This window comes from Roseovarius sp. MMSF_3350 (genome assembly GCF_030733425.1).
GTDB lineage: Bacteria > Pseudomonadota > Alphaproteobacteria > Rhodobacterales > Rhodobacteraceae > Roseovarius.
This window is the reverse complement of sequence record NZ_JASHIZ010000002.1, coordinates 1-53684: the sequence shown is the minus strand read 5'-3', so window position 1 is coordinate 53684 and position 53684 is coordinate 1. Positions and strand designations below refer to the sequence as shown.

At 63.8% G+C, this 53684-nt stretch carries 67 protein-coding genes and 1 pseudogene (1 of these 68 running past the window's edge); 21 read left to right on the top strand and 47 right to left on the bottom strand.

Annotation, left to right across the window (positions count from 1 at the left end):
• From RBB31_RS02840 to RBB31_RS02815, 6 genes are all read left to right on the top strand, one after another.
• Nucleotides 1-779: the 3' portion of a class I adenylate-forming enzyme family protein gene (locus RBB31_RS02840; RefSeq protein WP_306127982.1), read on the top strand. The gene continues 748 nt to the left of window position 1, outside the view; 779 of the gene's 1527 nt are visible here — the last part of the coding sequence; its start codon lies beyond the left edge, outside the window; the stop codon is at nt 777-779.
• Nucleotides 766-1416 (top strand): DsbA family oxidoreductase, encoded by a 651-nt coding sequence (locus RBB31_RS02835; protein ID WP_306127737.1) that lies wholly within the window; start codon nt 766-768, stop codon nt 1414-1416. The genes RBB31_RS02840 and RBB31_RS02835 overlap by 14 nt, the downstream gene beginning before the upstream one ends.
• A gap of 101 nt (nt 1417-1517) precedes the next feature.
• On the top strand, nt 1518-1988 hold the full coding sequence (locus tag RBB31_RS02830; RefSeq protein WP_306127736.1) for a metal-dependent hydrolase: 471 nt from the start codon (nt 1518-1520) through the stop codon (nt 1986-1988).
• Nucleotides 1989-2102: 114 nt separating this feature from the next.
• On the top strand, nt 2103-3341 hold the full coding sequence (locus RBB31_RS02825) for a multidrug effflux MFS transporter (RefSeq protein WP_306127735.1): 1239 nt from the start codon (nt 2103-2105) through the stop codon (nt 3339-3341).
• A gap of 115 nt (nt 3342-3456) precedes the next feature.
• A complete protein-coding gene (locus tag RBB31_RS02820; protein WP_306127734.1) occupies nt 3457-5664 on the top strand; it encodes an NADP-dependent isocitrate dehydrogenase in 2208 nt (735 codons plus the stop codon).
• A gap of 177 nt (nt 5665-5841) precedes the next feature.
• Nucleotides 5842-6456, top strand: coding sequence for a YitT family protein (locus tag RBB31_RS02815; RefSeq protein WP_306127981.1), 615 nt, complete (start codon nt 5842-5844; stop codon nt 6454-6456).
• Nucleotides 6457-6573: 117 nt separating this feature from the next.
• Here the strand turns inward: RBB31_RS02815 and RBB31_RS02810 are convergent, their stop codons facing one another.
• Nucleotides 6574-6780 carry a DUF6356 family protein gene (locus RBB31_RS02810; protein ID WP_306127733.1) on the bottom strand — a complete coding sequence of 69 codons (207 nt, stop codon included), beginning with the start codon at nt 6778-6780 and terminating at the stop codon, nt 6574-6576.
• Between the two features lie 115 nt (nt 6781-6895).
• Between RBB31_RS02810 and RBB31_RS02805 the strand changes: the two genes are divergently transcribed.
• A complete protein-coding gene (locus tag RBB31_RS02805) occupies nt 6896-7354 on the top strand; it encodes an Lrp/AsnC family transcriptional regulator (RefSeq protein WP_306127732.1) in 459 nt (152 codons plus the stop codon).
• A gap of 26 nt (nt 7355-7380) precedes the next feature.
• Here the strand turns inward: RBB31_RS02805 and RBB31_RS02800 are convergent, their stop codons facing one another.
• Both RBB31_RS02800 and mce read right to left on the bottom strand, forming a co-directional pair.
• The gene (locus RBB31_RS02800; RefSeq protein ID WP_306127731.1) at nt 7381-7659 is read right to left on the bottom strand and encodes a DUF1467 family protein; all 279 of its coding nucleotides are present in this window, start codon (nt 7657-7659) and stop codon (nt 7381-7383) included.
• Nucleotides 7659-8063 carry a methylmalonyl-CoA epimerase gene (mce, locus tag RBB31_RS02795; RefSeq protein WP_306127730.1) on the bottom strand — a complete coding sequence of 135 codons (405 nt, stop codon included), beginning with the start codon at nt 8061-8063 and terminating at the stop codon, nt 7659-7661. Before mce ends, RBB31_RS02800 begins: the two co-directional genes overlap by 1 nt.
• A 183-nt stretch (nt 8064-8246) precedes the next feature.
• Here mce and RBB31_RS02790 point away from each other — a divergent pair, with 183 nt between their 5' ends.
• Nucleotides 8247-8963, top strand: a complete 717-nt coding sequence (locus RBB31_RS02790; protein ID WP_306127729.1) for a response regulator — start codon at nt 8247-8249, stop codon at nt 8961-8963.
• 26 nt (nt 8964-8989) lie between these two features.
• Here the strand turns inward: RBB31_RS02790 and RBB31_RS02785 are convergent, their stop codons facing one another.
• The 3 genes from RBB31_RS02785 to RBB31_RS02775 all read right to left on the bottom strand — a co-directional run bounded on the left by RBB31_RS02785 (nt 8990) and on the right by RBB31_RS02775 (nt 12396).
• Nucleotides 8990-9709: a GNAT family N-acetyltransferase gene (locus tag RBB31_RS02785; protein WP_306127728.1), complete on the bottom strand. Its 720-nt coding sequence runs from the start codon at nt 9707-9709 to the stop codon at nt 8990-8992.
• Between the two features lie 61 nt (nt 9710-9770).
• On the bottom strand, nt 9771-10997 hold the full coding sequence (locus RBB31_RS02780; RefSeq protein WP_306127727.1) for a DUF1501 domain-containing protein: 1227 nt from the start codon (nt 10995-10997) through the stop codon (nt 9771-9773).
• Nucleotides 10998-11013: 16 nt separating this feature from the next.
• A complete protein-coding gene (locus tag RBB31_RS02775) occupies nt 11014-12396 on the bottom strand; it encodes a DUF1800 family protein (protein WP_306127726.1) in 1383 nt (460 codons plus the stop codon).
• Between the two features lie 181 nt (nt 12397-12577).
• Between RBB31_RS02775 and RBB31_RS02770 the strand changes: the two genes are divergently transcribed.
• A complete protein-coding gene (locus RBB31_RS02770; RefSeq protein ID WP_306127725.1) occupies nt 12578-13054 on the top strand; it encodes a hemerythrin domain-containing protein in 477 nt (158 codons plus the stop codon).
• An 11-nt stretch (nt 13055-13065) separates the two neighbouring features.
• Nucleotides 13066-13503, top strand: a complete 438-nt coding sequence (locus RBB31_RS02765) for a VOC family protein (protein WP_306127724.1) — start codon at nt 13066-13068, stop codon at nt 13501-13503.
• 109 nt (nt 13504-13612) lie between these two features.
• Here RBB31_RS02765 and aspS read toward each other — a convergent pair whose 3' ends face one another.
• Nucleotides 13613-15391, bottom strand: coding sequence for an aspartate--tRNA ligase (gene aspS / locus RBB31_RS02760; RefSeq protein ID WP_306127723.1), 1779 nt, complete (start codon nt 15389-15391; stop codon nt 13613-13615).
• 266 nt (nt 15392-15657) lie between these two features.
• On the opposite strand from aspS, the gene RBB31_RS02755 reads away from it, so the two are divergent.
• The gene (locus tag RBB31_RS02755) at nt 15658-16890 is read left to right on the top strand and encodes a cyclopropane-fatty-acyl-phospholipid synthase family protein (RefSeq protein WP_306127722.1); all 1233 of its coding nucleotides are present in this window, start codon (nt 15658-15660) and stop codon (nt 16888-16890) included.
• A gap of 3 nt (nt 16891-16893) precedes the next feature.
• On the opposite strand, the gene RBB31_RS02750 is transcribed toward RBB31_RS02755, so the two are convergent.
• On the bottom strand, nt 16894-17532 hold the full coding sequence (locus RBB31_RS02750) for an aminotransferase class IV family protein (RefSeq protein ID WP_306127721.1): 639 nt from the start codon (nt 17530-17532) through the stop codon (nt 16894-16896).
• Nucleotides 17487-18611, bottom strand: coding sequence for an aminodeoxychorismate synthase component I (locus tag RBB31_RS02745; RefSeq protein WP_306127720.1), 1125 nt, complete (start codon nt 18609-18611; stop codon nt 17487-17489). The genes RBB31_RS02750 and RBB31_RS02745 overlap by 46 nt, the downstream gene beginning before the upstream one ends.
• 152 nt (nt 18612-18763) lie before the next feature.
• Between RBB31_RS02745 and carB the strand changes: the two genes are divergently transcribed.
• From carB to RBB31_RS02730, 3 genes are all read left to right on the top strand, one after another.
• Entirely contained in the window at nt 18764-22060 is a 3297-nt protein-coding gene (carB, locus tag RBB31_RS02740; RefSeq protein WP_306127719.1) for a carbamoyl-phosphate synthase large subunit, read from the top strand.
• Between the two features lie 224 nt (nt 22061-22284).
• Nucleotides 22285-22407, top strand: coding sequence for a hypothetical protein (locus RBB31_RS02735; protein WP_302848996.1), 123 nt, complete (start codon nt 22285-22287; stop codon nt 22405-22407).
• A gap of 108 nt (nt 22408-22515) precedes the next feature.
• A complete protein-coding gene (locus RBB31_RS02730) occupies nt 22516-22638 on the top strand; it encodes a hypothetical protein (RefSeq protein WP_306127718.1) in 123 nt (40 codons plus the stop codon).
• Nucleotides 22639-22713: 75 nt separating this feature from the next.
• On the opposite strand, the gene RBB31_RS02725 is transcribed toward RBB31_RS02730, so the two are convergent.
• The 6 genes from RBB31_RS02725 to RBB31_RS02700 all read right to left on the bottom strand — a co-directional run bounded on the left by RBB31_RS02725 (nt 22714) and on the right by RBB31_RS02700 (nt 30346).
• Entirely contained in the window at nt 22714-24414 is a 1701-nt protein-coding gene (locus RBB31_RS02725; RefSeq protein WP_306127717.1) for an ABC transporter ATP-binding protein, read from the bottom strand.
• Nucleotides 24415-24420: 6 nt separating this feature from the next.
• Complete coding sequence (locus RBB31_RS02720; RefSeq protein ID WP_306127716.1) at nt 24421-25653, bottom strand: ABC transporter permease; 1233 nt, start codon at nt 25651-25653, stop codon at nt 24421-24423.
• Nucleotides 25654-25665: 12 nt separating this feature from the next.
• Nucleotides 25666-26622 (bottom strand): ABC transporter permease, encoded by a 957-nt coding sequence (locus RBB31_RS02715; protein ID WP_306127715.1) that lies wholly within the window; start codon nt 26620-26622, stop codon nt 25666-25668.
• Between the two features lie 196 nt (nt 26623-26818).
• Nucleotides 26819-28432 (bottom strand): ABC transporter substrate-binding protein, encoded by a 1614-nt coding sequence (locus tag RBB31_RS02710; RefSeq protein WP_306127714.1) that lies wholly within the window; start codon nt 28430-28432, stop codon nt 26819-26821.
• Nucleotides 28433-28745: 313 nt separating this feature from the next.
• On the bottom strand, nt 28746-30080 hold the full coding sequence (locus RBB31_RS02705; protein ID WP_306127713.1) for a replication-associated recombination protein A: 1335 nt from the start codon (nt 30078-30080) through the stop codon (nt 28746-28748).
• Between the two features lie 2 nt (nt 30081-30082).
• Complete coding sequence (locus RBB31_RS02700) at nt 30083-30346, bottom strand: hypothetical protein (RefSeq protein WP_306127712.1); 264 nt, start codon at nt 30344-30346, stop codon at nt 30083-30085.
• 187 nt (nt 30347-30533) lie between these two features.
• Here RBB31_RS02700 and RBB31_RS02695 point away from each other — a divergent pair, with 187 nt between their 5' ends.
• Nucleotides 30534-30779: a hypothetical protein gene (locus RBB31_RS02695; protein ID WP_306127711.1), complete on the top strand. Its 246-nt coding sequence runs from the start codon at nt 30534-30536 to the stop codon at nt 30777-30779.
• A complete protein-coding gene (locus RBB31_RS02690) occupies nt 30772-31227 on the top strand; it encodes a host attachment family protein (RefSeq protein WP_306127710.1) in 456 nt (151 codons plus the stop codon). Before RBB31_RS02695 ends, RBB31_RS02690 begins: the two co-directional genes overlap by 8 nt.
• A gap of 80 nt (nt 31228-31307) precedes the next feature.
• Here the strand turns inward: RBB31_RS02690 and rplQ are convergent, their stop codons facing one another.
• The 8 genes from rplQ to RBB31_RS02650 form a co-directional block, all read right to left on the bottom strand.
• Complete coding sequence (gene rplQ, locus RBB31_RS02685; protein ID WP_152493526.1) at nt 31308-31736, bottom strand: 50S ribosomal protein L17; 429 nt, start codon at nt 31734-31736, stop codon at nt 31308-31310.
• Nucleotides 31737-31881: 145 nt separating this feature from the next.
• Nucleotides 31882-32898 carry a DNA-directed RNA polymerase subunit alpha gene (locus RBB31_RS02680; RefSeq protein ID WP_306127709.1) on the bottom strand — a complete coding sequence of 339 codons (1017 nt, stop codon included), beginning with the start codon at nt 32896-32898 and terminating at the stop codon, nt 31882-31884.
• Between the two features lie 117 nt (nt 32899-33015).
• Nucleotides 33016-33405 carry a 30S ribosomal protein S11 gene (gene rpsK, locus RBB31_RS02675; RefSeq protein ID WP_007817184.1) on the bottom strand — a complete coding sequence of 130 codons (390 nt, stop codon included), beginning with the start codon at nt 33403-33405 and terminating at the stop codon, nt 33016-33018.
• A 15-nt stretch (nt 33406-33420) separates the two neighbouring features.
• Nucleotides 33421-33789 (bottom strand): 30S ribosomal protein S13, encoded by a 369-nt coding sequence (gene rpsM, locus RBB31_RS02670; protein WP_057795022.1) that lies wholly within the window; start codon nt 33787-33789, stop codon nt 33421-33423.
• A gap of 261 nt (nt 33790-34050) precedes the next feature.
• Nucleotides 34051-34695, bottom strand: a complete 645-nt coding sequence (locus RBB31_RS02665) for an adenylate kinase (RefSeq protein ID WP_306127708.1) — start codon at nt 34693-34695, stop codon at nt 34051-34053.
• A complete protein-coding gene (gene secY, locus RBB31_RS02660; protein ID WP_306127707.1) occupies nt 34692-36056 on the bottom strand; it encodes a preprotein translocase subunit SecY in 1365 nt (454 codons plus the stop codon). Before secY ends, RBB31_RS02665 begins: the two co-directional genes overlap by 4 nt.
• 109 nt (nt 36057-36165) lie before the next feature.
• The gene (gene rplO, locus RBB31_RS02655; protein WP_306127706.1) at nt 36166-36639 is read right to left on the bottom strand and encodes a 50S ribosomal protein L15; all 474 of its coding nucleotides are present in this window, start codon (nt 36637-36639) and stop codon (nt 36166-36168) included.
• 146 nt (nt 36640-36785) lie between these two features.
• The gene (locus RBB31_RS02650) at nt 36786-37139 is read right to left on the bottom strand and encodes a response regulator (protein ID WP_306127705.1); all 354 of its coding nucleotides are present in this window, start codon (nt 37137-37139) and stop codon (nt 36786-36788) included.
• Nucleotides 37140-37485: 346 nt separating this feature from the next.
• On the opposite strand from RBB31_RS02650, the gene RBB31_RS02645 reads away from it, so the two are divergent.
• A complete protein-coding gene (locus RBB31_RS02645; protein ID WP_306127704.1) occupies nt 37486-37728 on the top strand; it encodes a hypothetical protein in 243 nt (80 codons plus the stop codon).
• Nucleotides 37729-38021: 293 nt separating this feature from the next.
• Entirely contained in the window at nt 38022-38627 is a 606-nt protein-coding gene (locus tag RBB31_RS02640) for a hypothetical protein (RefSeq protein WP_306127703.1), read from the top strand.
• Between the two features lie 9 nt (nt 38628-38636).
• On the opposite strand, the gene RBB31_RS02635 is transcribed toward RBB31_RS02640, so the two are convergent.
• Entirely contained in the window at nt 38637-39020 is a 384-nt protein-coding gene (locus RBB31_RS02635) for an ectoine synthase (protein WP_306127702.1), read from the bottom strand.
• A 61-nt stretch (nt 39021-39081) separates the two neighbouring features.
• On the opposite strand from RBB31_RS02635, the gene RBB31_RS02630 reads away from it, so the two are divergent.
• Complete coding sequence (locus RBB31_RS02630; protein WP_306127701.1) at nt 39082-39780, top strand: VWA domain-containing protein; 699 nt, start codon at nt 39082-39084, stop codon at nt 39778-39780.
• Between the two features lie 304 nt (nt 39781-40084).
• On the opposite strand, the gene rpmD is transcribed toward RBB31_RS02630, so the two are convergent.
• From rpmD to rpmC, 11 genes are all read right to left on the bottom strand, one after another.
• Complete coding sequence (gene rpmD, locus RBB31_RS02625) at nt 40085-40273, bottom strand: 50S ribosomal protein L30 (RefSeq protein WP_057795009.1); 189 nt, start codon at nt 40271-40273, stop codon at nt 40085-40087.
• 3 nt (nt 40274-40276) lie between these two features.
• A complete protein-coding gene (gene rpsE, locus RBB31_RS02620; protein WP_306127700.1) occupies nt 40277-40852 on the bottom strand; it encodes a 30S ribosomal protein S5 in 576 nt (191 codons plus the stop codon).
• 158 nt (nt 40853-41010) lie between these two features.
• A complete protein-coding gene (rplR, locus tag RBB31_RS02615) occupies nt 41011-41370 on the bottom strand; it encodes a 50S ribosomal protein L18 (RefSeq protein WP_057795005.1) in 360 nt (119 codons plus the stop codon).
• Between the two features lie 12 nt (nt 41371-41382).
• The gene (gene rplF, locus RBB31_RS02610) at nt 41383-41916 is read right to left on the bottom strand and encodes a 50S ribosomal protein L6 (protein ID WP_306127699.1); all 534 of its coding nucleotides are present in this window, start codon (nt 41914-41916) and stop codon (nt 41383-41385) included.
• 13 nt (nt 41917-41929) lie between these two features.
• Entirely contained in the window at nt 41930-42322 is a 393-nt protein-coding gene (gene rpsH, locus RBB31_RS02605; protein WP_306127698.1) for a 30S ribosomal protein S8, read from the bottom strand.
• 13 nt (nt 42323-42335) lie between these two features.
• A complete protein-coding gene (gene rpsN, locus RBB31_RS02600; protein WP_057794996.1) occupies nt 42336-42641 on the bottom strand; it encodes a 30S ribosomal protein S14 in 306 nt (101 codons plus the stop codon).
• Nucleotides 42642-42659: 18 nt separating this feature from the next.
• Nucleotides 42660-43223 (bottom strand): 50S ribosomal protein L5, encoded by a 564-nt coding sequence (gene rplE, locus RBB31_RS02595; protein ID WP_306127697.1) that lies wholly within the window; start codon nt 43221-43223, stop codon nt 42660-42662.
• Nucleotides 43216-43527, bottom strand: a complete 312-nt coding sequence (gene rplX / locus RBB31_RS02590) for a 50S ribosomal protein L24 (protein WP_306127696.1) — start codon at nt 43525-43527, stop codon at nt 43216-43218. Before rplX ends, rplE begins: the two co-directional genes overlap by 8 nt.
• Nucleotide 43528: 1 nt before the next feature.
• The gene (rplN, locus tag RBB31_RS02585) at nt 43529-43897 is read right to left on the bottom strand and encodes a 50S ribosomal protein L14 (RefSeq protein WP_103762146.1); all 369 of its coding nucleotides are present in this window, start codon (nt 43895-43897) and stop codon (nt 43529-43531) included.
• Between the two features lie 65 nt (nt 43898-43962).
• The gene (gene rpsQ / locus RBB31_RS02580; RefSeq protein WP_152493549.1) at nt 43963-44193 is read right to left on the bottom strand and encodes a 30S ribosomal protein S17; all 231 of its coding nucleotides are present in this window, start codon (nt 44191-44193) and stop codon (nt 43963-43965) included.
• 12 nt (nt 44194-44205) lie between these two features.
• Nucleotides 44206-44406 carry a 50S ribosomal protein L29 gene (gene rpmC / locus RBB31_RS02575; protein WP_152493550.1) on the bottom strand — a complete coding sequence of 67 codons (201 nt, stop codon included), beginning with the start codon at nt 44404-44406 and terminating at the stop codon, nt 44206-44208.
• A 1087-nt stretch (nt 44407-45493) separates the two neighbouring features.
• Between rpmC and RBB31_RS02570 the strand changes: the two genes are divergently transcribed.
• Nucleotides 45494-45934 carry a GFA family protein gene (locus RBB31_RS02570; protein ID WP_306127695.1) on the top strand — a complete coding sequence of 147 codons (441 nt, stop codon included), beginning with the start codon at nt 45494-45496 and terminating at the stop codon, nt 45932-45934.
• Between the two features lie 31 nt (nt 45935-45965).
• Here RBB31_RS02570 and RBB31_RS02565 read toward each other — a convergent pair whose 3' ends face one another.
• Nucleotides 45966-46586: a 2OG-Fe(II) oxygenase family protein gene (locus RBB31_RS02565; protein WP_306127694.1), complete on the bottom strand. Its 621-nt coding sequence runs from the start codon at nt 46584-46586 to the stop codon at nt 45966-45968.
• 89 nt (nt 46587-46675) lie between these two features.
• On the opposite strand from RBB31_RS02565, the gene RBB31_RS02560 reads away from it, so the two are divergent.
• Entirely contained in the window at nt 46676-47383 is a 708-nt protein-coding gene (locus RBB31_RS02560) for a hypothetical protein (RefSeq protein ID WP_306127693.1), read from the top strand.
• Nucleotides 47384-47565: 182 nt separating this feature from the next.
• Here RBB31_RS02560 and rplP read toward each other — a convergent pair whose 3' ends face one another.
• The 11 genes and pseudogenes from rplP to tuf all read right to left on the bottom strand — a co-directional run.
• Entirely contained in the window at nt 47566-47979 is a 414-nt protein-coding gene (rplP, locus tag RBB31_RS02555; protein WP_103762141.1) for a 50S ribosomal protein L16, read from the bottom strand.
• Nucleotides 47980-47992: 13 nt separating this feature from the next.
• A complete protein-coding gene (rpsC, locus tag RBB31_RS02550) occupies nt 47993-48703 on the bottom strand; it encodes a 30S ribosomal protein S3 (protein WP_103762140.1) in 711 nt (236 codons plus the stop codon).
• Nucleotides 48703-49083 (bottom strand): 50S ribosomal protein L22, encoded by a 381-nt coding sequence (rplV, locus tag RBB31_RS02545; protein WP_152493556.1) that lies wholly within the window; start codon nt 49081-49083, stop codon nt 48703-48705. Before rplV ends, rpsC begins: the two co-directional genes overlap by 1 nt.
• Before the next feature lie 3 nt (nt 49084-49086).
• Entirely contained in the window at nt 49087-49365 is a 279-nt protein-coding gene (rpsS, locus tag RBB31_RS02540; protein WP_057794973.1) for a 30S ribosomal protein S19, read from the bottom strand.
• A 3-nt stretch (nt 49366-49368) separates the two neighbouring features.
• The gene (gene rplB, locus RBB31_RS02535; RefSeq protein ID WP_152493557.1) at nt 49369-50211 is read right to left on the bottom strand and encodes a 50S ribosomal protein L2; all 843 of its coding nucleotides are present in this window, start codon (nt 50209-50211) and stop codon (nt 49369-49371) included.
• Between the two features lie 322 nt (nt 50212-50533).
• Nucleotides 50534-50740: a cold-shock protein gene (locus RBB31_RS02530; RefSeq protein ID WP_057794967.1), complete on the bottom strand. Its 207-nt coding sequence runs from the start codon at nt 50738-50740 to the stop codon at nt 50534-50536.
• Nucleotides 50741-51023: 283 nt separating this feature from the next.
• Nucleotides 51024-51320: a 50S ribosomal protein L23 gene (locus tag RBB31_RS02525; RefSeq protein WP_057794965.1), complete on the bottom strand. Its 297-nt coding sequence runs from the start codon at nt 51318-51320 to the stop codon at nt 51024-51026.
• Nucleotides 51317-51934, bottom strand: a complete 618-nt coding sequence (rplD, locus tag RBB31_RS02520; protein WP_103762136.1) for a 50S ribosomal protein L4 — start codon at nt 51932-51934, stop codon at nt 51317-51319. Before rplD ends, RBB31_RS02525 begins: the two co-directional genes overlap by 4 nt.
• The gene (rplC, locus tag RBB31_RS02515; RefSeq protein WP_306127692.1) at nt 51931-52797 is read right to left on the bottom strand and encodes a 50S ribosomal protein L3; all 867 of its coding nucleotides are present in this window, start codon (nt 52795-52797) and stop codon (nt 51931-51933) included. Before rplC ends, rplD begins: the two co-directional genes overlap by 4 nt.
• Before the next feature lie 12 nt (nt 52798-52809).
• Nucleotides 52810-53118, bottom strand: coding sequence for a 30S ribosomal protein S10 (gene rpsJ, locus RBB31_RS02510; protein ID WP_057795293.1), 309 nt, complete (start codon nt 53116-53118; stop codon nt 52810-52812).
• A 161-nt stretch (nt 53119-53279) separates the two neighbouring features.
• A pseudogene (gene tuf / locus RBB31_RS02505) lies at nt 53280-53684 on the bottom strand (elongation factor Tu); the annotation flags it as partial.

Genomic DNA, 53684 nt, shown 5'->3' with positions numbered 1-53684 from the left:
ACGCCACCATCTTCGCCGCCGCCCCCGGCGTCTTCCGCAAGTTCGTCACCCCCGGTAAAACGCTCGACCTGCCCAAACTCCGCCACGGCCTGACCGCCGGCGAAAAGCTGTCGGCCACCATCGACGCCCAATGGCGCGAAGCCACTGGCACGCCGCTCTTCGAGGCCTACGGCATGTCCGAATGCTCCACCTTCATCTCCGGCTGCCCCGCTCACCCCGCCGCCCCCGGCACGCTGGGCCGCCCCCAGCCGGGCCGCAACGTTGCCCTGATCGGCCCGGACGGCCCGGTCCCCTTGGGCAAGGAAGGCACCATCGCCATCCACCGCTCCGACCCCGGCCTGATGCTGGGCTACCTGAACGAACCGGACGAGACCGCCGACCGCTTCCAGGGCGACTGGTTCCTCACCGGCGACCAGGGCGTCATGTCCCCCGAAGGCGATATCACCTACCTGGGCCGCTCCGACGACATGATGAACGCCGGCGGCTTCCGCGTGTCGCCGATGGAGGTCGAGGCGGTCCTGAACGCCCATCCCGACATCACCCAGTCCGCGGTGACCGAGATCGAGGTCAAACAGGACGCCCGCCTCATCATGGCCTTCTACACCGCCCCCGCCCCGGTTGCCGAGGACGCGCTCAAGGCCTATGTCAACGACAACCTCGCCGCCTACAAGCGCCCTCGTGGATTTTTCCACCTCGATGCGCTGCCCACGGGCGCGAACGGAAAACTCCTGCGCCGCGCCCTGCGGCCGATCTACAAGGACCTTCATGGTCAAGCTTGATATCGTCTCCGACCCGATCTGCCCGTGGTGCTATATCGGCAAGGCCTGCCTCGACAAGGCGCTGGCCGAACGCCCCGGCCACCCGTTTGAGATCGAATGGCACCCGTTCCAGCTCAATCCCGACATGCCGCCCGAGGGCATGGACCGGCGCGAATACCTCGAAGCAAAGTTTGGTGGCAAAGAGGGCGCGGTTCAGGCCTATGCCCCCATCGCCGAACGGGCCGAGGCCGAGGGGCTGACGATCAATTTCGACAAGATCACCCGCACCCCCAACACCATGGACGCCCACCGCCTGATCCACTGGGCGGGCATCGAGGGCCGCCAGATGGCCGTCGCCATGTCGCTCTTCCGCGCCTATTTCGAGGACGGGCGCGATATCAGCGATCACGAGGTTTTGGGCGATATCGCCGACAGCGCCGAGATGGATGCCGCCGTGGTCCAGAAACTTCTGGCCTCCGATGCCGATATCGAGGGCATCGCGGGCCGTGACAAGGCCTTCCGCGAAATGGGCATCACCGGCGTGCCCTGCTTCATCGTCGCGGGCAAGCACGCCGTGCCGGGCTGCCAGCCGCCCGATCTGTGGCTCAAGGTCATCGACGAGATCGTCGACAACCTCGAAAACAGCCCCGAGGCCTGAAGCGCCCCGACGCCCATGAACGCGCAAACTGCGCGGGCGATCCGCGAAAATTCATGAACCGCAGCGAAAAAGGTCGGCACTGACCGACCTAGGCTGCGGCCATGATCACCGCCCACCTACCCGCCGGCTACGTTACTGGCCGCGCCTTTGCCCGGTCCGGGCCGGTGCTCTGGGCCGCGATGCTTGGCGGCGTCCTGCCCGATCTTGACCTGATCTGGTTTTACCTCATAGACGGGCGCGCCTTTCACCATCACCACTACTGGGTTCATATCCCGGCCTTCTGGGTCGCCTCCGCTTTTATCGTCCTGCCTCTTGCCACTTGGCGCGGCACGCAGTGGGTTCGCCCCGCCTTGGCCTTCTTCGCTGCGATTCTCGTCCACCTCCTGCTCGACACCGTGGCCGGCGGCATCAAGTGGCTCTGGCCCGTCCGGGACCGCTTCTTTCACCTTGTCACCGTGCCGGCCGCCCACGCCCACTGGATCCTGAACTTCATCCTTCACCCCGTTTTCCTCGCGGAACTGGCCATTTGGGCGGCGGCCCTTTTAATCTTGCTCCGGCGCAGCCCGGCCTGAAGCGCCCCCTTCAAAGGCGACCTTTAGGGCGCCGAGGCACCTGTGCAAAAACGGCCCCCTCTCTGTGCAAAGCCTGCTCTGGCGCACATCCCGGCGCCGTGATAGCGCCCTTTCATGACCGCCCCCACCGACCACCCCGCCACCTCTTCCGCGCCCGTCATGGGCCGGGCCGAGTTCGTGGCGCTTATGGCGATGCTGGTGGCCACGGTCGCCTATACCATCGACGCCATGCTGCCCGCCCTGCCCGCCATCGGGGCCGAGCTGTCGCCCGACGCGCCCAACCAGGCGCAGCTGGTGATCGGCAGCTTCGTGCTGGGTCTCGGGGTCGGCACGTTCTTCGTCGGCGCACTGTCCGATGCCTTCGGGCGCAAACGGGTCATCATCTGGGGAGCTGGCGTCTATTGCGCCGGCGCGTTGCTCGCCCTGATGGCCCCCACGCTGGAAACCGTGCTGGCCGCCCGCGTGTTGCAGGGCCTCGGCGCAGCGTCCGCGCGGGTCGTCGCCATGGCCATCATCCGCGACCTCTACAAGGGCCGCGAAATGGCCCGGCTGATGAGCTTCATCATGCTGGTCTTCACCCTCGTCCCGGCCATCGCACCGATGGCGGGCGCGGGCATCATCGCGCTCTATGAATGGCGCGGCATCTTCGTATCCTTCCTCGTCTTCGCCGGGGTCAGCACCTTCTGGATGGCCCTCCGCCTGCCCGAGCCGCTGTCCCGCGACCGCCGCGTGCCCTTCCGTCCCAACAAGCTCGTGAGCGCCGCCACCGAGGTGTTCCGCTATCCCATGGTGCGCCTGTCCATGGCCGTGCAGACGCTCTGTTTCGCTATGCTTTTCTCGTCGATCAGCTCGATCCAGCAGATCATGGACGTGACCTATGACCGCGCCGAGGAATTCCCCTTCTGGTTCGCCGCCATCGCCGCCGTGGCCGCCGTCGGCAGCCTCGTCAACGCCGCACTCGTGATGCGGCTGGGCATGCGCCGCCTGATCCAGATGGCCCTGATGATCGAGGCGGGGCTGACCCTCGCCGTGCTCACCGCTTTCCTCGCAGGCTGGGGAAGCTTCCCGCTCTACTTCGTCTGGCAGGTGACCGTCTTCTTCCAGATCGGCCTGACCCTTGGCAACCTCAACGCCCTTGCGCTCGAACCCCTGGGCCACATCGCCGGCATGGCCGCGTCGATCACCGCGGGGCTGGCCACCGTGGGCTCGATCCTGCTGGCGGTCCCCGTGGGCCTTGCCTTCGACGGAACCCCCCTGCCCCTGCTGATCGGCGTCGCGATCTTCGCCAGTCTCGCACTGCTTCTCACACAGTTCATGCGCAAGCTCGACCGCGAGCAAAGCCCACCGCACTGACCGCCGACAAATTATTCGGTATACTGTCGCATACCGTCTGGTCAAATCTTCTGTCATGGTCTATGACGCGCGCAAGACTCACGCTTTGTCATGTCCTGATCGAAAGGTATTTCCGATGGCCGACACCTCCAATCCCGATATCGTCTACACCAAGGTCGACGAGGCCCCCGAACTGGCCAGCGCGTCCCTTCTGCCCATCATCCAGAGCTTCGCCACCGCCGCCGACATCTCGGTCGGCACCCGCGACATCTCGCTGGCGGGCCGCATCCTCGCCACCTTTCCCGATCACCTGACCGAGGACCAGCGCGTCTCCGACGACCTCGCCGCCCTGGGCGAACTGGTCAAGCAACCCGGCGCCAACGTCATCAAGCTGCCCAACATCTCGGCCTCCGTGCCGCAGCTCGTCGCCGCCGTGCGCGAACTTCAGGGTCAGGGCTACGCCATCCCCGACTACCCCGAGACGCCGGAAACCGACGAAGAAAAAGAGGTCCGCGCCCGCTACGACGCGATCAAGGGCTCGGCCGTGAACCCCGTCCTGCGCGAAGGCAACTCCGACCGCCGCGCCGCCGCTCCGGTCAAGAAATACGCCCAGAACAACCCGCACCGCATGGGTGACTGGTCGTCCGACAGCAAGACACGCGTCGCTTCGATGGACGCCGATGACTTCTTCTCGAACGAAAAGTCCGCCACGCTGGATGGCGCCGCCACGGCCAAGATCGTCCTCGAAGGCGCCAACGGCGAAACCGTCCTGAAAGAGGGCGTCAGCTATCCCGCCGGCACCGTCGTCGACGCCACCTACATGAGCGCCTCGGCCCTCGACGATTTCCTCGCCGACGAGATCAAGAAGACCAAGGACGAGGGAGTGCTCTTCTCCATCCACCTGAAGGCCACCATGATGAAGGTCTCCGACCCGATCATCTTCGGCCACGCGGTCCGCGAATGGCTGAAGCCGGTGTTCGAGGAATACGGCGACCGGATGAAGGAGCTGGGCGTGAACCCCGCCTCCGGCATGGGCGACCTCTTGGAACGGGTGAAGGACGAGCCCGAGATCATGGCCGCCATCGAGGATTGCCGCGCGGCACGCCCGCCGATGTACATGGTCGACAGCGACCGCGGCATCACCAACCTGCACGTGCCTTCGGATGTCATCATCGACGCCTCCATGCCCGCGCTCATCCGCTCGGGCGGCAAGGGCTGGGGCCCGGACAACAAGGAACACGATGCCGTCTGCGTCATCCCCGACAGCTCCTACGCGCCGGTCTATGACGAGACCATCAAGTTCTTCAAGGAAAACGGAAAACTCGACCCCGCCACCGCCGGCACGGTGCAGAACCTGGGCCTGATGGCGCAAAAGGCCGAGGAATACGGCAGCCACCCCACCACCTTCGAGATCCCCGAGGACGGCACCGTCAAGATGATCCTCGAAGACGGCACCGTGCTGCATTCGCATGACGTCCGGAAAGGCGACATCTGGCGCTCCGCCTCCGCCCGCAAGGCGCCCATCGAAGACTGGGTGAACCTCGCCATCGAGCGGCAGAAGGCCACCGGCTACCGCGCGATCTTCTGGCTGGACGAGACCCGCGCCCACGATGCCGAGTTGATCTCCTTCGTGAAGCCGATCCTGGAATCCAAAGGCGTCGCCGACAAGTTCGAGATCATGGCCCCGCGCGAGGCCACCCGCGCCAGCTTGGAAACCATCACCAAGGGCGAGAACACCATCGCCATCACCGGCAACGTGCTGCGCGACTACCTGACCGACCTCTTCCCGATCCTCGAACTGGCCACCTCGGCCAAGATGCTGTCGATCGTGAAACTGATGAATGGCGGCGGCCTGTTCGAGACCGGCGCCGGCGGCTCCGCGCCCAAGCACGTGCAACAGTTGCAGTCGGAAAACCACCTGCGCTGGGATTCCTTGGGCGAATTCTGCGCCCTGGGCGAAAGCTTCAAGTTCCTGGGCGAGACCAAGGACAACGCCCGCGCCCGCATCCTCGGCGAGACGATCGAGGAAGCGACGCAAGGCATCCTCGACCACAACCGCTCGCCCTCGCGCAAGGTCGGCGAGCCCGACAACCGCGACAGCCACTACTGGTTCGCCCGCTACTGGGCCGAGGCGCTGGCCGCGCAATCCGACGACCCCAAGCTGGCCGAGGAATTCGCGCCCATGGCCAGGGCACTGGCCGAAAACGAGGACCAGATCGTCTCGGAACTCGCCGCGGCGCAAGGCAGCCCGGCCGATATCGGCGGCTACTACCACCCCGACGAAGGCCGCCTTGCCACCGTGATGCGCCCCAGCCCCACGCTGAACGGCATCATCGGCAAGTAAACCGTAGCAGATACCTCAAAGCGAGCCGCTCCTGTCCGACACCGGGGCGGCTTTTTCGTGCACGACCTGTTCAACCTGTAAACGACAAGCCTCTTTCTCGGGCATCACCCCTGTGTGCCCCCGGCATCGCGGCAAGCCTACATGGAAGTGCAAGCCCCTCTGCCCTATCTCTCCCGGATGCACAGCACCGACCCGCCCACCGTCCCGCATTCCCCGATCGAAGACGCCCAGGGCATCGCCCTCGGCGTCATCCTCTGCAGCGTCGGCATCCATATTCTGACGACCGTGGGCCTCATCACCGGCCAGACGGCGGGCGTTGCCGTGATTCTCAGCTATCTCTCGGGCTGGTCCTTCGGCGTCATGTTCTTCCTCATCAACCTGCCCTTCTACGTGCTGGCCTATGGCAAGCTGGGGCTGGAATTCACCGTGAAATCATTGGTCTCCGTGGCGTTGCTGTCCATTGTCACCGACCTTCTGCCGCTCGGCTTCACCATCCAGCATCTGCATCCCGCCCTCGGCGCGGTCATCTTCGGCGCGACCGTGGGCATGGGCCTCCTGGCGATGTTCCGGCACAAAAGCTCGCTCGGGGGTTTGGGCGTCGTCGCCTTCTGGGTGCAGGAAAAGACCGACTTCCGCGCCGGCTACGTGCAACTCATCACCGACGCCGTGATCTTCACCGTCGCCGCGCTTCTCTTTCCGCTCAGCGTGGTCGGCTGGTCACTCTTGGGCGCGCTGGTGCTCAACCTCGTGATCACCTTCAACCACAACCGCAAGCGCTACATCGCGAATTGATCCGTAGGGCGGGTTTCACCCCGCCATGGCGTTCCCAATGCCGGACCAGATCCCCGGCCTGCGCCCCGTGCCGCGCGGCCCCGTAGGGTGGGTGAAAACCCACGCGCCCCTGCGTCCTTATTGCCCCCGCCCATGCGTCTTGGCATACATCTCCGCGATCATCCGGCTGGCCGTTTTTTCGAACGCGAACGGCAGTACCGCATGTACCAGCGCACAGAACCCTGCGCCAAACAGTTTAACGCTGAACGATCCCGCAAAACGGGCATGTTCCAGATATGTCTCGTCAACGCTCTGCGGATGGGCAAGGAAAAGACGGGCCAGCATGGGGAAACTCCTGTTGATCGGTTTCCCACACCCTACCAGCCCCCCACCGAGACATTTTCTCAAACACATCCCGAAACCGCTGTATCTTGTGAAATTTTCCCACTATTCACCGATTATGTGGAAAATCGACGACTTCGACCGAAAAATCCTGCGCGAATTGCAACGAGATGCCGCCCTTGGCCTAGAGGAGATCGGCACCCGCGTCGGCCTGTCGCGCAACGCCTGCTGGCGCCGTATCAAGACCATGGAGGACGCCGGCGTCATCCGGGCCCGCGTCACGCTTCTGGATCCCGCGAAACTGAACCTCGGCCTCACCGTATTCATCCAGGTCCGCGCCGCCCAACATGACGCGGAGTGGCTCAACGCCTTTTCCCGGGCCACCCGCGCGATGCCCGAAATACAGGGCGTCTACCGTATGACCGGCGATCTCGATTACCTGATCCGCGCGCGTGTCGCCGACATGGCCGATTACGACCGGCTCTACCAGACGCTGGTCGCCCGCGTACCCATGCGCGACGTCTCCGCCAGCTTCGTGATGGAGGAAATCAAGGACACCACGGCCCTGCCGCTTTGAGCCCTTGAACCGCATGTCCGAGACGCTCAGTTCCGCGCCCCAGACATGGTGCCGAAGAAATCGATGTCTTCCACCGTGATCACCCCGCCCAGGATGACATAGGCCGCCACGGCCCACAGCACGGTCGAGACGATCGTCACGATGATGACCTTCTTGCGCAGGAAATGCTGTTCGGGCGAGCCCTTGTGCGTGCCTTCCACGGTCGTGCCCGCTTCACCTTGCGTCTGGATGCGGATGGGCAGCGCGATCAGGAAGGTCATGAACCAGATCACCAGAAACAGGACGATGCCAGACGCGATGCTCATCAGACCTCCTCCAGCTCGACAAGGCAGCCGTTGAAATCCTTGGGATGCAGGAACAGCACCGGCTTGCCATGCGCCCCGATCTTGGGCTCGCCACTGCCCAGCACCCGCGCGCCGCTGTCCTTCAGATGGTCGCGGGCCGCGATGATGTCCTCGACCTCGTAACAGACATGGTGAATGCCGCCCGCCGGGTTCTTTTCGAGAAACCCGTTGATCGGGCTGTCCTCACCCAGGGGATACAGCAGCTCGATCTTGGTGTTGGGCAACTCGATGAAAATCACCGTCACGCCGTGGTCCGGCTCGTCCTGCGGCGCGCCCACATTGGCACCCAGCGCGGTGCGATACTGGTCCGCCGCCGCCTCGAGGTCGGGCACGGCAATGGCCACGTGGTTCAGGCGTCCGATCATGGCGCTCTCCTTGGTCTGATACTGCTGGACCACGTTATGGGCCGCACATGCGCCGGGGGCAAGCGACACGCCGACGCAACCCGCAAAATCGCGCGATCCGGAAGATTTTCACCGACCGCTTAACCCTTCGTTAGCCAACCCTGCCTAGCTTCACATCACCTGGTGCCGGAATGGAGCAGCACAATGGATGACAATGACAGCCTCACACTTACCAAGACGCCGACCGCGCGTCGCCCGCTTCTGGGCCTGACCATCCTCGTGGTCGAGGACAGCCGCTACGCCTGCGAGGCGATGCGCCTGATGTGCCTGCACAGCGGGGCGCGCATCCGGCGGGCCGATTGCCTGCGCTCGGCGCGACGGCATTTGACGGTCTATCGCCCGTCCGTGGTCATTGTCGACCTCGGCCTGCCCGACGGCTCCGGGCTCGACCTCATCGCGGAACTCTCTTCCGCCATTCCGCGCGTCACCGGCCTTCTGGGGCTCAGCGGCAATACCGACATGGCCTCCGAGGCGATCAACGCCGGCGCGGACGGCTTTCTGGACAAACCGCTCGACAGCCTCGCCGCCTTTCAGCAGGGCGTGCTGTCGGCCTTGCCCGAAACCTATCGCCCCTCCGGCCCCCGGGCCTTGTCGCAAGCCCGCATCACGCCCGACCCGATGGCCTATCGGGACGACATGAACCACGTCGCCAGCCTGCTAGACGACAGCCGCGATGGCCCTGTGCTGGATTACGTGGCGCAGTTCCTCGACGGCGTCGCCCGCTCGGCCCGCGATACCGCTCTGGTCCAGGCCGCGGCCGATCTGGCCACGGCACGCGCCCGCGGGCGCACCCCAAATGCCAGCGTCAACGCGCTGATGAACATGGTGCAGGAGCGAATCACCCGCCACGTCGCCATCTGATAAAGGGTCCGCGGGGCCGAGGCGCCTCAGCCGTCCTGCGCCGGGTCGCTGCCCCGGCGCACAAGCCGTGTCAGGTCCGCAAGCCGCTCCACCTGCCGGCCCGCTTCGTCAAAATTCTCCGGCGCCAGCCAGAATTGGTAGGCTTCCAGCAGTGCCGGCCAGTCCTTGTCGATCACCGCAAACCACGCGGTATCGCGGTTGCGGCCCTTGACCACGGTGGCCTGCACGAACACCCCTTCGAAGGTAAAGCCGAAGCGTTGCGCCGCCCGCCGCGAGGGCATGTTCAGCGCATCGCACTTCCACTCGTACCGGCGGTAGCCGGCGTCGAAGGCCCACCGCATCATCAGATACATCGCCTCGGTCGCCGCCCGCGTCCGCTGAAGCTGCGGCGCCATGGCGATGAAACCCACCTCGATCGACCCCGATGCGGGCTTGATCCGCAGGTAGGACGCGAAGCCGCCATAGGCGCCCTTGTCCTTGTCGTATATCGCGTAGAACAGGATCGTGTCCTTCGCCGTTTCGTCCCGCATCCAGCGATGGAACTGCGCCGCCGAGGCGAAGGGTCCCACCGGCATGTAATCCCATACATGGTCATGCCCGTCGAAGGCCTTGAACAGGATCGCGGCGTGCCGGTCCGCATCCAGCGCCTCCAGCCGCACGTACCGACCTTCCAGCGGCGCCATGTCCGGCACCGGCGGTTCGGTCCAATCTGGGATTTTCGGCCCTACCGGGCGGTCGTCCGACATCTGCGCCTCTTGGTTTCCGCCGGACAATAGGCAGACAAACCACGCGGAGGAAAGCGAAACCTTACAGGATCAGCTTCGGATCGGGTCCCAGCTCGAGACCCGGAAAAATAGTGCCCTCCACCAGCGCCCGGTCGACCCCGAAAAGGTCGCGCATCGCCCAGCCCGCGATGGCCCGCACGTCCCGCGTCGGCATCAGGTCGCGGCGCTGGTACAGGTCCGCCTCCGCCAGCCCGGGCCAGTCGCCCAGGACCCGTCCGCCGCGAATGGCCCCGCCCGCCAGCAGCATAGCCCCCGCCGTGCCGTGATCGGTCCCCCCGCTGCCGTTGAGCCGCGCCGTACGCCCGAATTCCGTCATCGCCAGCACCGCCGTCTTGCCCCAGACATCGCCAAGGCCCTCGCGCAGGGTCAGCACCGCCTCCTGCAACGGGGCCAGCGCGCGAGGCAAGGTCCGCTCCTGGTGCGCGTGGGTGTCGAACCCATTGAGCGAGAACGCCGCGATCCGGCTGTCGCCCCGCAGCCGCTCGGCGGCAAAACGCGCGACGCTGCCCACGCGCTCGCGGTCCCGGGTCGGGCGCATATTGTCCTGCATCGCGTTCATCATGTCGCCCGCGTCGAGCGGGTTGCCCCCGGCCGCCTCCATCAGGTCCGACTGCGACAGGGCGATCGCCTCCGCCAGCGTGTCGCGGAACAGCGGGTCGTCATGCATCACGCTTTCCAGCAGACGCTGCGCCTGGGAACTCAGCGCCAGCGCCGCGTCGGGCGACCAGTTCGCCACCGGCGCGTCACCCGTCAGAATCAGCATGTCCTCGCGCCCGACCGCATAGGCCGTCTCGGCGGTGATTCCCGGGATCGTCTGCAGCATCCGGTTCAGCCATCCGTCACGGTCACGGCCCGGCAAGCCCTGCCCCGTCCCGGCCTCCAGGATGTCCTGCCCGTCGAAATGGCTGCGCTTGTCGCGATAGGGCGTCGAGACCGCGTGCACGAAGCCCAGCTCTCCCTTTTGCCAAAGCGGCATCAGCCCGGACAGGTCGGGGTGCAGCGCGAAGATGCCGTCCAGCGCGTGCCCGCCGGGCGCCCCGGCGCCGCCGCGCAACGCCGCAAGGCCCGGGTCGCCCACCGGGCGCACCACGTCCAGCCCGTCCATCGCGCCGCGTAGAATGATCACCACCAGCCGCGTGTCCCACGGCGCGCTGGCCATGGTCACCGGCGTCACCAGCGGGCTGGCGGCCAGCGAGCACCCAAGCGCCAGGCTCCGTCCCAGAAAGTAGCGTCGCGATCTGTCGGTCATGCTCACATCTTCCCTGCTACATCCTCTGGAACGCCGGCGAGGCCAGCACCAGTCCCACGCCCTCGGCCCGCGTCTCGGCCGCCCGCGCGGCAAATCGCACCGGCTCCGGCGCCCCGGGCCCCAGCGCGACCTCGACAAAGTCGCGCGGGTCCGGCAACGTCCGCATCAGGCGGAACGGCACCGTCATGCCCCATTGTAGCCGCGCCGCCATGCGCTGCGGCGTGATCCATGCGGCATCGTCCTCGGGAAACCCGTCCGGTCCCGGCGGCGCGCCCCAGGACTGGCCCATCAGGATCAGCGGATTCAGGAAATAGCGGCTCACCGCCCTGTATTTCAAAGAAAGATGACGCTCGGAAACATCCAGCGCCCGCAGGCTGGAGGCCATGAAATCAAGCGGTTGCTTCACATTGCCCCCGTCCTCGGCCCAGGCCGCCGGATGCTCCAGCATCGCCGCATACATCGCCGGCAGCCGTCCGTCCGACGCGCGAAACGCCTGCGCCATCGCATCGACAAGGCCCGCATCGGGCGCGTCGCCGGTGAAATGCACCGCCATCTTCCGCGCCAGATGCGCCGCCGTCGCCGGATGGGCGGCCAGGTCCTCCAGCACCGCCATCACGCGGCCAAGCTCCGGCACCTTGTCGCCATAGCGCCGGCCCATGAACGCCAGCGGCCCCGGCTCGGCATGGCCCGCGCGATAAACGAACCCCTTGCGCCGCAGATAGGCAAGCCCGGTCAGCAGTTTCGCCAGGTCGCGCACATCTGACTGGTCATACGGTCCACCCACGCCCAACGTGTGCAACTCCAGCAACTCTCGCGCCAGGTTCTCGTTCAGCCCCAGCTTCTTGCCGCGCCGCGTGACGACCGCGCTGCCCGGCCCGACCGACTGCGTCTGGTTGAGATAGATCAGCATCAGCGGATGCGTCACCGCCGCTTTCAGCATGTCGGAGAAACGCCCGCCCACATGCGGCCGGATCGCGTCCTCGACATATCCCGCGTAGCCAAAGCGCAGCGCCCCGCCCGGTCCTTGCGCGGTGAAATGATCGGCCCAGAATCCAACCAGCCTCTCGCGAAAGCCGTCCTCGGTCTTGACCCGCCGCATCAGCGTCTGGCCGAACCAGCCCACCGCATCGCGCCTCAACTCGCGGGTTGCGTCCTGCCGATCTTTCAGCGCCGCCTCGCGCTCGGCCTCGCTCTTGCCATTTCGGATGCGGCGCCGGGCCTCGGTAACAGCCACATGAGCCTCGCGCACCGCCTCGAACCCGGCGGCGGGAAACCGCTCCGCTGCCCGGTCCGGCCCCGCCAGCGCCTCCAGCATCGCGTTCACGCTCTCTGGTGCCGGAATCGCGGGCGAAAGGCCGCAACCAAACCGGATCGCGGCACGGGCGGGGTCAAACGGCATCGGGCACCTTTCGTTCGTCGGGCGGCTCCATCATCGCACATCATATGGGGCGCGTCTCGCGCCACGTCACCTGCCCGCGTGCGCCCGTCCCCCGCCTCGGCGGAATGCCACCGCCGCCCCAACGGAACCGCCGCGACGCCCGGCGCGTTGGCCGCAGACAGCCAACCCGAAAGGTCCAGCCATGCCCAGCATCTACGACACCATTCGCGCCGACCACGACAACCACCGCGACCTGATGGCCCGGATCGAGGATACCTCCGGAGACAGCCAGGACCGGCAGAAAGCTTGGGCCGCGTTCTACGAAGACGTAAAATCCCACGCCGCAGCCGAAGAAGAGACTTTCTATTCCAAGCTCATGACCAAGACCTGGGGCCAGGATTCCGCCCGCCACTCGGTGCACGAGCACCAGGAAATGGACGATATCATGGAAGAACTCAACGAGGGCGACATGGCGTCACCCGGCTGGCTCACCCGCTTCAAGACGCTGAAGCACGATTACGAGCACCACATGGACGAGGAAGAAGACGAGGTTTTCGCCCGCGCGCAGGAGGTGATCCCCGAGGACGAGATCGAAGGCTACGGCGAGCGTTTCGAAAAGCGCAAGTCCAAGGAACGCGGCCTGATCGAGGAAAAGCGCGAAGACAGCCTGGAAGACTGAAGGAGGCCGCCGTGCCGGACAAACCCCGCCTCGTCGGCGTCAACCATCTCGTGCTCGAAGTCGGCGACCTTCACGCCGCGCTGAATTTCTGGCGCGCCATCTTCGACTTCGAATTGCGCGGCCAGGGCGAGGGTCACGTTTTTCTGGACATGGGCGACCAATTCATCGGCCTGTTCGAAGGCAAGACGCAGACGCGCGACGAACACCGCCATTTCGGCCTCGTGGTCGACGACCGATCCCGCGTACGCGATCTCGCCCGCGCCGCCGGGGCCGAGGTGATGGAGACCGATTTTCTAGACCTGCGCGACCCGTGGGGCAACCGCATCCAGGTGGTGGAATATGCCGACCTTCAGTTTTCCAAGACCGACGCGGTGCTGCGTGGCATGGGCCTCGACCTCAGGAAATCGCAAAGCGCCAGACAGGAACTGGAAGACAAGGGAATGGGGTGAAAACCGCCCCCGGCCGCGCCTACCTGTCGCCGTCCCGGGCCTGACCCGGGACCTCTCGAACTCCGTAGGGTGGGTGAAACCCACGCGCCCCCGCCTCATGCCTCCCGGTCTATTCCTCGCGCGGCAAGACCCGCAAACCCAACTCCATCAACTGATCACTCGCCGGCTCGCTCGGCGCGTTCATCATCAGGTCCTCGGCCCGCTGGTTCATCGGGAACATGATCACCTCGCGGATATTCTGCTCATCCGCCAGCAGCATCACGATCCGGTCGATCCCCGCGGCACAGCCCCCGTGCGGCGGCGCGCCGTACTGGAACGCGTTGACCATGCCGCCGAACCGCTTGCGCACTTCCGCCTCGTCATAGCCCGCCAACTCGAACGCCTTGATCATCGTCTCCAGCTTGTGGTTCCGGATCGCGCCACTGACCAACTCATAGCCGTTGCAGCTCAGGTCGTACTGATAGCCCAGCACCTTCAGCGGGTCGCCCTCCAGCGCCTCGATCCCGCCCTGCGGCATCGAGAACGGGTTGTGCGAAAAGTCGATCTCGCCCGACTCCTCGTCGGCCTCGTACATCGGGAAATCCACGATCCACGCAAAGGCAAAGCGGTTCTCGTCCGTCAGCCCCAGCTCCTCGCCGATCGTCACCCGCGCCTTGCCCGCCACCCGCTCGAACGCGGCCGGCTTGCCGCCGAGGAAGAACGCCGCATCGCCCACGCCAAGGCCCAGCTGCTCGCGAATGGCCTCGGTGCGCTCCGGCCCGATATTCTTGGCCAGCGGCCCGGCGGCTTCCATCCCGTCGCCCTGATCCCGCCAAAAGATATACCCCATCCCCGGCAAGCCCTCTTTCTGGGCGAACGCATTCATCCGGTCACAGAATTTGCGGCTGCCCCCCGTCGGCGCCGGGATGGCGCGAATTTCCGTGCCATCCTGCTCCAGCAGCTTGGCGAAAATGGCAAAGCCCGAACCACGGAAATGCTCGCTCACGTCCTGCATCTTGATCGGGTTGCGCAGGTCCGGCTTGTCGGTGCCATACCACAGCGCCGCGTCACGGTAAGAGATCTGCTCCCACTCCTGATCCACCGCCTTGCCGCCGCCGAACTCCTCGAACAGGCCCTTGATCACCGGCTGGATCGTATCGAACACGTCCTGCTGCTCGACGAACGACATTTCCATGTCCAGCTGGTAGAAATCCGTGGGCGACCGGTCCGCGCGCGGGTCCTCGTCGCGAAAGCACGGCGCAATCTGGAAATACTTGTCAAAGCCCGAGACCATGATCAGCTGCTTGAACTGCTGCGGCGCCTGCGGCAGCGCATAGAACTTGCCCGGATGCAGGCGGCTCGGCACCAGGAAGTCGCGCGCGCCCTCGGGACTGGACGCGGTGATGATCGGCGTCTGGTACTCGCGAAAGCCAATGTCCCACATCCGTCGCCGGATGCTGGCCACCACGTCCGAGCGCAGCTTCATGTTCTCCTGCATCGCCTCGCGCCGCAGGTCCAGGTAGCGATAGCGCAGCCGCGTCTCCTCGGGATATTCCTGGTCCCCGAACACGATCAGCGGCAGTTCCCCGGACGCGCCAAGCACGTCCATGTCGCGGATGAACACCTCGATCTCGCCCGTCGGGATCTTGGGGTTCACCAGGCTTTCATCCCGCGCCTTCACCTCGCCGTCGATGCGGATGCACCACTCGCTGCGCAGTTTCTCGACCTCGGAAAACACCTTGCTGTCGGGATCGCACAGCACCTGCGTCACGCCGTAATGGTCGCGCAGGTCGATGAACAGCACCCCGCCGTGGTCGCGGATCCGGTGCACCCAGCCCGACAGGCGGACGGTGTCCCCGACGTTCGATTTCGTCAGCTCGGCGCAGGTATGGCTGCGATATGCGTGCATGAGGTCCTCTCCGGGCGGCTGAAACTGCCCATTTCGCGTGCAATTCGGTTCGCGCCGATACACCTTGGCAGGGCGGCAAAGTCAAGGCCTGCAAGGCTATTTCCCGCCCGTGCGGAACCATCCACCACCAGAAAACATTTACAGAAAGTTAATTTTGGGCAAAGATTCACGCTATCGAGCGGAAAACACGCGGGAAAACCGCAAGACCGGCAGGTCTCAGACCAGAAGATGCGCCTAGGGCGGCGCAGGAAAGAACGGGGTGCGCCATGTGGTCCAAACTGCTCGATGTGTTCGTCACACATCTGTTTCGTAACGGCGATTTCAGCCTGACCTATCCTGACGGCACGACCCGTCGCTACGGTGACGGCGGCACGCCTTCCGTCGCCTTGAGGCTGCACGACCCGGCCCTGCCCCGCAAGATCATCCTGTCGCCCGAACTGGCCGTGGGCGAAGGCTACATGGATGGCACGCTCACCATCGAAAACGACGACCTGCGCGGCTTTCTCAGTCTCGCGGTCGACAACATCGCCCGCCAGGGCAGCCCGTGGTTCCACCGCCCGCTCGACCTGATGCGCCACGCCAGCCGCTGGTTGAACCAGTTCAACCCGGCCAAGCGGTCGAAGGCGAACGTGGCCCATCACTACGACCTCTCGGGCGAGCTCTACGACCTCTTCCTCGACAAGGACCGGCAGTATTCCTGCGCCTATTTCGCCCGCCCCGACATGACGCTGGAACAGGCGCAGGAGGCCAAGAAACTCCACATCGCCCGCAAGCTGCTGCTCAAGCCCGGCATGCGCGTGCTCGACATCGGCTGCGGCTGGGGCGGCATGGCCCTGACGCTGGCCCGCGATTACGGCGCCGAGGTCGTGGGCGTCACCCTGTCCGAGGAACAGCACGCGCTGGCCACCCGCCGCGCGGCCGAGGCGGGCCTGTCGGACAAGGTGCAGTTCCACCTGATGGATTACCGCGCCGTGACCGGCAAATTCGATCGCATCGTGTCGGTCGGCATGTTCGAACATGTCGGCGTGCCGCATTACCGCGAATATTTCCGCCATGTGCACGACCTTCTAGCCGAGGATGGCGTCGCCCTCATCCATACCATCGGCCACACCGATCCGCCCGGCACCACCAACCCGTGGATCCTGAAATACATCTTCCCCGGCGGCTATTGCCCGGCCCTGTCGGAGGCGACCCGCGCGATCGAGGTCAACGACCTGCATTCCTGCGATATCGAGGTCTGGCGCCTGCATTACGCGGAAACCCTGCGCCACTGGTACGACCGCTTCATGGCCAATATCGACCGCGCCCGCGAACTATACGACGAGCGTTTCTGCCGCATGTGGCGCTACTACCTCATCGCCTGCGAAGCGACGTTCCGCTACAACAGCCAGGTGGTGTTTCAGTTCCAGCTGTCGCGCCAGCAGGACGCGGTGCCGCTCACGCGCGATTACCTCTACAGCGAAGACGCCGCCAAGGGCCTGCGCCACGCCGCGGAATAGACCTCAGACCAACCGCGCCGGTATCAACCCGCGCAGCGCGTTGCCCACGTAAAGCGCCCGCGCCTCGGCCAGGTCTTTCGGCGACAGCACCGCCTCCCGCGCGCGGCCCTCCACGATCAGGCTTGCACGCAGCACACCGGGCAGCACGCCGCAACTCAGCGCCGGCGTCTCCAGCCCGTCGCCCCGGTCGACGAAGACATTGGTGATCGTCCCTTCGCAGACCGCGCCATCGGTGTTGAGAAAGATCACCTCATCCACCCCCTCGGGCAAATCGGCGCGCGTCCGGTCATACAACGCGCGCTCGGTGCTCTTGACCGTCAGCCACGGATCGGTGGCGATCAGCCGCGCCTCCGACATCGCCAGCCGCAACGCCCGGCCCTCGGGCTCGGGCGTGAAATCGTGCAAGGTGACCTCCACCTGCCCGCCCGCATCCACCGTCAGGCGCAACCGCCTTGGCCGGTCCGCCTCGACCGCCTCAAGCGCCGCCTCCAGACCGTCGATCCCGATCCCCAATCGCGCCGCGCTGGCGTGCAACCGCTCCAAATGCATCGCCTTGCGATGCAACCCATCGCCCGGCGTCCACAGCCCGGTCTCGATCAGGCGAAATCCGCGATCAGCCGGCGGGCAAAGCGGGCTTTCCATAGGGCTTCCTCGTATTCCGACGCGGCGGTGCTGTCATAGACCACGCCGCCGCCCACGTTCAGCGTCGCACGTCCCTGCTCCACAAGCAAACTGCGGATCGCCACGTTGAATTCCGACCGCCCGTCCGGCGCGGCCCAGCCGATGGTGCCGCAATAAACATCCCGCGCGCCGTCCTCCAGCCCCGCCAGGATCTCCATCGCCCGCATCTTGGGCGCCCCGGTGATTGACCCGCACGGGAACAGCGCCCGGAAAACCCCGGACAGTGTCGTGCCCTCCAGCATCCGCCCCCGGATCAGCGAGGTCATCTGGTGCACCGTCGCCAGGCTCTCCACCGTGAACAATTCCGGCACATTCACGCTGCCGATCTCGCAAATCCGGCCCAGGTCATTGCGCAGCAGGTCCACGATCATCAGGTTCTCGGCCCGGTTCTTCTCGTCCTCCATCAGGAACCGGCAGCGCCGCGCATCCTCCTCCGCGTCGTCGCTGCGCGGCTGGGTACCCTTCATCGGCTTGGTCTCGATGCCCCCCGCCCCATCGGTGCGGAAGAAAAGCTCCGGCGAGCGTGACAGTATCGCGGGCACCCCCTCTGCCTCGATCAGCGCCCCGAACCGCACCGGCTGCACCGCCGCCAGCGCGGCGTAAATCTCACCCGGCGCGCCCACCGCCTCCATCATGCAGGCGAATGTCAGGTTCGCCTGGTAAAAGTCACCCGCACAGATATGCGCATGTACCGCGTCGAACGCCTGCGTGTACCGCGCCTCCGACCAAAGCGGCACGAAATGATCCAGCCGCCCCTCCGGCTCCGGCAAGGGTGCTGCGGGTCTGGGCCGCTCATACACCCCGAACTGTACCAACGGCACCCGCCGCCGCCCCGGCATCAGCGGCGCCAGCTTCGGCTCCAACGCATAGCCCAACTCGTAACTTGCGAATCCTGCCAGCCACAGGCCCTGGGCGCGCGCCGCATCCATAGCCTCCAACGCCGCGGGCACGTCCGCCGCCTCCCGCGCCGAGATCACCTCGACCGGGCGCTCGAACGCGCATTCGCCCTCCTCGGGGCCATGATCGAAACGGATTCGCACCTGCCGTCCTCTCTCTTTGGCTGGTTATCTAAGCGTTCGCGCGACCGAACGCACTGCGAAATACGTCGCATCGCGCGCAAACAGCGATGCCCCTTGCGCTGTCGTGCGTAATGAATATAAGGCCAACAATTTGCGCCGCACCGGGGGATCACATGCCGAAAAGAACCGATATCAAGTCCATCATGATCATCGGTGCCGGCCCCATCATCATCGGGCAGGCCTGCGAGTTCGACTATTCCGGCGCCCAGGCCTGCAAGGCCCTGCGCGAGGAAGGCTACCGCGTCATCCTCGTCAATTCCAACCCCGCCACCATCATGACCGACCCGGGGCTGGCCGACGCCACCTATATCGAGCCCATCACGCCCGAGATTGTCGCCAAGATCATCGAGAAAGAGCGTCCCGACGCGCTCCTGCCCACCATGGGCGGGCAGACCGGCCTCAACACCGCGCTCGCCGTGGCCGACATGGGCGTGCTGGAAAAATTCGGCGTCGAGCTGATCGGCGCAAACCGCGAAGCCATCGAAATGGCCGAGGACCGCAAGCTCTTCCGCGAGGCGATGGACCGCCTGGGCATCGAAAACCCCAAGGCCACCATTGCCGAGACCATGGAAGAATGCATGGCCGCGCTCGAGCACGTGGGCCTGCCCGCCATCATCCGTCCCGCCTACACCCTTGGCGGCACCGGCGGCGGCGTCGCCTACAACCGCGCCGATTACGAGCATTACTGCAAGTCCGGCCTCGACGCTTCCCCGGTCAGCCAGATCCTGATCGACGAGTCGCTCTTGGGCTGGAAGGAATTTGAGATGGAGGTCGTCCGCGACCGCGCCGACAACGCCATCATCGTCTGCTCCATCGAAAACGTCGATCCGATGGGCGTGCATACCGGCGATTCCATCACCGTCGCCCCGGCCCTCACGCTCACGGACAAGGAATACCAGATCATGCGCAACGGCTCCATCGCCGTCCTGCGCGAGATCGGCGTGGAAACCGGCGGCTCGAACGTGCAATGGGCCATCAACCCCGAGGACGGCCGTATGGTCGTGATCGAGATGAACCCCCGCGTCTCCCGCTCCTCGGCGCTGGCCTCCAAGGCCACCGGCTTCCCTATCGCGAAAATCGCCGCCAAGCTGGCCGTCGGCTACACGCTCGACGAGCTCGACAACGACATCACCAAGGTCACGCCCGCCAGCTTCGAGCCGACCATCGACTATGTCGTCACCAAGATTCCCAAATTCGCCTTCGAGAAATTCCCCGGCTCGCAGCCCTACCTGACCACCGCGATGAAATCCGTGGGCGAGGCCATGGCGATCGGCCGCACCATCCACGAGAGCCTGCAAAAGGCGCTCGCCTCGATGGAATCCGGCCTGACCGGCTTCGACGAGATCGAGATCGACGGCGCGCCCGAAAAGACCGCCGTCATCAAGGCGATCAGCCAGCAGACCCCGGACCGGATGCGCACCATCGCCCAGGCCATGCGCCACGGCCTGACCGATGACGAGATCTTCGCCGCCACCAAGTTCGACCCCTGGTTCCTCGCCCGCATCCGCGAAATCGTCGAGGCCGAGGAGGCGATCCGGAAGGACGGACTGCCCACCGACGAACAGGGCCTGCGCCGCCTCAAGATGATGGGCTTCACCGACGCCCGCCTGGCGAAACTGACGGGCTTCACCGAGGCCGACATCCGCCGCGCCCGCCACGCCAAGGGCGTCGTCGCCGTCTTCAAGCGCATCGACACCTGCGCCGCGGAATTCGAGGCCCAGACGCCCTACATGTATTCCACCTACGAAGCCCCGATGATGGGCGAGGTGGAATGCGAGGCGCGCCCCTCCGACCGCAAGAAGGTCGTCATCCTCGGCGGCGGTCCCAACCGGATCGGCCAGGGCATCGAGTTCGACTATTGCTGCTGTCACGCCTGTTTCGCGCTGACCGACGCAGGGTTCGAGACCATCATGGTCAACTGCAACCCCGAGACCGTCTCGACCGACTACGACACCTCCGACCGGCTCTATTTCGAGCCGCTGACCTTCGAGCACGTCATGGAGATCCTGCGTGTCGAGCAGGACAACGGCACGCTGCATGGCGTCATCGTCCAGTTCGGCGGCCAGACGCCGCTCAAGCTTGCCAACGATCTCGAGGCCGAGGGTATCCCGATCCTGGGCACCACGCCCGATGCCATCGACCTCGCCGAAGACCGCGAGCGTTTCCAGGCCCTCGTGAACCAGCTGAACCTCAAGCAACCCAAGAACGGCATCGCCCATTCAGACGCCGAGGCGCTGGCCATCGCCGACGAAATCGGCTTCCCGCTGGTCATCCGCCCCTCCTACGTTCTGGGCGGCCGCGCGATGGAAATCGTCCGCGACATGGGCCAACTGGAACGCTACATCAATGAGGCGGTGATCGTCTCGGGCGACAGCCCCGTCCTCCTGGACGGCTACCTCTCCGGCGCCATCGAATGCGATGTCGACGCGCTCTCGGACGGTGAAAACGTCCACGTCGCCGGCATCCTGCAACATATCGAAGAGGCCGGCGTGCACTCCGGCGACAGCGCCTGCTGCCTGCCGCCCCACACCCTGCCCCAGCACATCATCGACGAGATCGACGCCCAGACCCGCGCGCTCGCCAAGGCGCTGAACGTCGTCGGCCTGATGAACGTGCAATTCGCCGTCAAGGGCGACGACATCTACCTGATCGAGGTGAACCCCCGCGCCAGCCGCACGGTGCCCTTCGTCGCCAAGGCCACCGACTCCGCCATCGCCTCCATCGCCGCCCGCCTCATGGCCGGCGAGCCGCTCTCGGCCTTCCCGCATCGCGGCGCCTACCCGTCCGACACCAAACCCGGCACGCTGCCCATGGCCGACCAGATGACGCTCGCGGACCCCGCGATGCCCTGGTTCTCGGTGAAAGAGGCCGTCATGCCCTTCGCCCGCTTCCCCGGCGTCGACACGATCCTCGGCCCGGAAATGCGCTCCACGGGCGAGGTCATGGGCTGGGACGTCTCCTTCCCCCGCGCCTTTCTCAAGGCGCAGATGGGCGCGGGCGTCGTGCTGCCCGACGGCGGCAAGGTGTTCTTTTCGATCAAGGATGACGACAAGACGCCCCAGCTGGTCGAGACCGCGCAGATCCTCGTCGACCTGGGCTTCGCCATCGTCGCCACCCGCGGCACCGCCGCCTTCCTCGAGGGTCACGACATCGCCTGCGAGGTCGTGAACAAGGTCTATGAAGGCCGCCCCGACGTCGTGGACATGCTCAAGGACGGCCAGATCAGCCTTGTCATGAACACCACCGAAGGCATCCAGGCGGTCGAGGACAGCCGCGAAATCCGCTCGGTTGCGCTCTACGACAAGATCCCCTATTACACCACCGCAGCCGCCGCCCATGCCGCCGCGCTGGCCATGAAGGCCCGGCAGGACGGCGACCTTGTGGTATTGCCGCTACAGGGCACCGCCTGACACAGGTCGGCCCGCTTCGCCGGATATGGGCGCAAGGCACGGAAAATAAAAGAGATCTCCATATTCTGCCGCAGCCATGCTCTGCGGCCAACCCGGCCATGCACAATTTTCATAGAATCCAAAGCGAATTTCGATTGCGCCTTCATAATTTTTGACTAAGTGGGCTGTAGGAACGCAATCAACGCGTTCCACTTGGAATCGACCGCCAGCCAAAGGAGGCCATCATGACCCGCGATGAATTGAACCGGGAACTTCGTATGCACAGTGCCACCTGGCAGTCGGTGGTCCTCGTCTACGGTATCCTTGTCGGCACGCTGATCTTCTCGGCATCCGCCATTATCGGCTAATCCGTCCCACGGCGCCATGCGCCGCACCCAGACAACCCACTCTTTCCCTTCGGCGTTGAACGTAAGACTCGTTTGGCGCCTTCGGTGTCTCTGAAAAGGATACCCGACATGAACCGTGACCAACTGATCCGCGAACTCCAGGCCCACAGCGCCACCTGGCAGGCCGTCGTGATCGTCTATGCCCTGATCGTCGGCGCGATGGTGCTGTCGGGCATGGCCATCATCGGCTAACGCACCATCCGAATTCATCAAAGGAAAACGGCGCCCTGTCTCCGGGGCGCCGTTTCTTGTTCATGACCGCCAGGCTCAGGCCTGCGTGCCCTCGACCTTGTCGTCGTCCGGGTCGATCTTGGCCGCGGCCGCGTCGCCGATATTGTCGACGCCCCGTTCCTCCAGCAGCGTCGTCAGCCAGTTCGGATCCATCTCGGGCACCGAGCTCAGCAGCAGGTCGGTATAGGGATGGTGCGGCGGCGTGAACATGTCGTCCTTCGGCCCCTGCTCCACCACCTGCCCGTTCTGCATCACCACCACCTCGTCGGCGATCGACCGCACGGTGGCAAGGTCGTGGGTGATGAACATGTAGGCCAGGTTCAACTCGTTCTGCAGACGGTCCAGCAGCCGCAGGATGCCTTCGGCCACCAGCTGGTCCAGCGCCGAGGTCACCTCGTCACAGACGATGAAACTGGGCTCCGCCGCCAGCGCCCGGGCAATCCCGATCCGCTGTTTCTGCCCGCCCGACAGTTCCGGCGGATAACGGTTGTAGTATTTCGACGGCTCCAGCTCGATCAGGTCCAAGAGCTCGTCCACCCGCGTCTTCAGCGCCGTGCCCTTCAGTCCCGAATAGAACTGCGCAGGTCGCCCGATGATTTCCGAGATCTGCACCTTGGGGTTCAGCGCGGTATCGGCCATCTGGTAGATCATCTGGCACTGCCGCAGCTGGTCCTTAGAGCGGTCCTTGTAGTACGCCGGGAACGGCTCGCCCTTGAACAGCACCTCGCCTTCGCTGGGCGGCAACAGCCCGGTGATCACCCGCGCGGTCGTCGACTTGCCCGACCCGGATTCGCCCACCACGGCCACCGTCATCCCCTCGTAGATGTCGAACGACACGTCATCGAGGATCTTCGGCCCGTTGGAATAGGACGCGTCCACGTTCTTGACCGAGATCAGCGGCGGCGTGCCATCCGTCGGGCGATGCTTCTGCGGGCTGGTGAAACTGCGCACCGCCCAGAGCGACTTGGTGTAATCCTCCTGCGGATTTTCCAGCATCTGGTCGGTCGGCGCTTCCTCGACTTCCTCGCCTTTCAGCAGCACCTTGATCGTGTCGGCCATCTGCGCCACCACGGCCAGATCGTGCGTGATGTAGATCGCCGCGGTGTTGAACTGGTCCACGATGTCGCGGATCGCCGCCAGCACCTCGATCTGGGTGGTCACGTCCAGCGCCGTCGTCGGCTCGTCAAAGATGATCAGGTCGGGCCGGCACGACATGGCCATCGCCGTCATCGCCCGCTGCAACTGACCGCCCGACACCTGGTGCGGATACCGAAACCCGATCTCGCCCGGATTGGGCAGGCGCAACCGCTCATACAGCTCGATCGCGTCCTCCTGCGCCTCCAGCCGCTTCTTGATGCGGTACTGCACGGGGGCTTCCGTGTGCTGGTCGATCAGCTTGTGCGCCGGGTTGAACGACGCCGCCGCCGACTGCGCCACATAGGCGATGCGCGAGCCCCTCAGCGCCCGCTTCTCGCCTTCGGTCGAGGTGGTCAGCTCGATCCCGTCGAACTCGATCGACGAGCCCTCCACGATCCGCGTGCCGTCGCGGGCGTACCCCATGGCCGCCGCGCCGATGGTCGATTTGCCCGCCCCGGATTCCCCGATCAGGCCCATCACCTCGCCGCGGTGCAGGGTCAGGTCGACACCCTTGATGATGTCGACCCAGGTTTCGTCCGAATAGCCCTGGATCTTCAGGTCCCGGATCTTCAGAAGGACATCTGTTTTTTTCAAGCTCATGTCGTTTTACTCCTTCAAACCCGAGGACCGGTGCAGCATCCAGTCCACCACGAAGTTGACCGCCACGGTCAACAGCGCGATGGCCGCGGCCGGAATAAGCGGCGTGATCTCACCGAACGAGATCAGCGTCGCGTTCTCCCGCACCATCGACCCCCAGTCGGCCGTGGGCGGCTGGATACCAAGCCCAAGGAAACTGAGGCCCGCGATCAGCAGGAACACGAAGCAGAATTCCAGCCCGAACTCCGCCACCAGCGGCGCGGTCGAGTTCGGCAGGATCTCCCGCCGGATCAGGTACCAGTTCTTTTCACCGCGCAGCTTCGCGGCCTCGATATAGTCCATCACAACCACGTTGCCCGCAACCGCCCGCGTCAGGCGGAACACCCGCGGCGAATAGATCACCGCGACAACCAGGATCAGGATGACCTCGGAGGCATCGAAGACCGACGTGAACGCCAGTGCAAAGGCAAACGAGACACCGACGACGATCGCCGCCCCGATGATCCAGCTGAGAACCGAATAGGCCGCCGCCGCAAGGAACAGCGTCCCCACGATCACCGCGAATCCGAACAGCAGCCATGCACTGGTTGACGGTGCCGCCAGCGACCCGCCAAAGATCGACAGCATCAGAAGCGCAAAGATCAGCGACGGGATCGACATGATCACATCCGCGATCCGGCCCATCGTTCCGTCAAAGAACCCGCCTTTCGTTGCCGCCAACAGGCCCGCCATCGCGCCCAGGATGAACGCCAGGACCGTGCCGCACAGCGCCAGCGCCACGGTGTTCCGAGCGCCATAGATGATCCGGCTGAACATGTCCCGGCCCAGCTGATCGGCGCCAAGCAGCATGTTGTTGTCCGGCGGCGCAAAGGCCTGGCTGATGATCTCGGCCTCTCCATGCGGCGCGATGGCCGGGGCAAAGATGCCCATGACCGCGACGATGAAGATCACGAACATCCCGAAGGCCGCGGTCAGCGGCGCGGTGCGCAGCTCCTTGGCCATCTCGTCGCTCGCCAGCGCCGTCAGGAACTCGCGGAACGCGTAGGACATCATGCCAGCCGCCAACAGCATCCCCGCGGCAATCGCGACGAAGCGCAGCGCCGGAATGCCGCCGATGATCGCCAGCACCAGCGACACCAGCGTCAGCGAGAACAGCAACAGGAACGCCGAGCGTTGATTGTAGTAGGCAGCCCCGCACGACAGCAAAAGCAGCAGGGCGAAGTAGAGGATTACAAATACCATGGTCCGCCCTCCTTATTTCGGGTGCCGCAGACGCGGGTTGGTGAGGATCGCACCAACGTCGGCTGCAAGGTTGAGAAGGATGAAGGTCGCCGCGAAGATCAGGCAGCAGGCCTGCACCACGGGGAAGTCGCGCTTGGAAACCGCGTCCACCAGCGCCTGTCCGATGCCCGGATAGACGAACACCACCTCCACCAGCACCACGCCAGTAATGAGGTACGCCAGGTTCAGCGCGACCACGTTGATGATCGGCGCCCAGGCGTTGGGCAGCGCGTGCTTCACGATCACCTTCCAGGGCGGCGCGCCCTTCAGCCGGGCCATCTCGATATAGGGGCTGGCCAGCAGGTTGATGATCGCAGCCCGCGTCATCCGCATCATGTGCGCCATCACCACCAGCACCAGCGTCAGCGCCGGCAGGAAGGTGCGTTGCAACAGTTCAAGGAAGGTCATCCCCTCGCTCAGGCTGGCGATTGCCGGGAACATGCCCCATTTGACCGCGAAGTACAGGATCAGGATGTAGCCCAGGAAGAATTCCGGCGACGAGATGAACGACAATGAGATCACGTTCGCCACCCGGTCGAAGATCGAGTTGCGCAACAGCGCCACGATCACGCCCAGGATGATCGACACCGGCACCGCGATCACGGCCGCGTAGGCGGCCAGGAACAGCGTGTTCATGAACCGCTCGCCGATGATCTCGGTCACCCGCGCGTCGGTCACGATGGAGCTTCCGAAATCAAGCGTTATGGCTTCGCTCAGCCACGCCAGGTATCTTACGATCGCGGGCTGGTCGAGGCCCATTTCCCTGCGCAGCGCCGCAAGGTTCTCCGGCGTCGCCGACTGTCCCAGCACCGCCTGCGCGATGTCACCGGGAAGCAGTTCGACCATGAAGAAGATTATCAACGAGATCACCAATAGGATGATCAATCCGAGACCAAGACGCTTGCCGACAAGCGTTAAGATGTCTCCCATATGTCCCTCCTGCTGTTGGGCGTCCGCCTTGCCCGTCCCGAGCCGCATCCGCACAGCTTATATTGTTATGACGTATCGACGTGCCCTGTGCGCTTTTCGCGCTTTCTCGGCCGTCCCGTCTGCCCGGACAGAGCGATCTCCCGCCCCCTCCAAATTTTTGCCCCGGCGCCTTGGCACCGGGGCAAAACCTTTTGTCTTACGCGTCCGCGAACCACCAACGGCTGCAGGCGCGGGCGCCGTCCATCTGCCAGCTTGGCGCAAGGTTCTCACCATGCTGCACGTTCTTGCGACGCGCGTACACGAAGTTCGGGAAGAACGGGATGATCGTCCCGCCGTCGTCCTTCGCCAGGATCGCCATCTCGCGGTACATCTCGGCCCGCTTGGTGTCATCCAGCTCGGCCTTCGCCTGCAGCAGCAGCTCGTTGAACCGCTCGTTCTGCCACCGGCTCTCGTTCCACGCGGCGTCCGACTTGTAGGCCAGCGAATACATCACGTCCGGCGTCGGGCGTGCGCCCCACTGCACCACGCACCACGGCTTTTTCAGCCACACGTCCGAATAGTAGCCGTCGTTGGGCTCGCGGTTGACGTTGATGGTGATGCCCGCGGCCTTGGCGTGTTCTGCGAACAGAACACACATGTCCACCGCACCCGAGAACACCGAGTCGGCCACGCTCAGGTTGACCGTCAGGCCCTCGGCGCCGGCTTTCTGCAGCAGCGATTTCGCCTGGTCGGGATCGTATTCACGCTGCTCGATGCCTTCCGGGAAGTACGGCATCGCGGGCGAATGGTGGAAATCGTTCGCCTTGGTGGCCGCGCCGAACGCGATTTTCTCGACCAGCTCGTCCCGGTTCAGCGACAGCTTCAGCGCGTTGCGCACGTCCACGTTGTCGAACGGCGCCGTGTCGCACAGCATCGGCATGGTGATCGCTGCCGCCGACGGCACGTCGTCGATCTCGATGTTCGGGTCGCGCTGCAACAACGCCAGGGTCTTCAGTTCCAGCTGCGTCACCGCGTCCACGTCGCCTGTCACCAGCGCCGTCTGACGCGCGTTCGGGTCGTTCAGAACGATCAGCTCCAGGTCGTCAAAATAGGCGCCTTCCAGGTGCCAGCCGTCGTGGCGGGTCAGCGTATAGCGCACGCCGAACTCGGCCTCTTCCATCTTGTAGGGGCCCGAGCCGTCGCCCGATTGCCAGTTGGCCGTGCCGTCCTCGTTCGCCGGCACGATCGCCAGGTGATAGTCGGTCATCAGCCAGGGCAGGTCGGCATTGCCCGACGCCAGCACGAACGTGACCGAGTTGTCGCCGTTGTCGATAAGCTCCTCGACATCCGCCAGCAGCGCCTTCGCGGCCGAAGTCGTCTCTTCACCGCGGTGGTGGTTCATCGACGCGATCACGTCATTCGCCGTCACCTTGTTGCCGCTGTGGAACGTGGCGTTGTCATTGATCTTGAAGGTCCACTCCTTCGCGTCCGGGCTCGCGCTCCACTCGCTGGCCAGGTCCGGACCCAGCGAACCATCGGGCTCGATCAGCGTCAGGTACGACCGGTATGTGTGCGCGACCTGGATCATCGAGAAGGTCACATAGGTGCCCGGATCATGCGTGTCCGAAGTGTTCCCGTCGTGCATCCCAAGGCGGAACGTGCCGCCCTTGGCCGGCTGTGCCTTCGCGGCGCCGGTCCACAGGCCGGTCGCGGCCGTGGTCGTCAGGCCGGCGGCGGCGGCATAATGCATGAACGACCGGCGCGAAATCTTCCCTTCGCGGGCCGCGGCTGCCAGTCGATCCAGCAGCATTTGATCTTTGATATCAGTCATGTTGTCTCCCTATGACTAGTCTGTCTCCCGGCCCGTCTTGCGCGGTCCTTCAAAGCAGCTTTGCGTCGTTTCCCCTGAACGGGCGGCTCATTTACGACATGATATTACCAAAACACGAAAAAAAAGTCGCTTCCAGCCTTCATATGACGGATCACGATATTTTTTTTGCATGTCAGAACCCTAGCCGGAACTGTTCAACCTCTTGTCGGAAAGGGGTTTCACGATGTGATCAATCCCTCGGGCCGGACTGTTCCAAAAACGACATTCCCCGCAGCCCGGTCGGAAAATCGACACCGGGAATCGCCCGGGGGGCCTAGTCGCCCTTGCGCGCCCGCAACTTCGCGAAATAGGCCACCCGCTTGCCCAACTCCCGCTCGAACCCGCGCTCGACCGGCTTGTAAAGCTCGGGCCGTTCCATCGTGTCGGGAAAGTAATTCTGCCCCGAAAACGCGTCCTCGGCATCGTGGTCATAGGCATAGCCCGCGCCGTAACCCTGCTCCTTCATCAGGCCGGTGGGCGCGTTCAGGATATGCTTGGGCGGCGGCTCGCTGCCGGTCTTCTTCGCGGCCCGCATCGCCGCCTTGTAGGCCACGTAGGCCGCGTTCGACTTCGGCGCCAGCGCCAGGTAGGTCACCGCCTGTGCCAGCGCCAGCTCCCCCTCGGGGCTGCCCAGCCGCTCGTAGGTCTCCCACGATTGCAGGCACACCGCCTGCGCCTGCGGATCGGCGAGGCCAATATCCTCCACCGCCATCCGCGTGATCCGCCGCGCCAGGTACCGCGGGTCCTCGCCCCCGTCCAGCATCCGCGCCAACCAGTAAAGCGCGGCATCCGGGTCCGACCCGCGCACCGACTTGTGCAGCGCCGAGATCAGGTTGTAATGCGCGTCGCCCGACTTGTCGTACTGCGCCGCCCGCTTCATCAGCCGCGCGGTCAGGGCGTTCGTGTCCAGCTTCTTGTCGGTCTTCCACGCCGCCACCTGCTCGATCAGATTGAGCAGCGCCCGCCCGTCCCCGTCCGCCATCTCCAGCAGCGCCTCGCGCGCCGCACCCTCCAGTGGCAGCGCCCGGTCCAGCTCCTTCTCGGCCCGCTGCGCCAGCCGCTCCAGTTCCGCCAGCGTCAGCCGCTCGAGCACCAGGACCTGCGACCGGCTCAGAAGTGCCGCGTTCAGCTCAAAACTCGGGTTCTCCGTGGTGGCCCCCACCAGCAGGATCGTCCCGTCCTCCATATGCGGCAGGAACCCGTCCTGTTGCGCCTTGTTGAACCGGTGAATCTCATCCACGAACAAAAGCGTTCCCTGCCCGTTGGCCCGCCGGTGCTTGGCCGCGTCGAACACCTTGCGCAGCTCCGGCACACCGGAAAAGATCGCGCTGATCTGCACGAAATGCATGTCCGTCTCGTCGGCCAAGAGCCGCGCAATGGTGGTCTTGCCCACCCCCGGCGGCCCCCAGAAGACCAGCGAAGACAGGCTCCCCGACGCCAGCATCACGCCCAACGGGCCATCCGGCCCGATCACCTTCTCCTGCCCGATCACTTCGGCCAGCGCCTTGGGCCGCAGCCTGTCGGCCAGCGGGCGCGGCGCGCTGTCATGCGCCTTGTCGTCCCTTGCGTCCGGTTTGGCTTCGGGGCCGGTATCGAACAGATCTCCCATGGCTACAGCCTGAACCACCGCCCGCTCGCCGCCGGCATCGACTCGACCATGCCGGCGCTTTTTACGGCCACGCCATTGATCCCGCGCAGGATGTCCCCCGGCCGCAACCCGGCCCGCAACCCCGCGCGCCCGGGCTCCAGCACCATACCCGGGACGGGCACGAAGCCCGTGCGGATCTCGTCCCGGCTCTGCGGCACGCGCATCTCCGCCCCCGCCGGCACCGCCAGCAGGACAGACAGGAAAAGGCCGGAAATCCATCTCGCCATCCCACCGATATGCGCCCCCCACGCCCCCGATGCAAGCACGACAAGGCCCGTGGCACCCCGGCTTTTCCTCTGGCCAAAAATATCCCGGGGAGCGCGAGGGGCTGGCCCCTCGCATCCACCATCGCAATCCGCGCACCCGATGGAACCCCCCGCGTCAGGCAACGTTTTCCAGACAGGAGGTACCACCATGGCAGACAGATACAGATCCAAGGACGGCAAGAGCGAAACCGAAGAGTTCGTCGATGACGTCTCCACCCCAGACCAGCAAGGCCGCGCCCAGGGCAACCTGGAGCGCAAGGTCGGCACCCGCGATTCGCTCAAGCGCGCCAAGAGCGAGGATGCCGGCGCAACCCGCGTCACCAAGGAAGACGAAGAGGGCGAAGGCAATCTCGGCGGCCATCACGGCACCGGCAAGGAGAAACGCGATGACTGAACTCAAGCAAGGCACCTGGGTCGTCGTAACCGACAGCGAAAAGGCGCTCTTCCTGCGCAATCTCACGGACCACCAGGACCCCAACCTCGAGGTGATGGACACCGAGGAACAGGAAAACCCCTCGGATATCGAACAATCGGCCAATCGCCCCGGCCGGATGCAGGACACCGGGGTACAGCAGCTCTCGGCGATGGATGACACCGACTGGCACGAACTGCAGAAGGAACGCTTCGCCGCCGACCTGTCGGACATCCTCTATGCCGCCGCTCACAAGGGCGAGTTTGACCGCCTGATCCTCGTCGCCGCGCCCAAGGTACTGGGCCACCTGCGCGACGACATGCACAAGGAAGTCACGTCGAAAGTGGTCAGCGAGATCCCCAAGAACCTCGCCAATCACCCCGTCGACGAGATCGAGAAGCTGGTCAAGAAAGAGCTCGAAAGCGCCTGACCGCGCTCCGACCCCGAACGAAAGAACGCCGCCGGGCGAAACCGGCGGCGTTTTTTGTTTCCGGTCAAGGGAAACGGGGCTTACGCCTCGTCGTCCCCGTCCATGTCCTCGGCGGCGACGCGGGCCTTGTCGGCGGCGCCCTTGGCGTCGCGGTCGCGCTCGACGAATTCGATGATCGCCATCGGCGCCATGTCACCGTAACGGAAGCCGGCCTTCAGAACGCGGACATACCCGCCCTGACGCTCCTTGTAACGCGGGCCCAGCACGTCGAACAGCTTGGCGACATGCATGTCCTGCTTCAGTTGGGCGGCGGCCTGGCGGCGGGCGTGAACGTCTCCGCGCTTGCCCAGCGTGACCAGCTTTTCCACCACGCGCTTCAGCTCCTTGGCTTTCGGCAGGGTGGTCTTGATCTGTTCGTGTTCAATCAGCGAGCCGGCCATGTTCGCCCACAGCGCCTTGCGGTGCTCGTGGGTACGGTTCAGGCGGCGATAGCCTCGTGCGTGACGCATGTTTCTTACTCCGTTTTTTGCCCTCTACGGGCGGTTTTGCTTTGTCCGGCCGGCGATGCGTGTCACCGGCTCTCCTTGGGGCATTGCGCCCGGGGGTGGGTTTCAAACCCACCCTATGTAGGGTGGGATTTCATCCCACCTTGTCTCAGAACTGGTCTTCAAATTTCTTCGCCAGGTCCTCGATATTGTCCGGCGGCCAGTCCTCGACATCCATGCCCAGGTGCAGACCCATGCCCGACAGCACTTCCTTGATCTCGTTCAAGGACTTGCGGCCAAAGTTCGGTGTGCGCAGCATCTCGGCTTCGGTCTTCTGAATGAGATCGCCGATATAGACGATGTTGTCGTTCTTCAGGCAGTTGGCCGACCGCACCGACAGTTCCAACTCGTCCACTTTCTTCAGCAAGAGCGGGTTGAACTCCAGCCCGTCGTCGTCATCCTGACGCTGCGCCGATTCCGGCTCTTCGAAGTTCACGAAGATCGACAGCTGGTCCTGCAGGATACGCGCGGCAAAGGCCACGGCGTCCTCGGGCGTGATCGACCCGTCGGTCGTCAGCTTCATCGTCAGCTTGTCATAGTCCAGAACCTGCCCCTCACGGGTGGGCTGCACGTCATAGCTGACCTTCACCACCGGCGAATAGATCGCGTCGATGGCAATCAGGCCGATGGGCGCGTCTTCCGGCTTGTTCTTGTCGGCGGCGACATAGCCCTTGCCCTGGTTCACGGTCAGTTCCATGAACAAGTCCGCGCCTTCGTCGAGGTGGCAGATCACGTGTTCCTTGTTCAGGATCTCGATGCCCGCGCTGTCGGCGATGTCGCCGGCGGTCACCACGCCCGGCCCCTTGGCCGAGATCGACAGGCGCTTGGGCCCTTCGACTTCCATGCGGATGGCGACACCCTTGAGGTTCAGCACCACGTCTGTCACATCTTCGCGGACGCCTGCGATGCTGGAAAACTCGTGCAGCACGTTGTCGATCTGCACGCTGGTGATCGCCGCACCCTGAAGGCTCGACAGCAGCACGCGGCGCAGCGCGTTGCCCATCGTCAGGCCAAAGCCGCGCTCCAGCGGTTCGGCCACGACGGTCGCCTGGCGCAGCGGGTCGTTGCCCGGCTTCACCTCAAGCTGCGTCGGCTTGATCAATTCTGCCCAGTTCTTATGGATCATGCGGTCCCTCCATCCTTGTCCCCGGCCCCATGTCCACAGGCCTCCGAGACGCTCGAGGTTTCAAAATAACGGAATGGGGCCGTGAAAAACCACGCGGCCCCACCCAAAAAATCGGTCTCAGACCCGGCGACGCTTCGGCGGGCGGCAACCGTTGTGGGCAATCGGCGTCACGTCGCGGATGGACGTGATGTTGAAGCCGACGGCAGCCAGGGCGCGCAGCGCGCTCTCGCGGCCCGACCCGGGCCCCTGCACTTCGACTTCCAGCGTCTTCATGCCGTGTTCCTGCGCCTTGCGGCCGGCATCTTCGGCGGCCATCTGGGCGGCATAGGGCGTCGACTTGCGCGACCCCTTGAAGCCCATCGTGCCGGCCGAGGACCACGCGATCGCGTTGCCCTGCACGTCCGAGATCAGGATCTTGGTGTTGTTGAACGAGCTGTTCACATGCGCCACGCCCGTGGCGATGTTCTTCGAGACCTTTTTCTTGGTCCGGCGGGTATCTCGTGCCATTGGTTCTGCCCTCCCTTACTTCTTCTTGCCAGCGATGGGTTTCGCCGGGCCCTTGCGGGTGCGCGCATTGGTATGCGTGCGCTGGCCGCGGACGGGAAGGTTGCGGCGATGGCGCAGGCCGCGATAGCAGCCAAGGTCCATCAGACGCTTGATGTTCATCTGCACTTCGCGGCGCAGGTCACCTTCGACCATGTAGTTGGCGTCGATATGCTCGCGCATGGCGACCACTTCGGTGTCGCTCAGCTCGTTGACCCGGCGGGTCAGGTCGATATTGACGGCCTCGCAAATGGCCTTGGCCGAGGATTGGCCGATTCCGGTGATGTAGGTCAGGGCGATCGGGACCCGCTTGTGGGTCGGGATGTTAACGCCGGCGATACGTGCCACGTGTCATGTCCTTTCGTTGCGGGTCCGTAGCTCCAGACCCTTTTTTCACAACGTAGGCCCGAGGCGATTGCTTCGGGCCGCAGCTGAATTCAGGTGATCGATTCGGGCGCGGGCGCGACCCGCGCGGGAATCATGTTCTCTGTCGAGATGGTGCCGTCTAGAAGGAAACGCCCGAGGCGTCAACCCTCTGTCAAGAGAATTGTGCCTATCGGCGAAACCCCAAGGAAAAAAGGCCGTTCCGCAGGGCCGCACCGGGCGTCTTCAGCCGTCCAGCGCGCTTGCGATGCGGGCCTTGACCTCGTCGATCTCGCCCAGCCCGTCGATCGTCTCCAGATCGCCCTTGGCATAGTAGTAGCCCAGCAGCGGCGAGGTCTTCTTGTAGTATTCCATCAGGCGCTGCTTGAGGCTTTCCTCGTTGTCATCCGCCCGGCGCTTCACCTCGGTCGAGCCGCAATTGGCACATTTGCCATCCTCGGGCCAGGGTTTGGTGATGTCGTTGTAGACCGCGCCGCAATTGCCGCAGGTCGACCGGGCCGTGATACGCTGCACCAGCGCCTCGTCATCCACCCGCATCTCGACCACCGCATCCAGCGTCTGGCCGGTCTCGGCCAGCAGTTCCGCCAGCGCATCGGCCTGCGCCAGCGTCCGGGGGAAGCCGTCAAAGATGAAACCGCCACCGTTCTCGCCGTTGATCTTCTCGCGGATCAGGCCGATCACGATCTCGTCCGTCACAAGCTCGCCCCGGGCCATCACGTCGGCAACGACCTTGCCCATCTCGGTGCCGCTGTCCTTGGCCTCACGCAGCATGTCGCCGGTGCTGAGCTGGGTCATGCCCCGCTCCTCGACCAGGATATGTGCCTGCGTGCCCTTACCGGCCCCCGGCGGTCCGAGAAGTATGATATTCATCGACGTCCTGTCCCTTTCCTGCGCGACCGTTTACGGCCCTTGCCGCTCAACTGCGACTTCTCGATCAGGCCCTCGTACTGGTGCGCCAGAAGATGCGACTGGACCTGCTGGATCGTGTCCATGGTCACCGATACCACGATCAGGACCGAAGTGCCGCCAAAATAGAAAGGTATCGCAAACTGTCCACGCAGGATCTCTGGAAGGAGACAAACTGCCGCAAGGTAAGCCGAGCCCAGCACCAGGATCCGCGTCACCACGTATTCCAGGTACTCCGCCGTCTTCTTGCCGGGGCGGATGCCGGGCACGAACCCGTTCTGGTTCTTCAGGTTGTCGGCGACGTCATCGGGCTTGAACGCCACGTTGTAGGTATAGAAATAGGCGAAGAACACGATCATCGCCGTGAAGAACACCAGGTAAAGCGGCTGCCCGGGCCCGAAATAGGCCAGCAGGGTCGACATGAACGGTCCGGTATCGTTGCCCGAGAACGTGCTGACCGTGGCCGGCAACAGAAGCAGCGACGAGGCGAAGATCGCCGGGATCACGCCCGCCGGGTTCACCTTCACGGGCAGGTGGCTCGACCCGCCGTCATAGACCTTCATCCCCACCTGGCGGCGCGGATACTGGATATGGATCTTGCGCAAGCTACGCTCCATGAACACCACGAAGGCAATCGTCGCCACGACCATCACGATCACCCCGATGATCACCGCCGGGCTGATCGCGCCCGACCGGCCGCTGGCAAAGAACTGCGCCAGCGCGGCGGGCACTTCGGCGATGATGCCCACGAAGATGATCAGCGAGATGCCGTTGCCCACGCCCCGCGCGGTGATCTGCTCACCCAGCCACATCAGGAACATCGTGCCCCCGACCAGCGTGATCATGCAGCTCGCGATGAAAAAGAACCCGGGGTCCGACGCCAGCCCGCCACTCTGCAGCGATGCGGCCAGGCCATAGGATTGCAGCGTCGCCAGGAACACCGTGCCATAGCGCGTGTACTGGTTGATCTTCTTGCGCCCCTGCTCGCCCTCTTTCTTCAGCTGCTCCAGCGCCGGCACCATCGCCGTCATCAGCTGCACGATGATCGAGGCCGAGATATAGGGCATGATCCCCAGCGCAAAGACGCCCATCCGCCCCAGCGCCCCGCCGGTGAACATCGACAGCATCCCGCCGATCGACGACGCCGCGCCTTCCATGAAGTTGCGCAGCTCTGCCCCGTCGATGCCCGGCACCGGGATATACGTCCCGATCCGGTAGACGATAAGCAGGCCGATGGTGAAGAAGATGCGCTTGCGAAGCTCGGTGGCCTTGCCCAGGGCGGACCAGCTCGTGTTCGCCGCCATTTGTTCTGCTGCAGATACCATGCGGATCTCTTTTTTATGCAAACGCCGCCCAGGCCGTTTTCCGGCCAGGCGGCGTTTATAAGGAAAACTAGGGGTGTATGTAAGGGGCGAGAGGCCCGCTCACAACCTCTTATTCAGCCGCCTTTGCGCTCGCAACGTTGAGCGTACCGCCGGCTTTCTCGACAGCCTCGACCGCCGATTTCGACGCGCCCGTCACGTCCAGCGTCAGCTTGGACGAAACCTCGCCCTTGGCCAGCACGCGGATGCCGTCCAGCTTGCGGCGCACCAGGCCGCTTTCCACCAGCGTGTCCTCGGTGATGGTCTGGCCTGCGTCGATCTTCTTGGCGTCGATGAATTTCTGGATCAGGCCAAGGTTCACGACGGCGAATTTCTTGCGGTTCGGCTTGTTGAAGCCACGCTTGGGCAAGCGTTGATAGAGCGGCATCTGGCCGCCTTCATAGCCGTTGATCGCCACGCCCGAACGGGATTTCTGGCCCTTGATACCGCGGCCGGCGGTCTTGCCCATGCCCGAACCGGGGCCACGGCCCACGCGTTTCTTGCGTTTGGTTGCGCCTTCGTTGTCGCGCAGCTCATGCAGTTTCATATCGCTTCTCCTAAGCCGGATGTGACCCCCGAAGCGATGGGGCCAACCACGGCATGTCTTGGTTCATGTGAATCGGGTCATGTCTAACCACCGGGGGCGTATAGACCCGTTGCGCCGGCCGATCAAGGGGCGATGTCTCCGCCGCGTCAGGCCCCGCGCTGCGCCGCCGCGACAAGGTTGGAAAGTTCCGCCGACAATCGCCAGTTCTGAAACGGTTTCTCGATCACGGGGGCCCGGTAGCCCAGGTCGCGCACCACGTCCTTGCTGTGCGCCGTCACCAGCGCATAGGGCAGATCAAGCGCCTCCAGCGATGCCGCCAGCGGCTGACAACTCTGACCGCCCAGGTCGATGTCCAGAAGGACACAGTCGAACTGTCCGCGACGGTTCTTGACGAAGCGCATTGCCGCGTCCAGCGTCTGCACGGTGCCCGCCACGCTGAACCCGCACTCCGTAAGGGTGCAGGCGATATCTTCGCAGATGAACTGGTCGTCCTCGACCACCAACACACGCGGCGATACACCATGCCCGGGTGCGACAGGTGTCGCTCCAACGGTTGCGTTCCACGTCTTTTTCACAGCTTCAGATTGTGTGCGGGTCCGTTCGTCACGCCCTCCCGAGGACGCGTCATGCCCATAAACCGGGCTCTGAATTTTGATGTGCGGATTCGTTCTCATGCTGATCATTATAAAGGGGTTGAATAAAATATCTAATGATTTCATTGCCTTAATATGACAACGTTCCATAACAGGCAAATAATGACCACCTTACTCATCTTGAGTAATGCATTCAGTTTGACTACGTTAATCAGGTGTCTAAGTATGATACAGATGACGGAGGATCGTAGGAATGGCCGAATCCGGCTCTAAACGGTTGGAAAGGCTGCAGGTCATGATCTCGGAGGACGAGCTCGGGGCGCTGGACGATTGGCGGTTCAAGGCCCATATGCCCAGCCGCGCTGCCGCCGTGCGCGAACTTCTGAAGCGCGGTCTTGCCGCCGAAGGCTATTTCAGCGTTGCCGGCGGCGGCTCCAATTCGCGCGACTTTGGCGTCATTGCCTCGCACCCCGACAAACCCGCCTCCGAAGGTTAGGGTCGGTAGGACCCCACGTCACCTCCCCCCAAACCTGAACAGCGGTTGAAACCCCACCACATCCCATCGCTCCCAATGTCTCGGTCTGCCTTGGGCTCGCTCGTTTCCGACATGCCGTACCCGGCCCGTCGGAACGGTCCCTTAACGCCGGCTTGCGCGAAAGTGACACCGTTCGAATACCGCCGCGACACCGACGCGATACCGACATGCCGTTTCCGGCAGTCCCGATCACGTTAACGTTCTCCCCGCACCTGTCCTTTGCCCAACCCGTCCAGTGGCGCTATATCCGACACATGCGCCTCGTTCTCGCCCTTCTGACGCTTCTGCCCCTCACCCTTGCCGCCGCCGTCGCCGCCGACAAGCGGCCCGATCCAGGCCTGATGTGGAACCGCACCGGCCTCCCCCTCACCTTCCCGCTACAGGTCAAGACCGCCCCGGGCGCTGACTATATCGTCACCCTGCACCACGCCGAGACGGACGAGGCCGCGCTTGCCGCCTATATCACCGGCGGCGTGTTCTTTCGCGTGCTGGTGCCCCCCGGCACTTATCGGCTGCGCTTCGAATACGGCAGCATCTGGGACAGCGAGGAAGCGCGCTTCGCCGATCAGAGAACGCTCACCCTCAAGGCCCCCCTCACCTTCGAAACACGCGGCATCGGGCGCAAGGCCGGACATCTTGTGGATCTCACCGGATTGAACCTCGAGCAGGACAGCGCCGCAGCCCCCCGGACCCGCGAGCAGGTCTTCTGCCAGGTCTCCCGCACCGAGATCCGCCCCAACTGCCCCCTGGGCGACGAAACCTGCGAACCGCGTGACCGATCAAGCGGTTACACCTCGCCCTACGGCATCGCACCGCGTTACGACATCAGCCGAGAAAACTATACCCGCCTCTGCGACTAAGCCGCCCGGTCATTCCGGCACACCATAGCTTCCGTCTTCGTCATGCACTTCCCGCCCGGTCAACGCAGGCGTGAAAATGCAGATGAACCGAAGATTGGTCTCCGCCCGCACGATATGCGGATCGTTCTGGTCCAGCACGTACATCACGCCGGGCTCCAGCGGCCAGACCTCGCCGGTGGTCTCGTTCTCCACCTCGCCCTTGCCCTCGATACAGTAGTTGACCTCGACATGGTTCTTGTATTCCAACAGCTGCACGGTGCCGGCCTTCACGATCGTGTCGTGAAACGAATAGCCCAGATCATCGCGCGCCAGCAAAAGCCGCCTGCTTTCAAAGGCCTCGCCCTTGGCGTGATCTTCGGTGCCGATCACGTCATCCAACATCTTAACGAACATCTTGAATCTCCTTCAAAGGGCCGGGCTTGATTTCGCACCTGCCACGGTATCTCATCTGAATATGAAACGCACCCTGCTGACAACGCTTACCGCACTGGCCGCTGCGCTGCCCGTGGTGCCGCGGGCCGTGGCGCAGGAGTGCAGCCGCGACGCGATGCTGGTCTTCGATGGCTCGGCCTCCATGGCCGAGGTCGGCTTCGACCAGACTGCCCCCACCCGCATCGAGGACGCCCGCACCGCCCTGCGCCGCGCCCTGCCGGATATCGCGCCCGTGCGCCGCGTGGGCCTCTTGACCTACGGTCCCGGCCCCGAGGGCTCCTGCGACGGCATCAACCTCAAGTTTCCGCCCCTCGCGGACGCCGCCCAGCCCATCATCGACGCCATCGACCTGATGGGCCCGATCGGCCTCACACCCCTGACCGAGGCCGTGGCAGAGGCCGCCCGCGTGCTGAACCACACCACCACCCCGGGCATCGTCGTGCTGGTGACCGACGGAAACGAAACCTGCGGCGGCAGGCCCTGCGCGCTCGGAGCCGAGCTTGCAGCCACCTCCGCCAACCTTACCGTGCATGTCATAGGCTTCCGCGTCGTGGCCGACCCTTTCGCCTGGGACAGTCCCGAGGCCGGGATCTACAGTGACGGTTCTTCCATCGCCCGCTGTATCTCGGACCAGACAGGCGGCATGTACGTGGCGACGGACACGGTGGACGAGTTGACCGAGGCACTGCGCAAGACGCTGGGATGCGCGTTGATCGGCTAGCCGGGACCGCAGCGTTAACAGTTCCGCAAACCCGCTGGTGTTTCAATCCCCCGGAAGAGCGTAGTCGGGTCCGCCCCCCTGACCGCGCTTTCGGAAACTTCAAAAGTTTCCGCTCCGTTTTCTTTTCAAGGAAACGGTTCCGCGCACCAAGGCGCAAAAAAACGACACCCGTTAACCTTTGCTCAACAAAGATTAACAGTGCCGAAACGAAAACACCCCGGCCATCTCTGACCGGGGCGTGAATTCCGTAGGGTGGGGTTGCACCCCACCGGGCTCGTAGGGTGGGTGAAAACCCACCGGGACCTCACCCCTTCTCTTCAACGATCTCCACGAGGTGCGGGATCTTGTTGATCATGCCACGGACCGACGGCGTGTCTTCCAACTCACGGGTCCGGTGCATCTTGTTCAGGCCCAGGCCGATCAGCGTCTTGCGCTGGATCTCGGGGCGGCGGATGGGGCTTCCCACCTGCTTGACGACGATGGTCTTTGCCATGTTTTACGCCTCCTCGGCAACTTGGGTCGACTCGGCCGGGGCCTCGTCGCGCTTGGGCAGGATGTCGGCGACCTTCTTGCCGCGACGCTGCGCGACCATGCGCGGGCTGCTTTCCTTCTGCAGGCCGTTCAGGGTGGCGCGGATCATGTTGTAGGGGTTCTGCGAGCCCGTGGACTTCGCGACAACGTCCTGCACGCCCAGCATCTCGAACACGGCGCGCATCGGACCACCGGCGATGATACCGGTACCCGTGGGCGCGGTGCGCATGACGACCTTGCCGGCGCCCCAGCGGCCTTCCATGTCGTGGTGCAGCGTGCGGCCTTCGCGCAGCGGCACACGGATCATCTGGCGCTTGGCCTGCTCGGTGGCCTTGCGGATGGCCTCGGGGACCTCCTTGGCCTTGCCCTTGCCGAAACCGACGCGGCCCTTCTGGTCGCCCACGACGACGAGCGCGGCAAAGCCAAAGCGCTTACCACCCTTCACGGTTTTCGAAACACGGTTGATCGCAACAAGGCGATCGGCGAATTCCGGGGTTTCGTCACGATCGCGACCCCCACGGCGGTTGTCATCTCTTGCCATACTCGGCGTCCTTTCTGCGGGCGTATGCCCCTTGATTTTCTCAATCCAAGTCCGCCCGGCGGGCGTCCGGATCATCGAGGCGGGTCACCCGCCTGCAACGTCAGGGTGGGTCGAAGCCCCACCCTACGCAAACCGCGCAGGGTGGGATTTCATCCCACCTAGATCTTCAGGCCACCCTCACGGGCGGCATCGGCCAGCGCCTTAATCCGGCCGTGGTAGAGGAACCCGCCACGGTCGAACTGCGCCTCGGTCACGCCTGCCTTTTTGGCGCGTTCCGCGATGGTCGCGCCGATCTTGGCGGCCGCTTCCAACGTGTTCTTGCCGACAAAGCCCAGGTCCTTTTCCAGGGTCGAGGCCGAGGCCAGGGTCGTGCCGTTCACGTCGTCGATCAGCTGCACGCTCATGTTCTTGGACGAACGGTGCACCGAAAGACGGGGGCGGCCGGCGTTGACCTTGCGAAGTTTGCTCCGGACGCGCATACGGCGTTTCTGGAACAGTTGTCTCTTGCTGTTTGCCATTTTCTCGCGTCCTTACTTCTTCTTGCCTTCCTTCTGGAAGATATACTCGTCCTTGTAGCGGATGCCCTTGCCCTTGTAGGGCTCGGGGCGGCGCCAATCGCGGATGTTTGCCGCGACCTGTCCGACGAGCTGCTTGTCGTGCCCTTCCACGATCAGTTCCGTGGGCTTCGGCGCCGTGACCGTCACACCATCCGGAACCGGGAAATCCACGTCATGCGACAGGCCCAGGTTCAGCTTCAGGACATTGCCCTGCATCTGTGCCCGGTAGCCCACGCCGCGGATCTCCAGCTCTTTCTTGAAGGGGTCCTTGGCGCCGTGCACCATGTTGGCGATGACCGTGCGGGTCATGCCCCATTGCTGGCGCGCGCGCTTGGACTTGCCGCGCGGGGTCACGGTGACGGTGCCGTCCTCGACAACCATCGTCACGTCATCCGTGGCGGTGAAGGTCTTGGTGGCCTTCGGGCCCTTGATTTCGATTGTCTGGCCGCTCAGCGTCGCGGTGACGCCGTCGGGCAGGGCAACCGGTTGTTTACCGATACGAGACATTACACGGGCCTCCTTAGAATACGGTGCAAAGCACTTCGCCGCCAACGTTCTGGCTGCGCGCGTTCGCGTCCGACATCACACCCTTGGAGGTGGAGACAATCGACACGCCCAGGCCCTGACGGACCGACGGGATGTCATTGACGCCCATGTAAACCCGGCGACCGGGCTTGGAGACCCGCTTCATCTCGCGGATCACGGGGGCGCCTTCGAAATACTTCAGGCTCACTTCAAGGGCCGGGTGGCCCCGGTCGTCTGTGGCGTTCTCGTAGCCACGGATATAACCTTCCTCGGCCAGCACATCCAGAACGCGCACGCGCATCTTGGAGGCCGGAACCATGACGGTGGACTTGCCACGCATACCTGCGTTGCGCAGGCGGGTGAGCATATCGCCGATAGGATCGTTCATCTCATATCCCTCCTTACCAGCTCGACTTGACCATACCGGGCAGCTGACCCGACGAGCCAAGGTCGCGCAGGGCGATCCGGCTGATCTTCAGCTTGCGGTAATAGGCGTGCGGCCGGCCGGTCAGCTGGCAGCGGTTATGCAGGCGGGTGGCCGAGCTGTTGCGCGGCAGTTGCGCCAGTTTCAGGGAGGCCCGGAAGCGGTCTTCCATCGGCTTTTCCTGGTCGTTGATGATCGCTTTCAAAGCGGCCCGCTTGGCGGCGTATTGCTTCACCAGACGCTGACGCTTCTTCTCGCGTTCGATCATTGCTTTCTTAGCCATGTTTCAAATTCCTCGCGATTAGCTGGTGAAAGGCATGTTGAAGTGCTTCAACAGCGCCTTGGCTTCAGCGTCGGTCGGCGCCGTGGTTGCGATGATGACGTCGATCCCCCAGACTTCGTCGACCTTGTCGAAGTTGATTTCGGGGAAAACGATGTGCTCCTTGATGCCCATGGCATAGTTGCCGCGGCCATCGAACGACTTGCCCGACACACCGCGAAAGTCGCGGATCCGCGGCATCGCCACGGTGATCAGACGGTCAAGAAATTCGTACATGCGGTTGCCGCGCAGGGTCACCTTGGCGCCCAGCGGCATGCCTTCACGCACACGGAAACCGGCGATCGAGTTCTTGGCCGACGTGATCACGGCGTGCTGGCCGGCGATGGTGGAAAGGTCTTCCTGGGCCGACTTGGCCTTCTTGGAATCCTTCACCGCCTCGGCGCCGCAGCCGATATTCAGGACGATCTTGTCCAGACGCGGGATCTGCATGTCGTTGGTATAGCCGAACTCTTCCTTCAGCGCCGGGCGAATGGTGTCGCGGAAAGCGGCGCGAAGACGCGGGGTGTAGTTTTCGGTATCAAGCATCGATCACGTCCCCCGTGGTCTTGGCGTAACGCACCTTCTTGTCGCCCTCGGTCTTGAAGCCGACGCGGGTGGGTTTGCCGTTTGCATCAACGAATGCCAGATTCGACAGGTCGATCGGCAGCGCCTTGGGCAGACGGCCGCCCTGGCTCTGCTGGCTCTGGCGGGTGTGGCGGACGGCCATGTTCACACCGTCGACCACGGCCTTGCCGGCCTTGGGGTCCACGGATGTGATCGTGCCTTCCTTGCCCTTGTCCTTGCCGGACAGGACGACGACCTTGTCGCCTTTTTTCAGCTTGGCTGCCATGTCACAGCACCTCCGGGGCGAGCGAGATGATCTTCATGAAGTTCTTCGCGCGAAGTTCACGAACCACCGGTCCGAAGATACGCGTGCCCACCGGCTCCCCTGCGTTGTTCAGGATCACGGCGGCGTTGCGGTCAAAGCGGATGGCGGTGCCGTCTTCACGGCGGATCTCTTTGGCGGTGCGCACGACGACGGCCTTGCGGACGTCACCTTTCTTCACGCGGCCGCGCGGGATGGCTTCCTTCACCGAGACGACGATGATGTCGCCCACGGACGCGTATTTGCGCTTGGAACCACCCAGGACCTTGATGCACTGCACCCGGCGCGCGCCGGAGTTGTCAGCAACATCCAGATTGGTCTGCATCTGGATCATTAGGTTTCTCCCGACCTAAGGGGTAACGACCCCATGGTTTCGATCAAACCGAAAGGTTCTGTGGCCTAGGCCTCAAGAACCTCCCAGCGTTTCGTTTTCGATTTCGGCGCGCATTCGATGATGCGAACTTGGTCGCCGACCTTGAAAGCGTTCTTTTCATCGTGAGCCCGGTACTTCTTGGACTTACGAATGGTCTTCTGCAGCACCGGGTGCTTGAAGCGACGCTCGACCGAAACGGTGACGGTCTGGGCGTTTGCGTCGGAGGTCACGACGCCTTGCAGGATACGCTTGGGCATTCGAGGCTCTCCTTATTCAGCAGCCGAGGCGGCTTTTTCGTTCAGCACGGTCTTGATCCGCGCCACATCGCGACGGACCGAACGGATCCGCGCAGGGTTTTCCAGCGACCCGGTCGCTGCCTGAAAGCGCAGGTTGAACTGCTCTTTCTTCAGGTTGGACAGCTCCTCGCGAAGCTGGTCCGGCGTCTTGTCACGCAATTCGGTGGCGTTCATGGCCATCTTCCCTTCTCAAAACACCGGCCGGCCCCTGCTCGATGGCTCAGGGTCACACGGTTTCCCCGGTGGATGAATGTCAAAAGCGAATCCCCGCGAAACGCGGGGACCCGTGGATTGGGGCCGTATAAGGGAGGTGCGGGATCAGGGCAAGGGAAAACCAAAAAGAAAATCTGGAATAGAGGCGTCAGCTATCACCAAACTGGTGTTTGTCTTGCGGTCCAGACTTCTGCGAAGTCCAGCCTGGACTAAAAGACCCGCTACAAGTCAGCAGTCAGAATAAAAAAACCGCTCCGGCCAATCCTTTATAGACCTTCATCACGGCTTTGCCTGACTACGGATCGAAAACGGGGCTTTTTTCACCGATGTGCAATCACCGGATCGACGGGCCCAATTTTCCTCTATAGCGAGACATCGTGGTTACCCCAGCAGAGCTACAATAAGTAGAGCCACTAGTATTTCGACAACGAAGATCATGAAAATCTCTAACAGAGTTATCGATTTCGTATTTTCGCCGGAACTTACTGTCACCTTAAGCGAACGCAATTCGCGAAGCTTATGACGACATTCCCGGATAGTCGATTGCAGTATAGAATTGCATGACCGTTTCAGGCGGGCAAGCACACTGCGTGGTACCATGTCAGCCTCCTCTCTAAAGGTTGCACTGCACAAGCGAAGAGAGCTGACGCCACTATTCCAGATTTTCAAAGAACGTTAGGACTTGCCTAATCTACAAATGTTCATCACACATGCACTTTCAAGTGCCTTAAGCTAATTTTACTTCTCGCTCAAATAGCGAGGCGTACTAAAACCTCCATAGCGGAGGATCTCGAAATTGTCGCCTGCCTCAGGCTCGTTCGCCGGCGCATCATAGAGTGGCAAGCCAGTTCCGCCTGAAAATTTGACACCGCGCGTTCTTTTTGCAGGCTGTTTACGAAGAAATGCGCTCCCCCTTTTAAAAAAGGTCGCTCGCGCACCCGGTCCGCGCCGCACCACCAATGTCTATCTTGCCACACCCCGCCCCGCCCGGATGAGATAGGACCCGGGCGCGCTCAATCTGCGCCCGACAAAAGAGGAGGAGAACCCCATGTCCAGCCCGTATTCCGGAGGCTGCGATCACGTCAAGGTGACCGCCACCGCCGAACCCATCGACAATCACGAGTGCCACTGCAACGTCTGCAAGAACGTCACCGGCCAGCACACGACCCACGTGGCCTTCTTCAACCATGACGACCTCAAGGCCGAAGGCGGCGAGATGAAGCGCCAGCCCTTCAACGCCGACAACCCCGACGGCCCGCTCGAACTCTGCACCTGCGCCGATTGCGGCGCCGCGCTGATGCTGGATGACAAGCAGAAACGCATCCGCGTGGCCGTGCCCAACGTCATGGGCTACAACGACGCCGCCTTCCCCGACGCGACGTACCATGCGTTCTGGGACGAAAGCAAAGGCTACGCCAAGCCCGATGACGGCCGCCCGGTGTATGAGGGCCTGCGTCCGGAATTCAGCTGGCCGCAACCTGCCGCCTGACGCTCGGGCCCTGCCGCGAGATCGGCGGGGCCTACCCCCAGGCGTAGTTGAAACTGACGCTGATCCGTTCGTCCTCGGACATGTTCATCGGCACCTCGTGCCGCAGCCAGCTTTCCCACAGCAGCACGTCGCCCACCGCCGGCTTGGCATAGATGAAGGTCCGCAACTCTTCCCGCGCATCCTTCTTCCGCCCGGGCGCCGCCATCATCCGCGCCGAGCGCGGGTCCTCCAGCTTCAGCGCGCTGGCGCCATCCGGCATCGCCACGTAGGTCGTGCCTGAAATCACCGAATGAGGGTGCAGGTGCGATGAATGCGTGCCGCCTTCGGGCAGGATGTTGATCCAGATGTCCTCGAGCTTCAGCTCCCGCCCATCCAGGTCGAACTCCAGGTCCTCCGCAAAAGCCGCGACATGCGCATCCAGCGATTTCACCAGGTCCGCGAAGATCGGAAACCGCCACGGCAGATCGGTCAGCGAGGCATAGGACGTATAGCCCGGATAGCCATTGTCTTCGCACCATTCCTGCCCCGCCTCGTCATCCTCGGCGATGGCATAGCAGGAGGCTTCCATCTCCCGCGCGTCGATCTTGGGCCCATGCTCTGACAAGGCGGCACGGTAAAGGCGGGTCACGAAGAGGGATTTGATATCAGCCATGCCCCGCGTCTTATCGCGCGTCTTGGCAAAGGCAAGGGTTTCTTCAGATCTTCGACTCATAACGTCCGCAGCACCAGAAGGGGGCAAGCATGATCCGAACCGTCATGGCGTCAGGCCTGTGCATTGGTTTTGGCCTTAGCGGTCCCGCCACAGCGGACCCGGCCACCGGCAGCCTCTTCGCCGCGCGCCAGCCGCTTTTCTCGATGCAGTCGAAAAACCAAGATAGCGCATCCTCTGCCAGCCTCTTTGTGGGCGCGACCGAAGGCAGCCTATTCGCCGCCCTGCCCGGCCGCCTCGACGCGCCGCTGCGCCGTGGCGGCACCAAGGCCGCCCGCCTGCGCGACCTCATCGCCCGCGCCGAGGCCGGGCGCGCGGGCTATGACGCGGTCCAGCACGGCGCCCGCGTCAAGCCACCCCGCCGCCCCACCGACATGACCCTTCAGGACATCTACGACTGGATCGAGGCCACCCCCGGCCAGCCCCACGCCATCGGACGCTACCAATTCATCCCGGCCACGCTGCGCCATTCCGCCGCGCGCCTCGACCTGCCCGCCAGCACCCGGTTCAGCCCCGCGGTGCAGGACCGGCTTGCTGACCTGCTGCTGGGCGACGCAGGTCTGATGAAGGTCAAGACGGGCGAGATGAGCGTGGACACCTTCACGCTGAACCTCGCCAGGATCTGGGCCGGCCTGCCCATCCCTTCGGGCCGCAGCTATTACCACGGGGTCGCCGGCAACAAGGCGACGATGACATACGAGGTTTATGCGCGTCAGGTTCGCGGGATATTGGGCGGGTGACATCGCACCGCCCGTCCCGGGCTTGCCCCGGGACCTCCCGTAGGGTGGGTGACAACCCACCATGCCCGCTCAACGAAAACCCCCGCCGATTTCTCGACGGGGGCTTCTTTTTTCACCGTGGTGCGGCCGCAATTGACTGCGTCAATCGCTTTCCCGCACGCGTCATTCGCGAGCGAATGACGTTACCAATCCTCACGTACGACGACGCGGGTCTTGACCGGCAGCTTCATCGCCGCGAGGCGCAGGGCCTCCATGGCAACCGCCTCGCCGACGCCGTCGATCTCGAACATCACGCGGCCGGGCTTGACCTTGCAGGCCCAGAAATCGACCGAACCCTTGCCTTTACCCATCCGAACTTCGACGGGTTTCGAGGTCACGGGCGTGTCCGGGAAGATCCGGATCCAGACGCGACCCTGACGCTTCATGTGACGCGTCATGGCACGACGTGCCGCTTCGATCTGACGGGCGGTCACGCGCTCGGGCGTGGTCGCTTTCAGGCCGTAAGTGCCAAAGTTCAGATCAGAGCCGCCCTTGGCCTCGCCCTTGATCCGGCCCTTGAACATCTTGCGGAATTTAGTGCGCTTTGGTTGAAGCATTTCTCATCCCTCCTCAGCGGCGGCCGCCACCAGCACCACGAGGTGCCGGGCCGTCCTGAAGTTCCTGCGCCTTGCGATCCCGGGCCGCCGGATCATGTTCCATGATCTCGCCCTTGAAGATCCAGACCTTGATGCCGATGATCCCGTAAGGCGTGCTGGCCTCGATATTGGCGTAATCGATGTCGGCACGCAGCGTGTGCAGCGGAACCCGGCCCTCGCGGTACCATTCGGTCCGTGCGATCTCGGCACCGCCCAGGCGGCCCGCGACGTTGACCCGGATGCCCAAGGCCCCCATGCGCATGGCGTTCTGCACGGCACGCTTCATCGCGCGGCGGAACGACACACGGCGCTCCAGCTGCTGGGCGATGCTTTCACCCACCAGGGCCGCGTCCAGTTCCGGCTTGCGAACCTCGACGATGTTGAGGTGCAGTTCGCTGTCGGTCATCGCCGCCAGCTTCTTGCGCAGGGTCTCGATATCGGCGCCTTTCTTGCCGATGATCACGCCGGGGCGCGCGGTATGCACCGTGACGCGGCACTTCTTGTGCGGACGCTCGATGATCACGCGGCTGATGCCGGCCTGCTTGCACTCTTTCTTGATGAAATCACGGATCGCGATGTCTTCCAGCAGAAGATCACCGTAATCCTTGGTGTCGGCGTACCAGCGGCTGTCCCAGGTGCGGTTCACCTGCAGGCGCATGCCGATCGGATTGACTTTGTTACCCATTAGGCTTGCTCCTCGACTTCACGCACCTTGATGGTGATTTCTGAGAACGGCTTCATGATCCGGCCGAACCGGCCACGGGCGCGCGGACGGCCGCGTTTCATCACGAGGTTCTTGCCCACATAGGCCTCTGCCACGATCAGGTCGTCGACATCGAGGTTGTGGTTGTTCTCGGCGTTGGCCACGGCGGACTGAAGGCATTTCTTCACATCCTGCGCGATCCGCTTCTTCGAGAAGGTCAGATCGTTCAGCGCCTTGTCCACCTTCTTGCCACGGATCAACGCGGCCACCAGGTTGAGTTTCTGCGGGCTGGTGCGAAGCATGCGCAGTTTTGCCATCGCTTCGTTGTCAGCCACGCGGCGGGGGTTCTTTTCCTTGCCCATGACTTACTTCCGCTTCGCTTTTTTGTCGGCGGCGTGCCCGTAATAGGTACGGGTCGGCGCGTATTCACCGAATTTCTGACCGATCATATCTTCCGACACGTTGACGGGGATATGCTTGTGACCATTGTACACGCCAAACGTCAGGCCCACGAACTGGGGCAGGATCGTCGAACGGCGCGACCAGATCTTGATGACTTCGTTGCGCCCCGACTCGCGCGATGCTTCGGCCTTTTTCAAGACGTATGCATCGACGAAGGGGCCTTTCCATACAGAGCGGCTCATGTGTTAACGGCCCTTCTTCCTGGCGTGACGCGAGCGGATGATCAGCTTCTGCGACGCCTTGTTCTTGTTACGGGTGCGCGCACCCTTCGTCGGCTTGCCCCAGGGCGTCACCGGGTGACGACCACCCGAGGTCCGGCCCTCGCCACCACCATGGGGGTGGTCGATCGGGTTCATGACCACGCCGCGCACGGACGGGCGGATGCCCTTGTGGCGCATGCGGCCGGCCTTGCCGTAGTTCTGGTTGCTGTTGTCGGGGTTGCTGACGGCACCGACGGTCGCCATGCACTCCTGACGCACCATGCGCAACTCGCCCGAGCTCAGGCGGATCTGGGCATAACCACCATCGCGGCCCACGAACTGGGCATAGGTGCCGGCGGCACGTGCGATCTGGCCGCCCTTGCCGGGCTTCAGCTCGATGTTGTGAACGATCGTCCCGATAGGCATGCCCTGGAACGGCATCGCGTTGCCGGGCTTGATGTCGGCTTTGGGCGAGGCGATGACGCTGTCGCCCACCGCCAGGCGCTGCGGCGCCAGGATGTAGGCTTGCTCGCCATCTTCGTATTTGATCAGCGCGATAAAGGCCGTCCGGTTCGGGTCGTATTCGATCCGCTCGACGGTTGCGGCCACGTCGACCTTGTTGCGTTTGAAATCAACGATCCGGTAAAGGCGTTTGGCGCCACCCCCGCGACGACGCGAGGTAATCCGCCCGGTGTTGTTCCGGCCGCCCGATTTCGTCAGACCCTCGGTGAGGGCTTTGACGGGACGTCCTTTCCACAGCTCCGAACGGTCGATCAGCACCAGCCCGCGCTGGCCCGGCGTCGTCGGCTTGTACGACTTGAGTGCCATGCTTTCTGTCTTCCGTTTAGCAATGGCGAATGCATGCATTCGCCTATGTAGGGTGGGTTTCAAACCCACCATGGTTATAGGCCCCCTTAGGTGCCCGGTTCAGGTGCGGTCTGGGCCTCGTTTCCACGAGATCCCGGATCAGGTCCGGGACGGCGCCCGCGCCGCAACGGCAAAGCCCCGGACGAATCCGGGGCCTTGCGGATGGGGTCGTTTACGAAAGACCACCCTTGGGGTCAAGCCTTTCTCCCAAAGAAAAACCCCGGCCACGCCTGCGCCCGGGGTCGAACTCTCTCAAAGGCCGGCGGTATTGCCGCCTGGCGCCTTATGCCAGCGCGATGTTGACGGCGCTTTCGCGTCCGTCACGGCCGGATTCCAGGTCATAGGTGACCTTCTGATCGTCGGCCAGGCCGGTCAGGCCCGAACGCTCGACGGCCGAGATGTGAACGAATACGTCCTTGCCGCCCGATTCCGGTGCGATAAAGCCGTAGCCTTTGGTGGTGTTGAACCATTTCACGGTGCCGTTGGCCATTTCCGTGTCTCCTTTAGATGTTGCTGCCCGCAGTATGCGGCAGCTTGGCGGCGTCATGACAAGATCGAAAGCCAGTCGCCGTAAAGGAGAAAGGGTCGATAGGTAGTAACGTGCACCGCCCATATGGGCGCTAACATGAGTCGCGTCAATGAAAATCACGGGCAGCAATCGCCGGGCCATTGATTTCGAGCGACAAAATGCCGGCGCGCGCCAAAAGAAAACCCCCGCCGATCTCTCGACGGGGGTCTCAATCTCGTAGGGTGGGGTTTCACCCCACCACGCCTCAAAGGCCGGTCGTCACGTCGATCGTGTTGCCCTCTTCGAGCGTCACGTAGGCTTTCTTGACGTCCTTGCGGCGGCCCATGATGCCACGGAACCGCTTCTGCTTGCCCTTGGTGATGGACGTGTTGACCGCTTTCACCTTCACACCAAAGAGCGCCTCGACGGCCTCCTTGATCTGGGGTTTCGCGGCGTCCATGGCCACCTCGAAGACAACGGCGTTCGATTCCGACGCCATCGTGGCTTTCTCGGTGATCACCGGCTTGCGGATCACATCGTAATGTTCTGCTTTCGCGCTCATTTCAACCGAGCCTCCAGTGCTTCGACACCCGCCTTGGTCAGCACGAGCGTGTCGCGCTTGAGGATGTCGTATACGTTCGCGCCCATGCTGGGCAGCACGTCCAGACCGTCGATGTTGGCCGCGGCGCGGGCAAAGCCCTCGTTCACCTCGGCGCCGTCGATGATCAGCGCGCGCTTCCAGCCCAGGTCCTTGACCTGCTTGGCCAGTTCCTTGGTCTTGGCGGCACCTTCGGCGGCCTCGATCACGACCAGCTCACCCGCCTTGGCCTTGGCCGACAGCGCGTGCTTCAGGCCCAGCTGACGCACCTTCTTGGGCAGGTCATGCGCATGGCTGCGCGGGACCGGACCCTTGTAGATACCACCCTTGCGGAAGATCGGCGCGTTGCGGTCACCGTGGCGTGCGCCGCCGGTGCCCTTCTGGCGATAGATCTTCTTGGTCGAGTAGCTGGTCTCGGACCGGGTCTTGACCTTGTGGGTGCCCTGCTGCGCCTTGTTGCGCTGCCAGCGGACGACGCGGTGCAGGATGTCGGCACGCGGATCGAGATCGAAGATCTCGCCCGAGAGCTCGACCGAACCGGCCTTGCCGCCGTCGAGTTTGATCACGTCGAGTTTCATTCCTCACCGTCCTTCTTCTCTTCGCCGGCATCATCGGACTTGTCAGCCTCGATATCGGCTTCGGCCTCTTTCAGCGCGGCTGCTTCCTGGGCTGCCTGCTCTTCGGCCAGACGCTGTGCTTCGGCCTCGGCCTCGGCGGCGGCGGCGGCTGCGGCTTCTTCCGCGGCTTTCTCTGCTTCGGCGGCGGCCGATTTCAGAGCGGCGGGCAGAATGGCGTTCTCGGGGAACGGCTTCTTGACCGCATCCTTGACCGTCACCCAGCCACCCTTCGAGCCGGGAACCGCGCCCTTGACCATGATCAGGCCACGGTCGGCGTCGGTTTTCACCACTTGCAGGTTCTGCGTCGTCACGCGGGCGGCGCCCATGTGACCAGCCATCTTCTTGCCCTTGAACACCTTGCCGGGGTCCTGACACTGGCCGGTGGAGCCGTGCGAGCGGTGGCTGATCGACACACCGTGGCTGGCCCGCAGACCGCCAAAGTTGTGCCGCTTCATCGCACCGGCAAAGCCCTTACCGATCGAGGTGCCGGAAACGTCCACGAACTGACCTTCGAAATAGTGGTTCGCGGTGATTTCCTCGCCCACATCGATCATGTTCTCGGGCGCCACGCGGAATTCCGCGACCTTGCGCTTGGGTTCCACCTTGGCGACGGAGAAATGGCCACGCATGGCTTTCGACGTCCGTTTCGCCTTGGCGGTCCCGGCACCCAGCTGAACAGCGGCATAGCCGTGCTCTTCGGGCGTGCGTTGGGCGACGACCTGCAATTTGTCCAGTTGAAGAACGGTCACCGGAACCTGCCGGCCGTCTTCCATGAAAAGCCGGGTCATGCCGACTTTCTTTGCGATTACACCAGAGCGCAACATGTCCTGCCCTCCTTAAACCGAGATCTGCACGTCCACGCCGGCAGCCAGGTCGAGCTTCATCAGCGCGTCGACGGTCTGGGGCGTGGGATCAACGATGTCCAAGAGACGCTTGTGCGTCCGGATCTCGAACTGATCGCGCGATTTCTTGTTCACGTGGGGGCCACGCAGAACGGTGAACTTCTCGATCTTGTTCGGCAGCGGGATGGGCCCGCGCACGTCTGCGCCGGTCCGCTTGGCGGTGTTGACGATCTCCTGCGTGCTGGCGTCCAGCACGCGATAGTCGAACGCCTTCAGGCGGATACGGATGTTTTGGCTTTGAATGGCCATTTTTCTTATCCCTAACAGGGTTTCAGCGGAGAGGAAGAGAAGCGGAATTGCCGCCCTTCGTCGCGCCCAAAGTGGGTCCGGGTGCCGATACAGGATCAGCACCCGGAAATTCCGAGATGTCCCGGATCACATCCGGGACAACGCCGTGCCTCGGATCACTCGAGGATCTTCGACACCACGCCGGCGCCGACGGTGCGGCCGCCTTCGCGGATGGCGAAGCGCAGGCCGTCTTCCATCGCGATCGGCGCGATCAGCTCGACCTCGAACTTCAGGTTGTCGCCCGGCATCACCATCTCGGTGCCCGAGGGAAGCGTCACCGTGCCCGTCACGTCCGTCGTGCGGAAATAGAACTGCGGACGGTAGTTGGCGAAGAACGGCGTGTGACGGCCACCCTCTTCCTTGGTCAGGATATACGCCTCGGCCTCGAACTTGGTGTGCGGGTTCACCGAGCCGGGCTTGCACAGCACCTGGCCGCGCTCCACACCGTCACGCTCGATACCGCGCAGCAGCAGACCCACGTTGTCGCCGGCCTCGCCCTGGTCCAGAAGCTTGCGGAACAT

Bases quoted from the DNA above. Each gene is read 5' to 3' on its own strand.
- RBB31_RS02700 (WP_306127712.1), bottom strand. From the start codon at position 30,346: ATGGCGAGATGGATTTCCGGCCTTTTCCTGTCTGTCCTGCTGGCGGTG.
- rplR (WP_057795005.1), bottom strand. From the start codon at position 41,370: ATGGCAAACAGCAAGAGACAACTGTTCCAGAAACGCCGTATGCGCGTC.
- RBB31_RS02815 (WP_306127981.1), top strand. From the start codon at position 5,842: ATGCACAGCACCGACCCGCCCACCGTCCCGCATTCCCCGATCGAAGAC.
- RBB31_RS02560 (WP_306127693.1), top strand. From the start codon at position 46,676: ATGATCCGAACCGTCATGGCGTCAGGCCTGTGCATTGGTTTTGGCCTT.
- rplX (WP_306127696.1), bottom strand. From the start codon at position 43,527: ATGGCAGCCAAGCTGAAAAAAGGCGACAAGGTCGTCGTCCTGTCCGGC.
- RBB31_RS02810 (WP_306127733.1), bottom strand. From the start codon at position 6,780: ATGCTGGCCCGTCTTTTCCTTGCCCATCCGCAGAGCGTTGACGAGACA.
- rplB (WP_152493557.1), bottom strand. From the start codon at position 50,211: ATGGCACTCAAGTCGTACAAGCCGACGACGCCGGGCCAGCGCGGGCTG.
- RBB31_RS02800 (WP_306127731.1), bottom strand. From the start codon at position 7,659: ATGAGCATCGCGTCTGGCATCGTCCTGTTTCTGGTGATCTGGTTCATG.
- RBB31_RS02735 (WP_302848996.1), top strand. From the start codon at position 22,285: ATGACCCGCGATGAATTGAACCGGGAACTTCGTATGCACAGTGCCACC.
- RBB31_RS02710 (WP_306127714.1), bottom strand. From the start codon at position 28,432: ATGACTGATATCAAAGATCAAATGCTGCTGGATCGACTGGCAGCCGCG.
- rpmC (WP_152493550.1), bottom strand. From the start codon at position 44,406: ATGAACGCCACCGAATTGCGTGACAAGACGCCGGACCAGCTTCGCGAG.
- RBB31_RS02750 (WP_306127721.1), bottom strand. From the start codon at position 17,532: ATGGAAAGCCCGCTTTGCCCGCCGGCTGATCGCGGATTTCGCCTGATC.
- RBB31_RS02790 (WP_306127729.1), top strand. From the start codon at position 8,247: ATGGATGACAATGACAGCCTCACACTTACCAAGACGCCGACCGCGCGT.
- RBB31_RS02785 (WP_306127728.1), bottom strand. From the start codon at position 9,709: ATGTCGGACGACCGCCCGGTAGGGCCGAAAATCCCAGATTGGACCGAA.
- RBB31_RS02645 (WP_306127704.1), top strand. From the start codon at position 37,486: ATGGCCGAATCCGGCTCTAAACGGTTGGAAAGGCTGCAGGTCATGATC.
- RBB31_RS02830 (WP_306127736.1), top strand. From the start codon at position 1,518: ATGATCACCGCCCACCTACCCGCCGGCTACGTTACTGGCCGCGCCTTT.
- RBB31_RS02695 (WP_306127711.1), top strand. From the start codon at position 30,534: ATGGCAGACAGATACAGATCCAAGGACGGCAAGAGCGAAACCGAAGAG.
- aspS (WP_306127723.1), bottom strand. From the start codon at position 15,391: ATGCACGCATATCGCAGCCATACCTGCGCCGAGCTGACGAAATCGAAC.
- RBB31_RS02775 (WP_306127726.1), bottom strand. From the start codon at position 12,396: ATGCCGTTTGACCCCGCCCGTGCCGCGATCCGGTTTGGTTGCGGCCTT.
- rplP (WP_103762141.1), bottom strand. From the start codon at position 47,979: ATGCTTCAACCAAAGCGCACTAAATTCCGCAAGATGTTCAAGGGCCGG.
- RBB31_RS02780 (WP_306127727.1), bottom strand. From the start codon at position 10,997: ATGACCGACAGATCGCGACGCTACTTTCTGGGACGGAGCCTGGCGCTT.
- rplF (WP_306127699.1), bottom strand. From the start codon at position 41,916: ATGTCTCGTATCGGTAAACAACCGGTTGCCCTGCCCGACGGCGTCACC.
- rpsQ (WP_152493549.1), bottom strand. From the start codon at position 44,193: ATGCCCAAGCGTATCCTGCAAGGCGTCGTGACCTCCGACGCAAACGCC.
- rpsK (WP_007817184.1), bottom strand. From the start codon at position 33,405: ATGGCACGAGATACCCGCCGGACCAAGAAAAAGGTCTCGAAGAACATC.
- RBB31_RS02730 (WP_306127718.1), top strand. From the start codon at position 22,516: ATGAACCGTGACCAACTGATCCGCGAACTCCAGGCCCACAGCGCCACC.
- RBB31_RS02570 (WP_306127695.1), top strand. From the start codon at position 45,494: ATGTCCAGCCCGTATTCCGGAGGCTGCGATCACGTCAAGGTGACCGCC.
- RBB31_RS02805 (WP_306127732.1), top strand. From the start codon at position 6,896: ATGTGGAAAATCGACGACTTCGACCGAAAAATCCTGCGCGAATTGCAA.
- RBB31_RS02635 (WP_306127702.1), bottom strand. From the start codon at position 39,020: ATGTTCGTTAAGATGTTGGATGACGTGATCGGCACCGAAGATCACGCC.
- RBB31_RS02630 (WP_306127701.1), top strand. From the start codon at position 39,082: ATGAAACGCACCCTGCTGACAACGCTTACCGCACTGGCCGCTGCGCTG.
- RBB31_RS02665 (WP_306127708.1), bottom strand. From the start codon at position 34,695: ATGAATATCATACTTCTCGGACCGCCGGGGGCCGGTAAGGGCACGCAG.
- mce (WP_306127730.1), bottom strand. From the start codon at position 8,063: ATGATCGGACGCCTGAACCACGTGGCCATTGCCGTGCCCGACCTCGAG.
- RBB31_RS02565 (WP_306127694.1), bottom strand. From the start codon at position 46,586: ATGGCTGATATCAAATCCCTCTTCGTGACCCGCCTTTACCGTGCCGCC.
- rplC (WP_306127692.1), bottom strand. From the start codon at position 52,797: ATGTTGCGCTCTGGTGTAATCGCAAAGAAAGTCGGCATGACCCGGCTT.
- RBB31_RS02680 (WP_306127709.1), bottom strand. From the start codon at position 32,898: ATGATCCATAAGAACTGGGCAGAATTGATCAAGCCGACGCAGCTTGAG.
- RBB31_RS02640 (WP_306127703.1), top strand. From the start codon at position 38,022: ATGCGCCTCGTTCTCGCCCTTCTGACGCTTCTGCCCCTCACCCTTGCC.
- RBB31_RS02690 (WP_306127710.1), top strand. From the start codon at position 30,772: ATGACTGAACTCAAGCAAGGCACCTGGGTCGTCGTAACCGACAGCGAA.
- rpsC (WP_103762140.1), bottom strand. From the start codon at position 48,703: ATGGGTAACAAAGTCAATCCGATCGGCATGCGCCTGCAGGTGAACCGC.
- rpmD (WP_057795009.1), bottom strand. From the start codon at position 40,273: ATGGCAAAGACCATCGTCGTCAAGCAGGTGGGAAGCCCCATCCGCCGC.
- RBB31_RS02720 (WP_306127716.1), bottom strand. From the start codon at position 25,653: ATGGTATTTGTAATCCTCTACTTCGCCCTGCTGCTTTTGCTGTCGTGC.
- rplO (WP_306127706.1), bottom strand. From the start codon at position 36,639: ATGAAACTGCATGAGCTGCGCGACAACGAAGGCGCAACCAAACGCAAG.
- rplV (WP_152493556.1), bottom strand. From the start codon at position 49,083: ATGGGCAAGGAAAAGAACCCCCGCCGCGTGGCTGACAACGAAGCGATG.
- RBB31_RS02705 (WP_306127713.1), bottom strand. From the start codon at position 30,080: ATGGGAGATCTGTTCGATACCGGCCCCGAAGCCAAACCGGACGCAAGG.
- secY (WP_306127707.1), bottom strand. From the start codon at position 36,056: ATGGTATCTGCAGCAGAACAAATGGCGGCGAACACGAGCTGGTCCGCC.
- rpsN (WP_057794996.1), bottom strand. From the start codon at position 42,641: ATGGCTAAGAAAGCAATGATCGAACGCGAGAAGAAGCGTCAGCGTCTG.
- rplE (WP_306127697.1), bottom strand. From the start codon at position 43,223: ATGCTTGATACCGAAAACTACACCCCGCGTCTTCGCGCCGCTTTCCGC.
- rpsH (WP_306127698.1), bottom strand. From the start codon at position 42,322: ATGAACGATCCTATCGGCGATATGCTCACCCGCCTGCGCAACGCAGGT.
- RBB31_RS02715 (WP_306127715.1), bottom strand. From the start codon at position 26,622: ATGGGAGACATCTTAACGCTTGTCGGCAAGCGTCTTGGTCTCGGATTG.
- RBB31_RS02820 (WP_306127734.1), top strand. From the start codon at position 3,457: ATGGCCGACACCTCCAATCCCGATATCGTCTACACCAAGGTCGACGAG.
- RBB31_RS02525 (WP_057794965.1), bottom strand. From the start codon at position 51,320: ATGAGCGCGAAAGCAGAACATTACGATGTGATCCGCAAGCCGGTGATC.
- RBB31_RS02835 (WP_306127737.1), top strand. From the start codon at position 766: ATGGTCAAGCTTGATATCGTCTCCGACCCGATCTGCCCGTGGTGCTAT.
- RBB31_RS02770 (WP_306127725.1), top strand. From the start codon at position 12,578: ATGCCCAGCATCTACGACACCATTCGCGCCGACCACGACAACCACCGC.
- rpsS (WP_057794973.1), bottom strand. From the start codon at position 49,365: ATGAGCCGCTCTGTATGGAAAGGCCCCTTCGTCGATGCATACGTCTTG.
- rplD (WP_103762136.1), bottom strand. From the start codon at position 51,934: ATGAAACTCGACGTGATCAAACTCGACGGCGGCAAGGCCGGTTCGGTC.
- RBB31_RS02825 (WP_306127735.1), top strand. From the start codon at position 2,103: ATGACCGCCCCCACCGACCACCCCGCCACCTCTTCCGCGCCCGTCATG.
- rpsE (WP_306127700.1), bottom strand. From the start codon at position 40,852: ATGGCAAGAGATGACAACCGCCGTGGGGGTCGCGATCGTGACGAAACC.
- rplQ (WP_152493526.1), bottom strand. From the start codon at position 31,736: ATGCGTCACGCACGAGGCTATCGCCGCCTGAACCGTACCCACGAGCAC.
- RBB31_RS02530 (WP_057794967.1), bottom strand. From the start codon at position 50,740: ATGGCCAACGGCACCGTGAAATGGTTCAACACCACCAAAGGCTACGGC.
- carB (WP_306127719.1), top strand. From the start codon at position 18,764: ATGCCGAAAAGAACCGATATCAAGTCCATCATGATCATCGGTGCCGGC.
- RBB31_RS02755 (WP_306127722.1), top strand. From the start codon at position 15,658: ATGTGGTCCAAACTGCTCGATGTGTTCGTCACACATCTGTTTCGTAAC.
- rplN (WP_103762146.1), bottom strand. From the start codon at position 43,897: ATGATCCAGATGCAGACCAATCTGGATGTTGCTGACAACTCCGGCGCG.
- RBB31_RS02725 (WP_306127717.1), bottom strand. From the start codon at position 24,414: ATGAGCTTGAAAAAAACAGATGTCCTTCTGAAGATCCGGGACCTGAAG.